The sequence below is a fragment of the Arthrobacter caoxuetaonis genome (assembly GCF_023921125.1).
Taxonomy (GTDB): Bacteria; Actinomycetota; Actinomycetes; order Actinomycetales; family Micrococcaceae; genus Arthrobacter_B; species Arthrobacter_B caoxuetaonis.
Genome location: NZ_CP099466.1, coordinates 1,256,400 through 1,313,499 on the forward strand (window position 1 = coordinate 1,256,400; position 57,100 = coordinate 1,313,499).

Annotated in this window: 53 protein-coding genes, 3 tRNA genes and 1 pseudogene (2 of these 57 only partly in view); 45 read left to right on the forward strand and 12 right to left on the reverse strand. The window is 66.0% G+C overall.

Features of this window, described 5'->3' with window-relative positions:
* The 11 genes from dnaG to NF551_RS05690 form a co-directional block, all read left to right on the forward strand.
* Positions 1-1,346: the 3' portion of a DNA primase gene (gene dnaG, locus NF551_RS05640; protein WP_227894866.1), read on the forward strand. 610 nt of this gene lie to the left of the window's left edge; 1,346 of the gene's 1,956 nt are visible here — the last part of the coding sequence; the start codon falls outside the window, past its left edge; it ends in the stop codon at positions 1,344-1,346.
* A 116-nt stretch (positions 1,347-1,462) separates the two neighbouring features.
* Positions 1,463-1,535 (forward strand) — tRNA-Asn (locus tag NF551_RS05645).
* 128 nt (positions 1,536-1,663) lie between these two features.
* Positions 1,664-1,739, forward strand: a tRNA-Asn gene (locus NF551_RS05650).
* A gap of 272 nt (positions 1,740-2,011) precedes the next feature.
* Positions 2,012-3,172 carry an NAD(P)-dependent malic enzyme gene (locus NF551_RS05655; RefSeq protein WP_227894865.1) on the forward strand — a complete coding sequence of 387 codons (1,161 nt, stop codon included), beginning with the start codon at positions 2,012-2,014 and terminating at the stop codon, positions 3,170-3,172.
* A gap of 247 nt (positions 3,173-3,419) precedes the next feature.
* On the forward strand, positions 3,420-4,808 hold the full coding sequence (locus tag NF551_RS05660) for a sugar porter family MFS transporter (RefSeq protein WP_227894864.1): 1,389 nt from the start codon (positions 3,420-3,422) through the stop codon (positions 4,806-4,808).
* Between the two features lie 106 nt (positions 4,809-4,914).
* Positions 4,915-5,727 (forward strand): phage holin family protein, encoded by an 813-nt coding sequence (locus tag NF551_RS05665; protein ID WP_227894863.1) that lies wholly within the window; start codon positions 4,915-4,917, stop codon positions 5,725-5,727.
* Positions 5,728-5,762: 35 nt separating this feature from the next.
* A complete protein-coding gene (locus tag NF551_RS05670) occupies positions 5,763-6,395 on the forward strand; it encodes a CDP-alcohol phosphatidyltransferase family protein (protein WP_227894862.1) in 633 nt (210 codons plus the stop codon).
* Between the two features lie 39 nt (positions 6,396-6,434).
* A complete protein-coding gene (locus NF551_RS05675) occupies positions 6,435-7,367 on the forward strand; it encodes a DMT family transporter (RefSeq protein ID WP_227894861.1) in 933 nt (310 codons plus the stop codon).
* Between the two features lie 45 nt (positions 7,368-7,412).
* The gene (locus NF551_RS05680) at positions 7,413-8,609 is read left to right on the forward strand and encodes a glycosyltransferase (RefSeq protein WP_227894860.1); all 1,197 of its coding nucleotides are present in this window, start codon (positions 7,413-7,415) and stop codon (positions 8,607-8,609) included.
* An 84-nt stretch (positions 8,610-8,693) separates the two neighbouring features.
* A tRNA-Ile gene (locus NF551_RS05685) sits at positions 8,694-8,767 on the forward strand.
* A gap of 155 nt (positions 8,768-8,922) precedes the next feature.
* Positions 8,923-10,107: an acyl-CoA dehydrogenase family protein gene (locus NF551_RS05690; RefSeq protein ID WP_227894859.1), complete on the forward strand. Its 1,185-nt coding sequence runs from the start codon at positions 8,923-8,925 to the stop codon at positions 10,105-10,107.
* Here NF551_RS05690 and NF551_RS05695 read toward each other — a convergent pair.
* The gene (locus tag NF551_RS05695) at positions 10,104-10,676 is read right to left on the reverse strand and encodes a murein hydrolase activator EnvC family protein (RefSeq protein ID WP_227894858.1); all 573 of its coding nucleotides are present in this window, start codon (positions 10,674-10,676) and stop codon (positions 10,104-10,106) included. The two genes, NF551_RS05690 and NF551_RS05695, sit on opposite strands and share 4 nt — an antisense overlap.
* A 473-nt stretch (positions 10,677-11,149) precedes the next feature.
* On the opposite strand from NF551_RS05695, the gene rpsB reads away from it, so the two are divergent.
* The 6 genes from rpsB to NF551_RS05725 all read left to right on the forward strand — a co-directional run bounded on the left by rpsB (position 11,150) and on the right by NF551_RS05725 (position 16,227).
* Entirely contained in the window at positions 11,150-12,025 is an 876-nt protein-coding gene (rpsB, locus tag NF551_RS05700; RefSeq protein WP_227894857.1) for a 30S ribosomal protein S2, read from the forward strand.
* 138 nt (positions 12,026-12,163) lie between these two features.
* The gene (tsf, locus tag NF551_RS05705) at positions 12,164-13,003 is read left to right on the forward strand and encodes a translation elongation factor Ts (protein ID WP_227894856.1); all 840 of its coding nucleotides are present in this window, start codon (positions 12,164-12,166) and stop codon (positions 13,001-13,003) included.
* A 156-nt stretch (positions 13,004-13,159) separates the two neighbouring features.
* Positions 13,160-13,891, forward strand: a complete 732-nt coding sequence (gene pyrH / locus NF551_RS05710) for a UMP kinase (protein ID WP_227894855.1) — start codon at positions 13,160-13,162, stop codon at positions 13,889-13,891.
* A gap of 138 nt (positions 13,892-14,029) precedes the next feature.
* Positions 14,030-14,587 (forward strand): ribosome recycling factor, encoded by a 558-nt coding sequence (gene frr / locus NF551_RS05715; RefSeq protein ID WP_227894854.1) that lies wholly within the window; start codon positions 14,030-14,032, stop codon positions 14,585-14,587.
* Complete coding sequence (locus NF551_RS05720) at positions 14,587-15,537, forward strand: phosphatidate cytidylyltransferase (protein WP_227894853.1); 951 nt, start codon at positions 14,587-14,589, stop codon at positions 15,535-15,537. Before frr ends, NF551_RS05720 begins: the two co-directional genes overlap by 1 nt.
* 111 nt (positions 15,538-15,648) lie before the next feature.
* Positions 15,649-16,227 carry a DivIVA domain-containing protein gene (locus NF551_RS05725; protein WP_423721373.1) on the forward strand — a complete coding sequence of 193 codons (579 nt, stop codon included), beginning with the start codon at positions 15,649-15,651 and terminating at the stop codon, positions 16,225-16,227.
* Between the two features lie 64 nt (positions 16,228-16,291).
* On the opposite strand, the gene NF551_RS05730 is transcribed toward NF551_RS05725, so the two are convergent.
* Genes NF551_RS05730 through NF551_RS05745 form a run of 4 tightly spaced genes read right to left on the reverse strand, consistent with a single transcriptional unit; the run spans position 16,292 to position 20,122 of the window.
* The gene (locus NF551_RS05730) at positions 16,292-17,785 is read right to left on the reverse strand and encodes a sodium/solute symporter (protein ID WP_227894851.1); all 1,494 of its coding nucleotides are present in this window, start codon (positions 17,783-17,785) and stop codon (positions 16,292-16,294) included.
* A 6-nt stretch (positions 17,786-17,791) separates the two neighbouring features.
* Entirely contained in the window at positions 17,792-18,169 is a 378-nt protein-coding gene (locus tag NF551_RS05735; protein ID WP_227894850.1) for a DUF485 domain-containing protein, read from the reverse strand.
* Positions 18,166-18,888: a LytR/AlgR family response regulator transcription factor gene (locus NF551_RS05740; RefSeq protein ID WP_227895326.1), complete on the reverse strand. Its 723-nt coding sequence runs from the start codon at positions 18,886-18,888 to the stop codon at positions 18,166-18,168. The genes NF551_RS05735 and NF551_RS05740 overlap by 4 nt, the downstream gene beginning before the upstream one ends.
* A gap of 37 nt (positions 18,889-18,925) precedes the next feature.
* A complete protein-coding gene (locus tag NF551_RS05745; protein WP_227894849.1) occupies positions 18,926-20,122 on the reverse strand; it encodes a sensor histidine kinase in 1,197 nt (398 codons plus the stop codon).
* A gap of 224 nt (positions 20,123-20,346) precedes the next feature.
* Here NF551_RS05745 and NF551_RS05750 point away from each other — a divergent pair, with 224 nt between their 5' ends.
* Complete coding sequence (locus tag NF551_RS05750; RefSeq protein ID WP_227894848.1) at positions 20,347-20,718, forward strand: DUF485 domain-containing protein; 372 nt, start codon at positions 20,347-20,349, stop codon at positions 20,716-20,718.
* Complete coding sequence (locus NF551_RS05755; RefSeq protein WP_227894847.1) at positions 20,715-22,337, forward strand: solute symporter family protein; 1,623 nt, start codon at positions 20,715-20,717, stop codon at positions 22,335-22,337. The genes NF551_RS05750 and NF551_RS05755 overlap by 4 nt, the downstream gene beginning before the upstream one ends.
* Before the next feature lie 67 nt (positions 22,338-22,404).
* On the opposite strand, the gene NF551_RS05760 is transcribed toward NF551_RS05755, so the two are convergent.
* The gene (locus tag NF551_RS05760) at positions 22,405-22,884 is read right to left on the reverse strand and encodes an Lrp/AsnC family transcriptional regulator (protein WP_227894846.1); all 480 of its coding nucleotides are present in this window, start codon (positions 22,882-22,884) and stop codon (positions 22,405-22,407) included.
* Between the two features lie 169 nt (positions 22,885-23,053).
* Here NF551_RS05760 and pdhA point away from each other — a divergent pair, with 169 nt between their 5' ends.
* From pdhA to NF551_RS05775, 3 genes are read left to right on the forward strand one after another with little or no spacing between them, the layout of a single operon-like run.
* The gene (gene pdhA / locus NF551_RS05765) at positions 23,054-24,205 is read left to right on the forward strand and encodes a pyruvate dehydrogenase (acetyl-transferring) E1 component subunit alpha (RefSeq protein ID WP_423721369.1); all 1,152 of its coding nucleotides are present in this window, start codon (positions 23,054-23,056) and stop codon (positions 24,203-24,205) included.
* Positions 24,202-25,224 carry an alpha-ketoacid dehydrogenase subunit beta gene (locus tag NF551_RS05770; RefSeq protein WP_227894845.1) on the forward strand — a complete coding sequence of 341 codons (1,023 nt, stop codon included), beginning with the start codon at positions 24,202-24,204 and terminating at the stop codon, positions 25,222-25,224. Before pdhA ends, NF551_RS05770 begins: the two co-directional genes overlap by 4 nt.
* Positions 25,221-26,600, forward strand: coding sequence for a dihydrolipoamide acetyltransferase family protein (locus tag NF551_RS05775; protein ID WP_227894844.1), 1,380 nt, complete (start codon positions 25,221-25,223; stop codon positions 26,598-26,600). Before NF551_RS05770 ends, NF551_RS05775 begins: the two co-directional genes overlap by 4 nt.
* A 94-nt stretch (positions 26,601-26,694) precedes the next feature.
* On the opposite strand, the gene NF551_RS05780 is transcribed toward NF551_RS05775, so the two are convergent.
* Both NF551_RS05780 and NF551_RS05785 read right to left on the reverse strand, forming a co-directional pair.
* The gene (locus tag NF551_RS05780) at positions 26,695-27,168 is read right to left on the reverse strand and encodes a GNAT family N-acetyltransferase (RefSeq protein ID WP_227894843.1); all 474 of its coding nucleotides are present in this window, start codon (positions 27,166-27,168) and stop codon (positions 26,695-26,697) included.
* Positions 27,169-27,207: 39 nt separating this feature from the next.
* Positions 27,208-27,822 carry a TetR/AcrR family transcriptional regulator gene (locus NF551_RS05785; protein ID WP_227894842.1) on the reverse strand — a complete coding sequence of 205 codons (615 nt, stop codon included), beginning with the start codon at positions 27,820-27,822 and terminating at the stop codon, positions 27,208-27,210.
* 148 nt (positions 27,823-27,970) lie between these two features.
* Between NF551_RS05785 and NF551_RS05790 the strand changes: the two genes are divergently transcribed.
* From NF551_RS05790 to NF551_RS05875, 18 genes and pseudogenes are all read left to right on the forward strand, one after another.
* Entirely contained in the window at positions 27,971-29,575 is a 1,605-nt protein-coding gene (locus tag NF551_RS05790) for a carboxyl transferase domain-containing protein (RefSeq protein WP_227894841.1), read from the forward strand.
* Between the two features lie 4 nt (positions 29,576-29,579).
* Positions 29,580-31,703 carry an acetyl/propionyl/methylcrotonyl-CoA carboxylase subunit alpha gene (locus tag NF551_RS05795; protein ID WP_227894840.1) on the forward strand — a complete coding sequence of 708 codons (2,124 nt, stop codon included), beginning with the start codon at positions 29,580-29,582 and terminating at the stop codon, positions 31,701-31,703.
* The gene (locus NF551_RS05800; RefSeq protein WP_227894839.1) at positions 31,690-32,853 is read left to right on the forward strand and encodes an acyl-CoA dehydrogenase family protein; all 1,164 of its coding nucleotides are present in this window, start codon (positions 31,690-31,692) and stop codon (positions 32,851-32,853) included. The genes NF551_RS05795 and NF551_RS05800 overlap by 14 nt, the downstream gene beginning before the upstream one ends.
* 45 nt (positions 32,854-32,898) lie before the next feature.
* A pseudogene (locus NF551_RS05805) lies at positions 32,899-33,666 on the forward strand (CoA transferase subunit A); the annotation flags it as partial.
* 39 nt (positions 33,667-33,705) lie between these two features.
* Positions 33,706-34,347: a CoA transferase subunit B gene (locus NF551_RS05810; protein ID WP_227895324.1), complete on the forward strand. Its 642-nt coding sequence runs from the start codon at positions 33,706-33,708 to the stop codon at positions 34,345-34,347.
* Positions 34,340-34,885 carry a MaoC family dehydratase gene (locus tag NF551_RS05815; protein WP_227894838.1) on the forward strand — a complete coding sequence of 182 codons (546 nt, stop codon included), beginning with the start codon at positions 34,340-34,342 and terminating at the stop codon, positions 34,883-34,885. Before NF551_RS05810 ends, NF551_RS05815 begins: the two co-directional genes overlap by 8 nt.
* A gap of 63 nt (positions 34,886-34,948) precedes the next feature.
* On the forward strand, positions 34,949-35,767 hold the full coding sequence (locus NF551_RS05820) for an HpcH/HpaI aldolase/citrate lyase family protein (protein WP_227894837.1): 819 nt from the start codon (positions 34,949-34,951) through the stop codon (positions 35,765-35,767).
* Between the two features lie 88 nt (positions 35,768-35,855).
* Positions 35,856-36,530 carry an SDR family oxidoreductase gene (locus tag NF551_RS05825; RefSeq protein WP_227894836.1) on the forward strand — a complete coding sequence of 225 codons (675 nt, stop codon included), beginning with the start codon at positions 35,856-35,858 and terminating at the stop codon, positions 36,528-36,530.
* A 47-nt stretch (positions 36,531-36,577) separates the two neighbouring features.
* Positions 36,578-37,801 carry a 1-deoxy-D-xylulose-5-phosphate reductoisomerase gene (gene dxr / locus NF551_RS05830; RefSeq protein WP_227894835.1) on the forward strand — a complete coding sequence of 408 codons (1,224 nt, stop codon included), beginning with the start codon at positions 36,578-36,580 and terminating at the stop codon, positions 37,799-37,801.
* A 25-nt stretch (positions 37,802-37,826) separates the two neighbouring features.
* Complete coding sequence (locus tag NF551_RS05835; protein ID WP_227894834.1) at positions 37,827-39,167, forward strand: M50 family metallopeptidase; 1,341 nt, start codon at positions 37,827-37,829, stop codon at positions 39,165-39,167.
* Between the two features lie 70 nt (positions 39,168-39,237).
* Positions 39,238-39,879, forward strand: a complete 642-nt coding sequence (locus NF551_RS05840) for a MarR family transcriptional regulator (RefSeq protein ID WP_227894833.1) — start codon at positions 39,238-39,240, stop codon at positions 39,877-39,879.
* A 28-nt stretch (positions 39,880-39,907) separates the two neighbouring features.
* Positions 39,908-40,366 carry a hypothetical protein gene (locus tag NF551_RS05845; protein WP_227894832.1) on the forward strand — a complete coding sequence of 153 codons (459 nt, stop codon included), beginning with the start codon at positions 39,908-39,910 and terminating at the stop codon, positions 40,364-40,366.
* A gap of 19 nt (positions 40,367-40,385) precedes the next feature.
* Positions 40,386-40,679, forward strand: coding sequence for a YciI family protein (locus tag NF551_RS05850; RefSeq protein ID WP_227894831.1), 294 nt, complete (start codon positions 40,386-40,388; stop codon positions 40,677-40,679).
* Positions 40,680-40,800: 121 nt separating this feature from the next.
* Positions 40,801-41,967, forward strand: a complete 1,167-nt coding sequence (gene ispG, locus NF551_RS05855; protein WP_227894830.1) for a flavodoxin-dependent (E)-4-hydroxy-3-methylbut-2-enyl-diphosphate synthase — start codon at positions 40,801-40,803, stop codon at positions 41,965-41,967.
* Entirely contained in the window at positions 41,942-42,832 is an 891-nt protein-coding gene (locus NF551_RS05860; protein WP_423721361.1) for a GNAT family N-acetyltransferase, read from the forward strand. The genes ispG and NF551_RS05860 overlap by 26 nt, the downstream gene beginning before the upstream one ends.
* A gap of 64 nt (positions 42,833-42,896) precedes the next feature.
* Positions 42,897-43,727, forward strand: a complete 831-nt coding sequence (locus NF551_RS05865; RefSeq protein ID WP_227894829.1) for a hypothetical protein — start codon at positions 42,897-42,899, stop codon at positions 43,725-43,727.
* Positions 43,728-43,841: 114 nt separating this feature from the next.
* Complete coding sequence (locus NF551_RS05870) at positions 43,842-45,641, forward strand: proline--tRNA ligase (RefSeq protein ID WP_227894828.1); 1,800 nt, start codon at positions 43,842-43,844, stop codon at positions 45,639-45,641.
* An 8-nt stretch (positions 45,642-45,649) separates the two neighbouring features.
* Positions 45,650-46,447, forward strand: a complete 798-nt coding sequence (locus tag NF551_RS05875) for a sulfite exporter TauE/SafE family protein (RefSeq protein WP_227894827.1) — start codon at positions 45,650-45,652, stop codon at positions 46,445-46,447.
* Positions 46,448-46,457: 10 nt separating this feature from the next.
* Here the strand turns inward: NF551_RS05875 and NF551_RS05880 are convergent, their stop codons facing one another.
* Entirely contained in the window at positions 46,458-47,450 is a 993-nt protein-coding gene (locus tag NF551_RS05880) for an aminoglycoside phosphotransferase family protein (RefSeq protein WP_227894826.1), read from the reverse strand.
* A gap of 133 nt (positions 47,451-47,583) precedes the next feature.
* Positions 47,584-48,660: a DUF4439 domain-containing protein gene (locus tag NF551_RS05885; protein ID WP_227894825.1), complete on the reverse strand. Its 1,077-nt coding sequence runs from the start codon at positions 48,658-48,660 to the stop codon at positions 47,584-47,586.
* Positions 48,661-48,765: 105 nt separating this feature from the next.
* Between NF551_RS05885 and rimP the strand changes: the two genes are divergently transcribed.
* The 5 genes from rimP (at position 48,766) to rbfA (ending at position 54,479) form a co-directional block, all read left to right on the forward strand.
* Positions 48,766-49,392 (forward strand): ribosome maturation factor RimP, encoded by a 627-nt coding sequence (rimP, locus tag NF551_RS05890; RefSeq protein ID WP_227894824.1) that lies wholly within the window; start codon positions 48,766-48,768, stop codon positions 49,390-49,392.
* Positions 49,393-50,364, forward strand: a complete 972-nt coding sequence (gene nusA, locus NF551_RS05895) for a transcription termination factor NusA (protein ID WP_227894823.1) — start codon at positions 49,393-49,395, stop codon at positions 50,362-50,364. It begins immediately after the preceding gene.
* A gap of 189 nt (positions 50,365-50,553) precedes the next feature.
* On the forward strand, positions 50,554-50,793 hold the full coding sequence (locus NF551_RS05900; protein ID WP_229971778.1) for a YlxR family protein: 240 nt from the start codon (positions 50,554-50,556) through the stop codon (positions 50,791-50,793).
* Positions 50,794-50,944: 151 nt separating this feature from the next.
* Entirely contained in the window at positions 50,945-53,833 is a 2,889-nt protein-coding gene (infB, locus tag NF551_RS05905; protein WP_227894821.1) for a translation initiation factor IF-2, read from the forward strand.
* A 169-nt stretch (positions 53,834-54,002) separates the two neighbouring features.
* Entirely contained in the window at positions 54,003-54,479 is a 477-nt protein-coding gene (gene rbfA, locus NF551_RS05910) for a 30S ribosome-binding factor RbfA (RefSeq protein ID WP_227894820.1), read from the forward strand.
* Positions 54,480-54,546: 67 nt separating this feature from the next.
* Here the strand turns inward: rbfA and NF551_RS05915 are convergent, their stop codons facing one another.
* Both NF551_RS05915 and NF551_RS05920 read right to left on the reverse strand, forming a co-directional pair.
* A complete protein-coding gene (locus NF551_RS05915; RefSeq protein WP_227894819.1) occupies positions 54,547-55,779 on the reverse strand; it encodes a ScyD/ScyE family protein in 1,233 nt (410 codons plus the stop codon).
* Between the two features lie 181 nt (positions 55,780-55,960).
* Positions 55,961-57,100, reverse strand: partial view of a pyridoxal phosphate-dependent aminotransferase gene (locus tag NF551_RS05920; protein ID WP_227894818.1) — the 3' portion only. Its footprint extends 6 nt past the window's final position; the window shows 1,140 of its 1,146 coding nt (coding positions 7-1,146); its start codon lies beyond the right edge, outside the window — the gene reads right to left on this strand; the stop codon is at positions 55,961-55,963.

Consider the following 57,100-nt stretch of genomic DNA (forward strand, 5'->3'; position numbering starts at 1 on the left):
GCGGCCGGCTCATCTGGCCCATCCGCGACCTGACCGGCGCCGTGATCGGTTTCGGCGCACGCAAGCTGTACGAGGACGACCAGGGCCCCAAATACCTCAACACCCCCGAAACCCCGCTCTACAAGAAATCCCAGGTCCTGTACGGCATCGACCTCGCCAAGCGGTCCATCGCCAAGGACCGCCAGCTCGTGGTCGTGGAAGGCTATACAGACGTCATGGCGTGCCACCTTGCCGGCATCACCACCGCCGTCGCTACCTGCGGCACCGCCTTCGGCACCGACCACATCAAGATCGCGCGCAGGCTGCTCTCCGACGACGGCACCGGGGGAGAGGTCATCTTTACCTTCGACGGTGATGCGGCGGGGCAGAAGGCCGCACTCCGGGCGTTCGAGGAGGACCAGCGCTTCACGGCACAGACCTTCGTGGCGGTGGATCCGAACGGCATGGACCCCTGCGACATCCGGCAGCAGAAGGGTGACGCAGCTGTTGCGGAACTTATCCGGTCCCGGCGCCCCCTGTTCGAGTTCGCGATCCGGTCCACGCTGGCGAAGTTCGACCTCAACACTGTGGAAGGGCGGATCTCGGCGCTGCGGGCCGCTGCGCCGGTAGTCGCGGAAATCCGTGACCCAGCCATGCGCCCCGCCTACGCCCGTGAACTCGCCGGCTGGCTGGGCAGTGAAGTCGATGATGTCCTGCGGGCGGTCAACGCGGCCGCCAAACGCCTGCGCGAGGGGGCGCGGACCGGTGCGCCCGGTAACCAGGGCGGCGGGAACGACGGAGCGAACGAGCGCACGCAGCACCGCCCCGGCCCCCAGCAGTACGGCCACGGCCAGGACGACGGGCAGGGAGCCCCGCAGCCGCAGCCCGCCTTCGCCCGCCCAGACCCCAACGATCCTGCGGCCAGGATGGAACGCCAGTCGCTGGAAGTTGTCCTTCAGCAGCCCGGCATGCTCGACGAGGGCCAGTGGGAACGGTTCAAAGCGGCTCGGTTCACTGTCCCGGCCTATCTCGCCGTGCACAATGCAATTCGCGCGGCCGGGGTCGTCCCGGCCTCCGCTGCCGCCTGGGTGGAGCAGGTGCGCCAGGAGCTGCCAGACGCTCTGCGCGGGTTTGTCAGCGAACTTGCCGTGACCCCGATCCCCGCACGGGATGCGGACGCGCTGGCCCTGTACTGCCGGGACATCCTCAACCGCCTGTTCGAGCTCCAGGTGACGCACCTGAAAGCGGAGAAACTGGGCCAGCTCCAGCGGCTGGATCCCAATGCTGATCCGGCCCTCTTCCAGCAGCTCAACCGTGAACTGATGGAACTGGAGATGCAGCGCCGGGCCTTGCGCGAAATCCAATAACCGGGTCTGTCCGCCGGTGTCCGGGCTGCGTTCAGGCAGGCTCCGGGCCCAGCCGCACCGGGGACGAAACGGATTTCGTTTCTCGGCGGATCGTCTGTAGAGTAATAGTCGCGCTTTCCCCCGTAGCTCAATTGGCAGAGCATTCGACTGTTAATCGAAGGGTTACTGGTTCGAGTCCAGTCGGGGGAGCAAATGGGCTCCTGACCTGTAGAAATGCAGGTTAGGAGCCTTCTTCCTGTCCGTCGGACGGCGCCGGGAAGGCAGGATGAGCGGTTCGGTGACAGCCGCAACATCCTGTAGACTGAATGTCGCCGCTTTCCCCCGTAGCTCAATTGGCAGAGCATTCGACTGTTAATCGAAGGGTTACTGGTTCGAGTCCAGTCGGGGGAGCCACCTGAAGAACCCCGCCGGGCCGTGTGCCCTGCGGGGTTCTTCTCTTTTCCCGTGTTCCATTACGGATTTCCTCCCGGCCGTGGCTACACTGGTTCTCTGCCGCTTCAAAGTGCACTGGACCCATCCGCAGTCCGGTGCCGCAGCGGCAAGGGCGCAACTATCCTGATGCCCGCACCGGAACCCTACTGTTCCGTTCCCTCCGCATACGCTGCGGCCGCTGATCCAGCCGGCGCAGACGCGGCCTTTTTCGGTCCTTCATCAGGAGCTCTCCCATGACGTCCACTTTTGCCCCAGCCACAGCCATTTCCAGCGAAGAAATCTTTGCCGCACACGATGGCGGAAAGCTCTCCGTCGAGACGAAGCAGCCGCTGGATTCTACCCGTGCCCTGTCCATCGCCTACACACCGGGCGTCGCCCAGGTCAGCCGCGGGATCGCCGCTGATGCCGGCATGGCTGCCACCCACACGTGGGCCTCGCGGCTGGTCGCAGTGGTCAGCGACGGCACGGCCGTCCTGGGCCTGGGGAACATCGGCGCCGCTGCTTCCCTTCCGGTCATGGAAGGAAAATCCGCTCTCTTCAAGACATTCGCCGGGCTGAACTCCATTCCCCTGGTCCTGGACACCACCGACGTGGACGAGATCATCGAGACCCTGGTCCGCCTGCGTCCCAGCTTCGGGGCGGTCAACCTGGAAGACATCTCTGCTCCCCGGTGCTTCGAACTGGAGAAGCGGCTGATCGAGGCGCTGGACTGCCCCGTGATGCATGACGACCAGCACGGCACCGCCATCGTGGTCCTGGCTGCCCTGACCAACGCCGCTCGGGTTACCGGCCGTGACATGGGCGGACTCCGGGTTGTCATCTCCGGCGCCGGCGCTGCGGGAGTAGCCTGCGCCAACATCCTGCTGGAGGCCGGTGTCACCGACGTCGTGGTCTTGGACTCCAAGGGAATCCTGACCGCTGGACGGAACCTCGAAGGAGCCAAGGGGGACCTCGCCTCGCGGACCAACCCGCGGAACGTGGAAGGCGGCGCCGCAGAAGCCCTCACCGGCGCGGACGTTTTCATTGGAGTGTCCTCGGGAACCGTGCCGGAAGAGATCCTGGCAACGATGGCTCCGGAAGCTGTGATCTTCGCCCTGTCCAACCCGGACCCCGAAGTGCACCCTGACGTCGCCGCCCGGTACGCGTCGGTAGTGGCGACCGGACGCAGTGACTTCCCGAACCAGATCAACAACGTCCTGGCCTTCCCCGGTGTCTTCCGCGGAGCACTGGACAGCGGTGCGCGGCGCATCACCTCCGCCATGAAGGTCGCGGCAGCCAAAGCCATCGCGGACCTGGTGGGGGACGAGCTCGCAGCAGACCACATCGTTCCGAGCCCGCTGGACCCCCGCGTTGCGCCGGCCGTGGCAGCCGCGGTTGCGTCGGCGGCCGGCTAAGACTCACTCGACACAGGCGGACGTGCCCCGGGAATCCGGGGCACGTCCGCTTTCTTATTCCACAGGCATCTCCACCTGATTCATCCGGCCTGCACCCGCCGGCCCGAAAGCGGCGCCGCAGTTCCCAGCAACACAAAGCATGCTTACTGTTGGAGTAAGCTTTATTGGTTATTTCCGCGCACTAGGAGAGCCGAGGGATCCAATGGGTGCAAGTCAGGCAGGGCCCAGCCAAGGAAGCGCAGGGGATGTGTCGCACCCTGCCAAAGTCATAGCGGTTACCGTGGCTGCCGCAGTTGGCGGCCTGCTGTTCGGCTTTGACACCGCTGTCATCAACGGGGCCGTCGATGCGATCGGCGGGGACTTCAATCTCAGCGCGGGAGTGCTGGGCTTTACTGTTGCCATCACCTTGCTGGGCTGCGCTATCGGTGCCTGGTTCGCCGGCCAGCTGGCGGACCGCATTGGCCGTAAGACCGTGATGGTGTCCGCCGCTGTCCTTTTCGCCGCCAACTCCATCGGCTCGGCCTGGGCCTTCAGCGTCTGGGACCTGATGCTGTGGCGGCTGATCGGTGGCCTGGCCATCGGGACCGCCTCCGTCATCGCGCCGGGGTACATTGCGGAGGTCGCACCGGCCAAGTGGCGCGGAGCCTTGGGGTCGGTGCAGCAGCTCGCCATTACGCTGGGCATTTTCGCGGCCCTGCTGTCAGACGCCTTCCTGGCCAACACTGCGGGCAGCGCGTTCAACGAGCTGTGGTGGGGGATGGCAGCCTGGCGCTGGATGCTGCTGGTCGGTGTCTTTCCGGCGATCGTTTATGGGCTTCTCGCTTTGACGATCCCCGAATCTCCCCAGTATCTGGTGCGCAAAAACCGTGACCCGGAAGCAGCAAGGGTGCTGCGGGACATCACCGGCGTCCGGGACACAGACAAAAAGATCGCTGAAATCCGGGCCAGTTTTGAGCATGAGGAACGTGCGACCTACGCCGACCTGCGCGGGAGCATGCTGGGCCTGAAGCCGATTCTCTGGGTGGGCATGGCCATTGCCGCACTGCAGCAGCTGGTCGGCATCAATGCGATCTTCTACTACTCGACGACGCTGTGGCAGTCGGTGGGCTTCAGCGAATCCGATTCCTTCACGACGTCGGTGATCACCTCGGTCGTCAACGTGCTGATGACGATCGTGGCCATCGCATTCGTCGACAGGGTAGGCCGCCGCAAGCTGCTGATGGTCGGTTCGGTTGGCATGTTCATCGGTTTGCTGGCCGCAACAGTCTCCTTCTTCCAAGCCGATGACAGCAGCGGAGAAATCTTGCTGCCCCAGCCGTGGGGCGCTATTGCCCTGATCGGTGCCAACCTTTTCGTGGTCTTCTTCGCGGCGACGTGGGGTCCGGTCATGTGGGTGACCCTGGGCGAGATTTTCCCGAATAGCATCAGGTCACTGGCCCTTGGGCTGAGCACCATGGTGAACTGGATCTTCAATTTCATTGTGACCCTTTCCTTCCCGTGGGTCAGCGAAAACTTCGGGTTGTGGATTATGTACGCCATCTTTACGATCTTTGCCGTTGTCTCGTTCTGGTTCGTGAAGACAAAACTTCCCGAGCTGTCCGGACGCGAACTTGAGGAAGACCGCGACAAGTTGTGACTGGAGTGTCTGGACGGCACATACGGAAACCCGTGAAATCTGAGGAGAATGGTAATTTTGGGTAATGGCAACGGCGAACAGTAACGAGCAGACGGAGGCAGGGCCGATGAACAGCTCCGCAAGCACCAGGACCCAACGGGCAAACGGAAGCTCATCGCTGGTTGGACTCTCCAAGGTCATGGCACGCCTGCTTCCGCGGCAAATCAGCGACGAACTGGCCCTTGCGCTGGCGGAAATGAAGCAGAAGGGCATCAAAGCCGGGATCGCAGCCGGTTTTATGGTTGCGGCTCTCCTGTGCCTGGCCGCGCTTGGCGTTGCCCTGATCGCCGCAGCCATCCTGGGGCTGGCAACAGTGATGCCCGCCTGGCTGGCCGCCCTCCTGGTCGCCGCGCTTTTCCTGGTGATCGCCGGGGTTGCCGCGCTGGTAGGTATTTCGCGTTTCAAGAAGACCATGCCGCTGCTGCCCGAAGATGCTCTTCGCGGAGTCCGCTATGACCTTGGCGTCCTGAAGGAGGGCCGCAGCTTCGATCCGGCCACCCTGGACGCACCGAAGCAGCCCAAACCCAAGGACGAAGGCAAGGGCAAGCAGGAGAAACCCGAGGACGCCGTCCACAAGCCCACTCCCGAAGAGCTGCGCATCCGGCTGCGCCAGCGCCGCGAGCACATGGCTGCCGTGCGTGACGGGCTCGGCGAAAAGGCCGACGTCAAAAAGCAGATGTCTGACCTCAAGGCCCGCCGCTCGGCCTCGCGCCGCCGGCCTGGCAGCACATCCGCGGACGGAACGGCTTCACCCGACGGAACGAGGGGCACCGCCGACGAGATCGGCACCATGCTGCGCGAGCGCAAGCAGCCGCTTGCGGTGCTCGGCGCGTCACTGGTCGCCATGGGAATCCTCCTCCGCAGGCTGATGCGTAAATAGCGCGTTTTGTACAGAAAGGCAGAGGAAGCCACACCGTGATCAAGCTCATCGGCGCCGGTTCCCGTCCGGGCCGGGGGGAAAGGGTCCTTGATACGTTCTGGACCCTTCCAAACCTGATCACCATCCTCCGCTTCCTTGGCGTACCACTTTTTGTCTGGTTTATCGCCAGGGACAGCTACGGTCCGGCCTTTGTCACACTGGTCATTATCGGTTCCACGGACTGGGTAGACGGCTACCTCGCACGGAGGCTGGACCAGGTGTCACGGACGGGCAAATGGCTCGACCCCGTTGCTGACCGGCTGGCCCTGATCATCGTGGCGATCGTATTCGTCGTCGACCAGATTGCTCCGTCCTGGCTCGTCTGGACGATTGTCATCCCGGATCTGATCCTCATTGCGAACTCCCTCATACTCTTCGGCGGGAGCCCGAACCTTCCGGTGAGCAACATCGGGAAGATCAGGACCGCGCTGCTGCTCATCGGCGCTCCGATGCTCCTGCTCCAAAGAGTCCCGGGCTTCGGGTACGAGTGGCTGATCATCGTCGGGAACATCGTGCTTGCCACTGGTTGTGCCGGACACATCGCAGCCTTTGCCGGCTACATGCGGGCCTCCTGGCGGAAATACAGGCTGCAAAACGCCGTGCCCGTCAGGACACCGCATGCGTCCTGACGGCGGCAGCACACTTCCCAGCGACCCGGGCCGGGTTCCATGACCGGCATCGCCATCGCCTGCGCCCTGGCCAGCGCCTTCTTCCTGGCCTTCGGCGCCCAGCGCCAGGGCAGCGCGGTCAGCGCCGACACCGGCGGGCTGGACCTTAATTCCTCAGGCTTCGTGAGGCTGCTCCGGAACCCGCGCTGGCTGTTCGGCCTGCTCCTGCTGGGGATCGGCATGGGACTGAACGTCGCCGCGCTGGCAATGGCGCCCCTGACAGTCGTGCAGCCCATTGGCTCGCTGGCACTGGTCATCACCACCATCGTGAACTCACGGGACCAGGGTCTTCGGCTGAACCGGGTCACTGTCGTTTCGATCATCGCCTGTGTCGCCGGGAGCATGCTGTTCGTGACCCTTGCCGTCGGCGCGACGAGAACCGACCAAGTTGTCGAACCCCGGCAGGAAATCACGATCGTGATGATTCTCGCCGTCGTGGTTTCCTTCTTCGCCCTCCTGAACCTGCTGTTCGGCAAGCGGCTCGGCGCGATCGCTCACATCCTCGGAGCCGGCATCCTCTTCGGTTTCGTTGCCGTTCTCACCAAAACGATCGCGGCCGACCTGCTGGACCCCAACGGACGCTTCCTGCTCAACGTGCCGTGGTACACGGTCGCCGGGATCGTGGTGGCGGGGGGACTCGGTGCCTGGTTCGTGCAAAGTGCCTATTCCAGCGGTCCTCCGGACCTGGTGATCGCCGGACTGACGGTGATCGACCCAATGGTGGGGATCGCGATCGGCATTGGGGTCCTGAATGAACTCCGTCCCGATGTTCCCGCCGTGCTGGCCGTGGGGATGGGAGTCTGCGCCCTGGTTGCTATTGTTGGGGTGGTCGCCCTGTCCCGGTACCATCCGGACGTCATCAAACGCAGGGCAGCCCAGAAGCGGCGCCAAAGACCTTCGGCATCGAAGCCGGCCGGCAACCGCAAGCCCTGACGCGCACCCAAACCGTTAGACCGAACCCAATAGAGGAATACTTTCGTGACCGAGGAACCGGCAGAAAAACCGCTGACTATCCTGATCGCCTGTGACACCTACCCACCGCACCTGAACGGTGCGGCCCAGTTCGGCTTCCGCCTGGCCCAGGGCATGCACGGCCGCGGCCACGACGTCCACGTCCTGGCACCAAGCCCCGGCAGCGGCCCGAGCCATTCGGAAACGGACGGCCCCTGGGCAGTGCACCGGCTTCGTTCCCACGGAGTGCCCACGCACGAGTACTGGCGGATTTGCCTGCCGTGGGAAATCAAGAAGCACATATCCCTGCTGCTTGACCGCATCAAGCCGGACGTCGTCCACGTCCAGTGCCACTACATGGTCGGCGAGTACACCCTCTACGAGGCCCGCAAACGTGGAATCCGCGTTGTTGCGACGAACCACTTCATGCCCGAAAACCTGGATCCGTTCCTGCCGTTCCCGACGTGGTTCAAGCAGATCGTGGCCCGGAACTCGTGGCGCGACATGGGCAAGGTCATGGGCCGCGCGCACGTCGTCACCACTCCCACCCCGCTCGCTGCCAAGGCCATGACGGAATATGCGTCCCTGCCTGACGTACTGCCGCTTTCCAATGGCATCGATGCCTCGGCCTACGAGCTGCAGGACGGCGAAGAAATCCAGCGGCCGGATCACCCGACCATCCTGTTCGTCGGACGCCTCGCTGAAGAAAAACATGTCGACGTGCTGATCGACGCCGTCGCCAAGACTCCCCGCGAGCTGAACCTGCACGCCGAGATCGTCGGCGGCGGAGAAGTGAAGCAGGCGCTGATCGCCCAGGCAACACGGCTGGGGCTCCAGGACAGGGTTGTCTTCCGCGGCCTGGTGGACGACGAGGAGCTGCGCCAGGCCTACCTGCGCGCGGACCTTTTCTGCATGCCGGGAACCGCCGAACTGCAGTCCCTGGTCACGCTGGAAGCGATGTCTGCCTCCACTCCGGTGCTGCTGGCTGACGCCATGGCGCTGCCGCACCTGGTCGAACACGGCCGGAACGGCTATCTCTTCCAGCCGGGGGACAGCTCGGAACTGGCCGGCCGGATCACGGAGATCCTCTCGCTTCCGGACAGTGAGCGGGAGCAGATGGGACGGCACAGCCGGGCCATGGTCGAGCCGCACAGCCTCGAAGGGACCCTTGCGACATTTGAGAAGCTCTACCGGGGCGAAGGCGACACCGCCTTCCCCGGCTAGGTTCCCGGGGCCGGAAGCCAATTCGGCCACCGGGCCTGCCGCCCCTTAGGATGGCAGTACTTCCTGTCCCGGACAGGAGCACGCGGGGCTGTAGCTCAGCCGGTCAGAGCAGCGGACTCATAATCCGTGGGTCGTGGGTTCAAGCCCCACCAGCCCTACCCGTGTCAGCAGATGAAGCACCCCGGCCCCGTGCCGGGGTGCTTCGCTGTTAAAGCAGTCCCCAAGGGGGATTGTGCTTCGATGTTACTGGTGGGTAACATAAGGGCAGCCGGCTTCATCGCCCGGACGCCCGAAGACCAGCGAAGGACATTTCATGGCAACTATCGACGTCGATAACCTCCCGTACGCGGACGGCGACTTCTATGCATTCGAAGACCTGCTCAGCGACAAGGAGCGCGACCGCCTGCATGAGGTTCGGAGCTGGCTCAGCGCCGAAGTGAAGCCGTACGCCAACGACTGGTGGAATGCCGGGGAGTTCCCCTTCCACATGATTCCGAAGCTGGCTGAACTGGATGTGGTGTCCCCGGTCTACCGGCAGGGCTATTCCAACCTCTTCGCCGGGCTGTGCCATGCGGAGTTCACCCGCGCAGACACCTCGTTCGCCACCTTCATGGGCGTGCACGACGGACTGTTCACCGGTTCCATCGAAGCGCTGGCTTCTCAGGAGCAGAAGGATGCCTGGCTTCCGGACATCTACTCGATGAAGAAAATTGGCGCTTTCGGCCTGACCGAGCCGCTGGGCGGCTCCGACGTTGCCGGCGGAACCCGCACCACGGCCCGTAGGGAAGGCGGGAACTGGGTGCTCAACGGTGCGAAGCGCTGGATCGGCAACGCCACGTTCTCCGACTGGGTTGTGATCTACGCACGCGACGAAGCCGACAACCAGGTCAAGGGCTTCCTGGTCGACACCAAGACCGAAGGCTATTCGGCAACCAAGATCGAGAACAAGATCGCCCTGCGCACCGTCCAGAACGCCGATATTGTCCTCGACAACGTCGTCGTCAGCGACGACTTCCACCTCAAGGGCGCCAACAGCTTCCGGGACACGAACAAGGTCCTGAAGGTCACACGCCTGGCCGTTGCCTGGCAGGCCGTTGGCCAGCAGATGGCCGCGTTCGACGTCGCACGCCGCTACGCCGTGCAGCGCGAGCAGTTCGGCAAGCCGCTGGCATCGTTCCAGCTTGTGCAGGAGCAGCTGGTGCAGATCCTGGGCAACACGGTCAGCTCGATGGGCATGATGGTCCGCCTGGCGCAGCTCGAGGACGAGGGCCGCGCCAAGGATGAGCAGTCAGCCCTTGCCAAGGCCTTTACCACTGCCCGGATGCGTGAATCCGTGGCACTGGGCCGCAGTATCCTCGGCGGCAACGGAATCGTCACTGACTACGGCATGGCCAAGGTCTTCGCAGACGCCGAAGCCATCTACTCCTACGAGGGAACGTACGAAATCAACACGCTCGTCACCGGGCGCGCCATCACCGGAATCGCAGCGTTCGTCTAGGATCCGGGACCGGCGGGCAGCGGAAGCAGGATGCTCGGCCGCCGGTCCAGGATAAAGCGCAGGGGGTCCACATACTCCCCGTCCAGCCGCACTCCCCAATGCAGACAGCTGCCGGGGCAGTGCGGCTGCTTCGTTCCGGGCGGGTCCAGGGCAGGGGGCCGGACGTCCAGCAGCCCCACGGTCTGCCCGGCCGCCACAGCTTCACCCGGAGACAGCGTCGAGGCCACGGGCTCGAAGCTGCTGACCAGGCCGCCCCCGTGATCGACAGTCAGCACTGGCCGGTCCACGACGTGTCCGGCAAAGCGGACCGTGCCGCCGGCCGGACTGCGGACAGCAGTTCCGCCGGCCGCGGCGAGGTCCACGCCGCGGTGCCCGGCCAGCCAGCGCTGGGCAGGTTTGTCGAAGCCGCGGACGACGTCGGGCTGCGGTGTAACCGGCCACTGCCACGCGGCCAGGGCCCCCGGCGCTGGAACTGCCGCTCCCGGCCAAGGGGCAGCGGCCAGTGCCGCGACCATGAGCAGGAGCAGGACGGCGGCACGCAGGGGGGTTGCCCTTCGGAGTCTGGTCATGGTCCCGAGTCTCGCGGAAGCTGCGGTGCCGGAGCCTGCGAGACCTGCCGTTGTGGACAGATTCCGCCCCCGCCAGCGGCAGGAACGGGCGGGGGAGGAGCGGCAGTCGGGGCCCCTTCGCTGTAGTACACTTGACGAAGCAGTTTGCTGCGCGCTGATCCTTCCTGCCCGCACAGGCCATCCCACCCCCGCTCCAGCAGCGGATCACGGATGATCTGGTGTGCCGATAGGGACCAGGCTTACGTTCAGCACGCTGACTACGCGTGCCCCAACTATCCACGCTCCCCGAAACAGGGAAAATGGGTGCGTTCCTTCGGTCCGGCCAAACACCGGAACGGGACGCACGCCGCCGGAGAACAATCCTGCAGCTGATGGGCACCAGGAGCAGCACCCGCCGGGTGCTTCTATCAACCGTCAATAGGCAGCTTTCCGTGCGCGCTTCGTCGCCGCACGCTGCCGGAAGGAGTGACGACATGCCCGTCGTTACCATGCGCCAGCTGCTCGACAGCGGCGTTCACTTTGGTCACCAGACCCGCCGTTGGAACCCGAAGATGAAGCGCTTCATCTTCACCGAGCGCAACGGCATCTACATCATTGACCTGCAGCAGTCGCTGTCCTACATCGACCGCGCTTACGAGTTCGTCAAGGCCACTGTTGCCCACGGCGGAACCGTGCTGTTCGTCGGCACGAAGAAGCAGGCTCAGGAAGCCATCGCAGAGCAGGCCACCCGCGTTGGCCAGCCCTACGTGAACCAGCGCTGGCTCGGCGGCATGCTCACCAACTTCCAGACCGTCGCCAAGCGGATCCAGCGCATGAAGGAACTCGAAGAGATCAACTTCGACGACGTCGCTGCGTCCGGCCACACCAAGAAGGAGCTCCTGCTCCTCAAGCGTGAGCTGACCAAGCTGGAATCCAACCTGGGCGGCATCCGCAACCTGACCAAGGCTCCGTCCGTGGTCTGGATCGTGGACACCCAGAAGGAACACCTCGCCGTTGACGAGGCCAAGAAGCTGAACATCCCGGTTGTCGCCATCCTCGACAGCAACTGCGATCCGGACGACGTCGACTTCCCGATCCCGGGCAACGACGACGCCATCCGCTCCGTCAACCTGCTGACCCGCGTTATCGCCGACGCCGTTGCTGAGGGCCTGATCGTCCGCCACAACAAGTCCGGCAACACCGAAGCCCCGGCTGAGCCGCTGGCTGAGTGGGAGCGCGAACTGCTCGAAGGCGCAGCTGCTCCGGCCGCTGAAGAGGCTCCGGCCGCTGAAGCCGCTGCTGAAGCTCCGGCCGCTGAGGCTGCTCCGGAGGCTCCCGCCGCCGAAGCTCCCGCTGAAGAAGCAAAGTAACTCGATTTCCCTGTGACGGCAGCGGCCCTGGTGCTGCTGCCGTCTTAGGACCTTCGCCTGTACGGCGGGCCGGATACCCGGCCCGCCGTACAGGTGGAAATGCACCAATACTTTTATTACGGGAGGACTGGAGTCCAAATGGCGAACTACACCGCTGCTGATATCAAGGCTCTGCGCGAGCGCACCGGCGCCGGCATGATGGATGTGAAGAAGGCTCTCGACGAGGCCAACGGCGATGCCGACAAGGCCATGGAGCTCATCCGCATCAAGGGCCTGAAGGGCGCTACCAAGCGCGAAGGCCGTTCCACTGCCGAGGGCCTGGTTGCTGCCAAGGTCATCGACGGAACCGTCGGCGTCATGGTCGAACTGAACTGCGAGACTGACTTCGTTGCCAAGTCCGCCAAGTTCATCGAACTGGCTGACCGCGTCCTCGCCGCAGCCGTGGAGTCCGGCGCAGCTGACGCCGAGTCCCTGCTGGCCTTCGAGGTCGACGGCAAGCCGCTGTCCGAGGTCGTCGTTGAAGAAGGCGCGATCCTGGGCGAAAAGGTTGTTGTCCGCCGCGTGGCACGCATCGAAGGCAAGACCGTCGACGCGTACCTGCACAAGACTTCCAAGGACCTTCCGGCACAGGTCGGCGTGCTCTTCGCTGTTGACGGCGAAGGTGACGACGCCTTCACTGCGGCCCACGACGTCGCAGTCCACACCGCTGCTTACGCTCCGACCTACCTGACCCGGGACGAAGTTCCCTCGGACATCGTAGAGAACGAACGCCGCATCGCTGACGAGTCCGCACGCGCCGAGGGCAAGCCCGAGGCCGCGCTGCCGAAGATCGTTGAAGGACGCCTCACCGGCTTCTTCAAGGAGATCGTGCTTCTGGACCAGCCCTTCGCGAAGGACTCCAAGAAGACCGTTGCAGCCGTGCTTGAAGAGGCCGGCGTCAAGCCGACCGCCTTCGCCCGGTTCCGCGTCGGCGCCTAAGCATTAATCCGGCGCAGGCTCTGAGCTGACCAATGATGCACAGAGGGGGTGGCCACCGAAAGGTGGCCGCCCCTTTTGCCTGTCCGAAACCCCTCACTAATCTTGAAAACAGCTGACACGTTTACTTCGTTTCACCAGTCTGCCCCGGGAGGCACCATGGACCACGCCCTGACAGAAACCGAAGCTCCGCGCCGCCGCGTGCTGCTCAAGCTCTCCGGCGAGGTGTTCGGCGGAGGCAAGCTGGGCGTGGACCCGGAAACGGTACGCTCCGTCGCCAAACAGATTGCGGCCACCGTAGGCGAAGTCGAGACTGCCATCGTGGTCGGGGGAGGCAACTTCTTCCGAGGCGCCGAGCTGTCCCAGAGCGGCATGGACCGTTCCCGCGCTGACTACATGGGCATGCTGGGAACCGTCATGAACTGCCTGGCGCTCCAGGACTTCCTCGAGCAGGCAGGCGTGGAGACCCGCGTCCAGAGTGCCATCACCATGGGTCAGGTGGCAGAGGCCTACATTCCGCGGCGTGCCATCAGGCACCTGGAGAAGGGTCGCGTCGTCATCTTTGGCGCCGGTGCCGGCCTGCCGTACTTCTCCACTGACACAGTTGCCGCCCAGAGGGCCCTTGAAGTGCACGCAGACGAAGTCCTCATGGCAAAGTCGGGTGTAGACGGCGTCTACACCGCCGACCCCAACAAGGATCCCAGCGCCAAGCGCCTGGATACCCTCACCTATGACGATGCCCTGCGCCAGGACATCCGCGTCATGGACCAGACCGCCATGACCATGTGCAAGGACAATAACCTTTCCATGGTTGTCTTCGGCATGGAGGGCGAAGGCAACGTGACCCGCGCCATCCGCGGCGAGAACATCGGGACGGTCGTTTCCAACTAGGACGGCTTCCTCCCCGGCTCCCGGCACGGCCCTTGCGTGCATCCGCGCAGGTGCGCGGGCCGGGAGCCGCCCGGGTTAGGATGGTACTAGAGCCCAACCGCGCCATTTGCGCGGACTTTTCCGTATTGAGGAGACACCGTGATCGAAGAGACCTTGAAAGAGGCAGCCGACAAGATGGACAAGGCTGTGGAGGTTGCCAAGGAGGACTTCTCGACCATCCGCACCGGGCGTGCCAATCCGGCGCTCTTCTCCCGGGTGCTTGTGGATTACTACGGTTCCCCGACACAGCTCCAGCAGCTCGCCTCCTTTGCGACGCCGGACGCCCGTACCCTTCTCATCACGCCCTATGACGTAACCGCCCTGCGGGCCATCGAGCGTGCCCTGAGCGACTCCGAGGTTGGCGCCAATCCGTCCAACGACGGCAAGGTCATCCGCGTCGTGATGCCCGAACTCACGCAGGACCGCCGCAAGGAGTACGTCAAGATCGTCCGGAGCAAGGGTGAGGACGCCAAGGTGTCGATCCGCAACATCCGCCGCAAGGCCAAGGATGCACTTGACCGGCTGGTCAAGGACGGAGAGATCGGCGAAGACGACGGTGCCCGCGCCGAAAAGGATCTTGACGCCATGACGAAGGCTCACACTGAGTCAATCGATGAGCTGCTTAAGCGCAAGGAAGCCGAGCTGCTAGAGGTCTGATGAGCCACTCCCAGCCTTCAACCCAGGCTGGCGGTTCCGCGTCCCTTGAGGCCGGCCCGGCAGCGAAGGGCGCGGACATGAATGATCCAGGCAGCCGGAGGGCCCTCAGACAGGGCGCCAAGCCGGCGAAAAAACCGTCCAGGGCGGGACGCAACCTGCCCGCTGCCATCGGCGTCGGCGTCGTACTGCTTGGCGGTTTGCTGGTAGGCCTGCTTTACAGCCCCCTGGCCATCGCGGCCATCGCGGCGGTGTTTTCGGCCGTGGGTGTGTGGGAAGTATCCCGCGCGCTGGAAGTACGCGGGATCAAGGTGCCGCAGGTGCCGGTGCTCGTTGGTTCCATCGCCGTGCCGCTGGCTGCCTATTTCGGCGGGACGGAGGCGCTTGCCTTCGCGCTTGCCGGAACCGGCATCGCCATCCTGCTCTGGCGCACGATCGACACTGCCCAGGACGCGCTTCGCAGCATCCTGGCCGGTATCTTCGTGATCCTGTGGGTGCCGTTCCTGCTCAGTTTTGCACTGCTGCTTTTCCGCGAGCCTGAGGGATACATCCGCGTGGCGGTTCTGCTGCTGCTGGTGGTGGCTAATGACACCTGCGGTTATCTGGTGGGTGCCCTTGCGGGCAAGCATCCGATGGCTCCGAAGATCAGTCCAAAGAAATCCTGGGAGGGCTTCGCCGGTTCTGTGGCCGGCGCCACCGTCGTGGGCATCCTGACCTCCGTGTTCCTCCTGGACCAGCCGTGGTGGTTCGGACTGGTACTTGCCGTGGCCACCGTCGCTGCGGCGACAGCCGGCGATTTCTCCGAGTCCATGATCAAGCGCGAGCTCGGTGTGAAGGACATGTCCAACCTGCTGCCCGGCCACGGCGGCGTCATGGACCGGCTAGACTCGGTTGTTTTCGCCTCTCCGGTGGTTTTCCTGCTCTCGGTACTCCTTGTCCCGGTAGCAATGTAGCCGTTCCCGGGGAGTCCTGGCGGTTCCAGGCACTGCCTCCACGTAAGATGTTTCCGACGGTCCCGCATCCCGCGGCGGAATGAAGACTTGACACCAAAGGATGAGTTGAACATGAACGATGTGAGGCAGGCCAGTGCCCCCTTTGAGCGTGTGAGCCGCAGGGAGTACGGCTACAACGTCCGCCAGGTCGACGAATTCCTGACCAAAGCCCGCAATTACTACAATGCCGAGACCCCGGGAGCAAAGGTCATTACCAGCCGCCACGTCCGTTCCATGGCCTTCGATCCCGCCAAGGGAGGCTACGAAGCCCAGGCCGTCGACGCCGCCCTGGACCGGCTCGAAGATGTCTTCGCCCAGCGTGAGCGAGACCGCCTCATCCAGGAGAAGGGCGAGGAGGCCTGGCTGATCCAGATTGGCCGAACCTCAGCGGTGCTGCGGGCGCGCCTGCACCGCAAGCCGGGGGAGCGGTTCCGCCGTCCCTCCAAGAAGCGGGCCCCCAGCTACAACGTGCGCGACGTCGACGCCCTCTGCAACGAGCTGCTCGGCTATTTTGAACACGACAAGCCGCTGAGCGTGGACGTGGTGCGCCGCGCGGTGTTCCGCGAGGCCAAGGGCGAGGCAGGTTACGAGGAGACGCAGGTGGATGCGTTCCTGGACCGTGTCGTCGAACTCATGGCCGCGATCGACTAGGAACCCTTTCCTCCCGCCAAGCGAGATAGCAGAAACTGCTATCTCGAATTGTGTGGGAGAGGGATCAGGAGCGGAAGATTCGCTCCGGGGTGTGGATCCTGGCCAGGAACCGCGACGTTCCACCGGGCACCGCCCCGGCAGTCCGCACCGAGACGCCGACCATCACGGCGAACGCTGCCGGCACGGTCCACGCCGCCGGCTGCTCCAGCCAGACGGGCACAGCCGTACCCGAGACCGAAAACAGGCCGCCCGCAATAATCGCCCCGCCGCAGAGCAAGGCTCCGGTGAGCATTCCCGCAACAGCACCGGGCGCGGTGAGGCGCCGCCACCAGATTCCCAGCAGCAACAGGGGGCACAGGGTCGACGCCGTGAACGCAAACACCATCCCGACACTGCCCGCCAGCGCCTGTGTATTGGTCAGCAGCGCGATCCCCAGCGGGACCGCTGCTGCCATCAGGGTTGCGGTCCGGAAGCCGCTGATGCTCCCGCGGAAGAACTCCTGGCTGATGACTCCGGCCAGGGACACAATCAGCCCGCTGCTTGTGGAGAGGAACGCTGCGAAAGCGCCTGCTGTCACGAATGCCGCCAGCAGGTCGCCGAGGGCTCCGTCAAAAATCCGTGCCGGGAGCAGCAGCACCGTCGCATCGGCCGAGCCCTCCGAGGCCAGTTCGGGCAGGTAGATCCGGCCCAGGACCCCGTAAAGCGTGGGGAAGAGATAAAAGACCGACAGCAGTCCCAGCACGATCAGGGTGGTCCGGCGGGCCGAAACACCGTCTGGGTTGGTATAGAACCGCACCAGCACGTGCGGCAGGCCCAGTGTTCCGCACAGCAGCGCAATGCTCAGGGAAATATTGCGGTACACCGAATCGGCCATTTCCGTGGCGGTGACGGCGCCGGTGTCAAAGGCAGCGCCGTCCCCGGTCCAGGAGACGCCGTCGGCCCCCAGCCGGAACAGGATGAACAGCACCGGCACCGCCAGTGCCACGAGCTTCAGCCAGTACTGGAAAGCCTGCACGAAGGTGATGGAGCGCATCCCGCCGCTCAGCACGCTGAGGCACACGATCACCACGACAGCGACGGAACCGGCCCAGCCCGGCAGCCCGGTCGTCAGCCCGACGGTGAGGGCGGCGCCGTGCAGCTGGGGGACGATGTACAGCCAGCCCACTGCCACGACCAGCAGGCTGGTGACCCGGCGGACCGCCACGGAATCCAGCCGGGCCCGGGCGAAGTCCGGCACGGTATAGGCGCCTGAGCGGCGCAGCGGTGCGGCAACGAACAGGAGCAGCATCAGGTATCCGGCGGTGTAGCCGATGGGGAACCAGAGCGCGTCCGCGCCGGAAACCAGCACCAGGCCGGCGACACCCAGGAAGCTTGCGGCGGAGAGGTACTCCCCGCCGATGGCCGAAGCGTTCCACCAGGGCTTGACCGTCCGGGACGCCACATAGAAGTCGCCGGTGGTGCGGGAAATGCGGAGACCATAGGCGCCGATCAGCAGGGTTGCTGCCGTCACCGCAGCTAAGGCGGCATAGCCAACGCCGGGACTTACCTCCCAGCTCACGCCGTCCTAGCCTTCATCGAGCAGGTCCTGGAAACGTTTTTCGTTCCGGTTGGCGCTTCGGACATAAAGGGCGCCGCTGACGATTACGAGCGGATAGACGCCCAGGCCCAGCAGCAGCCACGGGACAGGGATGTCGAATATCTCGACGGCGCTGAGCTGGGGTACTGCTGCCAGCAGCAGGGGTACGCCCACCATGATCAGGCCGAAACCGCCGGCCACCACCAGTGCCAGCCTCAGCTGGGACCGGATCAGGGATGACAGGAATACCTCGCCGACCTCGGACTGCTCGTCGAGTTCCCGGGCCACCGGGAAAACGGCCGGAGCCGCGCCCGGGGCGCGCGGAGCCGTGACCCGTACCCGCTGCGGAAGGTTCGCGCTGTTCATGCAGACGGCCTGACCCGGCCGGAGGCCAGGGTGCTTCGGACGGTGGGCAGGTGCCGCCGGCTCACCGGCAGTTCTTCGGAACCGATCCGGATGCTCGCCCGCCCGGCGGACAGCCTGACCTGGCGGATCTGGTGCCGGGCCACCAAATAGGAGCGGTGGATGCGCAGGAACCCGGCGTCCGCCCACTGGGTCTCCAGCTCGGCCAGGGGAATCCGCACCAGGTAGCTGGCATCGGCTGTGTGGAGGCGGGCGTAGTCGCCCTGGGCCTGCACATAGCGGATGTCCTCGCGCCGGATCATTCGGGTCGTGGCGCCCTGCACCACGGTGACGACGTCGCCGTCGTCGGCCTCCGTCCCGGCCAGCGTCTCGCAGATGCGCCGCACCGACTCGGTGAGCCGCTCCGGACGGACCGGCTTCAGGAGGTAATCCAGGGCGGCGAGTTCGAAGGCATCCAGGGCGTGGTCTTCATCGGCGGTGACAAAGACGACGGCCGGCGGCCGCTCCTTGCGGGACAGTGCCCGTGCGATGTCCAGCCCGGACAGGGCAGGCATGTGGATGTCCAGGAAGACAGCGTCGATGTCAGCGGTCTCGATCGCGTGCAGTGCCTGGGCTCCGCTGGAGGCCCGGTGCACCGTGCCGATACGGGTGTCCCGGCCCAGCAGGAAGGCCAGCTCTTCTACGGCCGGCGCTTCGTCGTCGGCCACCACCACGTTCAGCAGCTTTGCGGATTTCGGCATGGAAGACAGACTACTTTGTTCAGGTCCGGTGTTCGGGCTGCGACTTGGGGATTCTCATGGTGATGAGGGTTCCGGCCCCGACGGCTGTGTCGATCACCAGGCCGTGCGCGTCGCCGTACAGCTGGCGCAGGCGGACGTCGACGTTCCGCAGGCCCACGTGGTCGCCGTCGGCGTGCCCGGCCAGCAGGGTGCGCAGCTTCTGCGGATCCATGCCCACGCCGTTGTCCTCGACGGTTATTTCGGCCATCGCGCCGGCGTCCCGTGCGGAGATAGTAATGTGGCCGTCGCTTTCCAGGGCTTCCAGCCCGTGCCGGACCGAGTTCTCCACCAGCGGCTGCAGGGAGAGGAACGGAATGACAGTGCCCAGGACCTCGGGGCTGATCTGCAGGGAAACCTTCAGCCGGTCGCCGAAGCGGGCCCGTTCCAGCAGCAGATAGCGGTCGATTGACGTCAGCTCTTCGGCGAGCGTGGTGAAATCCCCGTGCCGCCGGAAGGAGTACCGGGTGAAATCGGCAAACTCGACCACCAGTTCCCGGGCACGCGCCGGGTCGGTGTTGATGTAGGAAGCAATCGCGTTGAGCGAGTTGTAAATGAAGTGCGGGCTGATCTGCGCACGCAGGGCCTTCACCTCCGCTTCCATGAGCAGGGCGCGGGAGGTGTCCAGTTCGGCCAGCTCCACCTGGGCAGCCACCCAGTCGGCTACGTCATTCGTGGCCCGGATCAATCCGGCGCTGATCGTCGGGGCGAAGATCCCCAGGGTTCCCGCGGCGGCACCGTTGACCCGCAGCGGGCAGATCAGCAGCTGGCCGCCGTCGTCCAGCCCCAGAGCCCGCAGCGCCGGACCGCGGAAGACCTTCGTGCGGCCGCTGTCCTGCACGGAACGGGCCGCGAGCAGTACGCGCTCACGGCGCTGGGGTGTGTCCGCCAGCGATCCCTCCCACGCCAGCACGGCAGCGGTGTCGGTCATGAGCAGCGTCTCGCAGCGCAGCAGCCCGCGCAGGTGCCGGCTGGCCCGCGATGCCCCGGCCGGAGTAAGCCCGGACCGCAGGTGGCGGGAGGCGAGCGACGCCGTGTGCAGCGTCGCGTACGCGGCGCGTTCGGCGTCGGACCCCAGGTCGCGCTGGGAACGGCTCAGGCGGTACCCCAAAGCGGCCACGGCGGCGAGGGTCAGCACGGCAATGGCGCAGACCAGGGCGACGTCGACGGCTGCAGGCATGCCCACCAGACTACCCACTGAAGGGGAGCGCCGGAGGCACCCGGCATGCCGTTGGGCGCACGGATTGCTCCGTTCACCGACGCAGGTGCGGCGAAAGTGGCCCCAGGGACCCGCGGCTTGGAAAAGTGATCCCCATCACAACCGGCGCGTTGGTGTCCGGGGTCCCCGATGGATTCCAGGCTGCGATGCCGTACCGCCGTACGTGCCCTACCCAAGGAGGAGAGATGGCTGAACCCCAGCCACAATCACACCCCGGAAGCGCGGCACCAGTCGACTTCCAGGAAGTCCAGCGGTCGCCGCAGTTCCAGGAGCTGCGCAAACGCCAGCGCAGCTTCATTTTCCCCATGGCCGTAGTGTTCCTGGTCTGGTACTTCGCCTACGTCCTGCTGGCCGACTACGCGCATGACTTCATGTCCACGCCCGTTATCGGCAACATCAACATCGGCCTGATCCTCGGGTTGCTGCAGTTCGTCAGCACCTTCGGCATCACCATGTGGTACGTCAGCTACGCCAACCGCCGCCTTGATCCGATCGCCTCCGACCTGCGCGGCGAGCTGGAAGCCAAGGGCGTTTCCCTTCCGGAGGACACCAAATGAGCACCCTCTACATCCCCGCCGTCGTCACCGCTGACGCCGTCCGGGAAACCGGCTGGCTGAACATGCTGATCTTCGGCCTGTTCGTTGCCGTCACCCTTGTGGTGGTGCTGCGCGCCAGCCGCAACAACAAGACCGCAGCGGACTACTATGCAGCCGGCCGCTCCTTCACCGGGCCGCAGAACGGCACCGCCATCGCCGGGGACTACCTCTCGGCCGCGTCGTTCCTGGGCATCGTCGGAGCCATCGCCATCAACGGCTACGACGGCTTCCTGTACTCGATTGGTTTCCTGGTGGCCTGGCTCGTAGCCCTGCTGCTGGTCGCTGAAATGCTCCGCAATACCGGCAAGTTCACCATGGCGGACGTGCTTTCCTTCCGCCTGAAGCAGCGTCCGGTGCGCATTGCCGCGGCCACGACCACGCTGGCTGTCTGCTTCTTCTACCTCCTGGCCCAAATGGCCGGTGCCGGCGGACTGGTGGCCCTGCTGATGGGCATCGATACCAAGCTGGGCCAGTCCCTGGTCATCACCGTCGTCGGCGGTCTGATGATCATCTACGTACTGGTGGGCGGCATGAAGGGCACCACCTGGGTGCAGATCATCAAGGCCTGCCTCCTGATCGCCGGAGCCGGCATCATGACCATCTGGGTCCTTGCGCTCAACGGCTTCAACCTTTCCGAGCTGCTCGGTTCCGCCGTCGAGATGTCCGGCAACGCCGCGATCCTGGATCCGGGACTGCAGTACGGCAAGTCCGAAACCTCCAAGCTGGACTTCATCTCGCTGGGCCTGGCCCTGGTGCTCGGCACCGCAGCCCTGCCCCACGTGCTGATGCGTTTCTACACGGTTCCCACGGCCAAGGAAGCCCGCCGCTCCGTGGTCTGGGCCATCTGGCTGATCGGCCTGTTCTACCTGTTCACCCTGGTGCTCGGCTACGGCGCAGCTGCCCTGATCGACCGCGAAACCATCCTCTCGGCTCCCGGCGGCGTAAACTCCGCGGCACCGATGCTGGCCTTCGCACTCGGCGGACCGGTGCTGCTGGGCGTCATCGCTGCCGTCGCGTTCGCCACGATCCTGGCCGTGGTGGCCGGCCTGACCATCACCGCAGCCGCGTCCTTCGCCCACGACATCTACGCCAACGTGGTCCGCAAGGGCAAGGTCGATGCCGACGGTGAAGTGAAGGTCGCCCGCCGCACCGTTGTGGTGATCGGCGTCGTCTCCATCCTGGGCGGCATCGGCGCCCAGGGGCAGAACGTGGCGTTCCTCGTCGCCCTGGCCTTCGCCGTGGCTGCCAGCGCCAACCTGCCCACGATCATCTACTCGCTCTACTGGCGCCGCTTCAACACCCGCGGTGCTGTCTGGAGCATGTACGGCGGCCTCGGATCAGCGATCGTGCTGATCATCTTCTCGCCGGTGGTCTCCGGCGCGGAAACCTCGATGATCACCGGAATGGATTTCTCGATCTTCCCGCTGAACAACCCGGGCCTGGTCTCCATCCCGCTGGCCTTCTTCCTGGGCTGGCTGGGAACGGTCACCAGCAAGGATAACGAGTCGCCCGAGAAGCAGGCGGAAATGGAAGTCCGCTCGCTCACCGGCGTCGGCGCGGAAAAGGCTGTGGACCACTAGCCCAATACCGCACAGAAAAGGTGCCCTCCCGGCCTTCCGGGAGGGCACCTTTTGCGTGTCTGCGAACCTATTCGGCGCCGGCCGCCGGACCGCGGTCAAGCAGCGGCGCCACCCGGTAGGGGATCAGTTCACCCATGGCCAGGGTGGTGTCAGAACGTTCGACGCCGGGCACGGCAAGAATCGCCTTGTTCACCCGGAACAGGTCCTCGGCATCCAGGGCCACGATCCGCAGCAGGATGTCCGCGGCTCCGGTGAGACCATGGGCCTCCACCACTTCAGGGATGGCGGAAAGATCGGCAGTGATGTCTGACAGGCGCTGCTGCTGGACGTGCACGTGCACGAACGCCATCAGCGGATAGCCGAGGGCCACGGGGTTGATCCGCCGTTCAAAGGAGAGGAACGCACCCTTCTTTTCCATCCGCGAGAGCCTGGCCTGGACGGTGTTCCGCGAGATGCCCAGGCGCGACGCGAGCGCGACGACGGTGCGCCGCGGGTCGGTTGCCATGGCCCGCAGGACACGGAAATCGGTAAGGTCCAGAATCTGCATAGTGCGCAACGGTAGCACGGTGAAAATCCTGTTGGCAGGGCAGGATGCCCAGTTTGCTGACGTGTGGTTGTGCCACCTGTTCGGTGTGAGTAGGGTCACACCTATCCGGGCAACGGCGCCCGGGCATCAGGTTCGGACCCCGCCACCCCAGGGGCCCCAACACGGAAGGATGCGTATCAAAGTGTCCCTGCATATCCCGGTAGACCATCCCGAAAACACCGGAATGGAACCCCGCAACCCGTTCGTCCAGCTCATCCGCCCTGACGGAACGCGCGTACCGGATGAGCTCTACGACCACTGGGTCGACGACGTTGACGCCGAGGTCCTGCGCGGACTGTACCGGGACATGGTCCTGGTGCGGCGGATCGATACCGAAGCAACGTCGCTGCAGCGGCAGGGCGAACTGGGACTCTGGCCTCCGCTGCTGGGCCAGGAAGCAGCCCAGATCGGTTCCGCCCGGGCACTGCGCAGCTCGGACTTTGTCTTTAGCAGCTACCGCGAGAATGCGGTGGCCTACTGCCGCGGCGTCGGGTACGCCGATCTCATGCGTGTCTGGCGCGGCAATGCCGCCGGTGGCTGGGACCCGTATTCCGTCAATATGGCGCCCACCCAGGTGATTATCGGCGCCCAGGCCCTGCACGCCGCCGGTTACGCGATGGGCATCGCCCAGGACGGCATGGACGACGCCGCGATCAGCTACTTCGGTGACGGCGCCACGAGCCAGGGCGACGTCAACGAGGCCATGGTCTTTGCCGCCAGCTTCCAGGCCCCGGTGATCTTTTTCTGCCAGAACAACCAGTGGGCCATTTCCGAACCCGTAGGCCTGCAGGCACAGATCCCCGTCTCCAACCGGGCGCCCGGCTTTGGCATCCCGGCCATCCGGGTGGACGGCAACGACGTCCTGGCCACGCTCGCCGCAACACGGGTAGCGCTGGACCGGGCGCGCAGCGGGGGAGGGCCCACCTTCATCGAAGCCGTCACCTACCGGATGGGTCCGCACACCACCGCCGACGACCCCACGCGCTACCGGGACCAGGCCGAAGTGCTCGAATGGCAGGAGCGGGATCCGATCAGCAGGCTCTCCGCCTACCTGCAAGGACAGGGAGAGTTCGACGACGCCTTCCGCGCCTCGGTGGAACAGGACGCCGGCGCGCTCGCCGCCGAACTCCGGGCGGCCTGCCTTGGCCTGCCGGACCCGGGCCCCGACGAGGTCTTCGCCCACGTGTACGCCGAACCCAACAGCTGGCTGGACCGCCAGGAGCAGCATTACCGCCAGTACCGCTCGATGATGGAGCCTGCCGCGGAAGGCGGAACACGATGAGCAGCATGGGTTTTGGCCGCGCGATTACCGCCGGCCTGCACGACGCCATGGCCGAGGACCCCAAGGTGCTCCTGATGGGGGAAGACATCGGCAAGCTCGGCGGCGTCTTCCGCATCACCGACGGATTGCAGGCGGAGTTCGGCCCCAAACGGGTGATGGACACTCCGCTGGCCGAATCCGGGATCATGGGGACCGCCGTCGGGCTGGCGTTCAGGGGATACCGCCCCGTAGTGGAGATCCAGTTCGACGGGTTCATCTATCCGGCCTTCGACCAGATCGTTTCGCAGGTCGCAAAGATGCATTACCGCACGCGGGGCGCCGTTAAACTGCCGCTGACCATACGGGTTCCCTTCGGCGGCGGCATCGGGTCTCCGGAGCACCACTCGGAGTCCCCGGAAGCCTACTTCACCCACACCTCCGGCCTGCGGGTCATCAGCGTCTCCAATCCGCAGGACGCCTACACGATGATCCGGCAGGCCATCGCCAGCGATGATCCGGTGCTCTACTTCGAGCCCAAGCGCCGCTACCACACGAAGGGTGAGGTCAGCCGGACACTGGACGGCGCCTTGCCGATGGGCGCTGCGCGCGTGGCCGCGGCGGGAAATGATGTCACCCTGGTGGCCTACGGCCCCCTGGTGATGACGGCCCTGGACGCCGCCGTCGCGGCTTCCGACGAGGGCATCTCCGTTGAGGTGATCGATCTGCGCTCGCTCTCGCCGGTGGACTACGACGCCGTCGAAGCCTCAGTGCGGAAGACCGGCCGCCTGGTCATCACCCATGAGGCGGCCCAATCCGGCGGGCTGGGAGCAGAGATAGCCGCAAGTATTACCGAGCGCTGCTTCGACTTCCTGGAGCACGCACCCGTGCGCGTGACCGGGTTCGACATTCCTTATCCGCCGGCCCGGCTGGAGAAGCACCACCTGCCGGACCTTGACCGGATCCTGGACGGCGTGGACCGGGTCATGCGCCGCCCGAACTCGCAGGACCGCCCCCGCGCGCTGGCAGGGGTGCAGGCATGATCCGCGAATTCCGGCTTCCGGACCTCGGGGAAGGACTGACCGAATCCGAGATCCTCTCCTGGCGCGTTGCCGAAGGGCAGTCCGTCACGCTGAACCAGGTCATCGCCGAGGTGGAGACAGCGAAGGCCGTCGTCGAGCTTCCGTCGCCTTTTGAAGGCGTGGTGGCCAGGCTGCACGAATCCGTTGGGTCCGTGGTGGAGGTCGGGTCTCCGATCATCAGCTTTGACGTTGCGGATCCGGCCGGAACGTCCGTGCCGGCAGGAACAGCGCCTGTGGAGGACGCTCCGCGCCGGCAGCCCACCCTGGTGGGCTACGGCGCGGAACCGGACAAAGCGGGCCGCCCGGCGCGCCGGCCGCGGCCAGGACTGTCCGCTCAGCCGGCCCCGGCATCGCCGGTGCCCCCGGTCCCGGCCCCGGCACCGGCCCCCGTGCCCGTTGCGCCTGATGCCGTTGCGGCCGGCAACGTCGAGGTGATGCCCGACCGGCCGCGCTCCACCCCGCCGGTACGCAAGCTCGCCCGCGACTTGGGCATCGACTTGGCCGGCATCTCCGGCAGCGGACCGGAAGGACGGATCCTGCGTGCCGACGTCGAAGCGGCAATCGGCTCGAGAGATGACCCAGGCATGCAGGCCGGTGCACAGCCCGTTGTTGCGGACGCGCCGCACCTGGGCCAGGGCCGCGAGGAACGGGTGCCGATCGCAGGAATTCGGAAGCACACGGCGGCTGCCATGGTTGCCAGCGCGTTTACTGCGCCGCACGCTACCGTCTTCCTCACGGTGGACGTCACACCTTCCATGAACCTGCTGGAAAAGCTGAGGGCACGCAAGGAGTACGACGGCGTTCGGCTTACCCCGCTGGTCCTGGCTGCCAAGGCAGTCTGCCTGGCGCTCCGCCGCCACCCGGGGCTGAACGCCCGCTGGGATGAGGCTGCACGGGAGATCATCCGGTACCGGTACGTGAACCTCGGCATTGCGGCGGCCACCCCCAGGGGACTGATGGTGCCCAATATCAAGGACGCCCAGGAGCTGGGACTTCGGGAACTGGCCCTGGCCATCTCGGACCTCGCACGGACGGCACGGGAAGGACGCACCCCGCCGGCCGCGCTCTCCGGAGGAACGGTGTCCATCTCCAACGTGGGTGTCTTTGGCGTAGATGCCGGGACCCCGATCCTCAATCCCGGTGAGGCAGTGATCCTGGCCCTCGGGGCAGTGCGGAACCAGCCCTGGGAGTACGAGGGCGGGATTGCCCTCCGGCAAGTGACAACGCTGAGCCTCTCCTTCGACCACCGCCTGGTGGACGGAGCGGAAGGCGCAGCATTCCTCCGGGATATCGGGGACGTACTCGGCGAACCGGCGATGGTCCTGGCGATGGACTAAGGCCGGCCGGCCACCGGAGACGCTTAAGAGGAAAGGACCCCCTTCCACGCTGAATACCGCGTGGGAAGGGGGTCCTTCCGAACAAGTGTGTGCCTCAGTGCTGCGCCAGTTCGAGTTCCAGTTCGCGCACCACGGCGCCCCGGGCATTGGCGAAGCTCTGTGCCTCGCCGATGACCTTGAAGCCGTAGCGCTCCAGGATGCGGATGGAGCTGACGTTGTCCGCCACGGCGCGTGCGCGGATGGGACGCTCCGGGAACTCCTCCAGGAACAGCCCGACCGCCGCCGTCGTAATTCCCTGTCCCCAGCGGGAACGGTCGATCCAGTAGCTGATCTCCGGGACGTCGCCCTCGCGGTAGGCGAGGATCGAGCCCACTACCTCCCCGTCGGCAACAATGGTGCGCACGGTGATCCCGGTGTCACTGAGGATTTGCTGCCAGTGGAGGTCAAAGACACCACGGTCGGACGGATTCTTGGCGGCAAAGGCAGCCATATGGTTGGCGCCCGGGTCCAGCTGGTGGCTGAAGAACTCATCCAGGTCCGCTGGTACTACGGCACGAAGCTCAATCACGGCAGGTCTTTCTGCTCGGGGTGTTTGCTCTCCAGCCTACTAGGCATTCAGTGCTGCCCATGCCATGCGCTCCAGCAGATCACGGAGCCGAACGGTCTCGCGCGCCGTGGTTTTGCTGGTCAGCGTGTGGGAGGTGGAGTTGATCAGACCGAAGACAGCCTGCGCGCGGTGGCGCAGCAGCGGCAGTCCCGAATCCGGGTGCAGGGCGGAGATTGCATCTACCCAGACCTCCACGTATTGGCGCTGGAGGGAACGGACAGTGCGCTCATCGTCTTCGGGCAGGCTGGCCAGGTCACGGTCCTGGACGCGGATCACGTTCGACTGGCGCAGGGCGAAGTCCACCTGGAACTCAATCAGGCCGGTGAGCGCTTCCTGAGCCGTGCTGGATTCGGCGACGACGGCGATTCCGCCCTCCAGCAGGTCCTTGCTGACCCCCACCAGGAGGGCAGAGAGAACAGCAGGCTTGCCGCTGAAGTGCCGGTACACCGCCGGTCCGCTCACCCCGGCAGCGGCGCCAAGTTCCTCAATGGAAACCCCGTTGTACCCGCGTTCAGCGAACAGTGCTGCTGCGGCGTCGAGCATGGCGGCGCGGCGGGACGCCTTGGCCGCACTGCGCCCTGTGGTGGCGTGCGGTGTACTTTTCGTGACTTCCATGCCTGCCTTTCCCGGTCCTGAACGTGGGCAACGTCTTCCATTGTGGTGGACAGGTCAGTTAATAGCCACTAACCTGATTCGGGTTAGCGGACATTAACCGGCGCCGGTCTCGGCGCAGGTCCCCTTCCACCCCAATCTAAGGAAGTCGATGGAGACCCTTACCACCGGACTGGACACCGCGTCAGCGGCCTACGCCGCCAACGAGTCCGCCCAGCGGCTCCTCGCCGAAGAGCTGCACAAGCGCCTGGCCCAGGCAGCACAGGGCGGACCGGAACGCTCCCGTGAACGCCACACGGCCCGCGGCAAGCTGCTTCCGCGCGAACGGGTGGAGAAGCTTCTGGACGACGGCAGCCCCTTCCTGGAGATCGCTCCGCTCGCTGCCACCGGGATGTACGGTGACGAATGCCCTGCAGCCGGGGTGGTCGCGGGCATCGGCCTGATCCACGGGCGGCAGGTGATGGTGCTCTCCAACGATGCGACGGTCAAAGGCGGCACCTATTACCCCCTGACCGTGAAGAAGCACCTCCGGGCACAGGAGATCGCCCTGGAGAACCGGTTGCCCTGCATTTACCTGGTGGATTCCGGCGGGGCGTTCCTGCCCATGCAGGATGAGGTTTTCCCGGACCGTGAGCATTTTGGGCGGATTTTCTTCAACCAGGCGAAGATGTCAGCGGCCAAGATCCCGCAGATCGCCGCCGTCCTGGGCTCCTGTACCGCGGGCGGGGCCTACGTGCCGGCCATGAGCGATGAGACGGTGATCGTGCGCAACCAGGGCACGATCTTCCTCGGCGGGCCGCCGCTGGTGAAAGCCGCGATCGGTGAAGTGGTGACCGCCGAGGAACTGGGCGGCGGGGAACTGCACTCGCGCACCTCCGGAGTCACCGACCACCTGGCCGAGAACGACGAGCACGCACTGGAAATCGTCCGCGACATTGCCGAGACGTTTCCGGACCCGGTCCCGGCGTGGACACCCGCCCCCGCCGTCGAGCCGGCCGTCGATCCTGAGGAACTCTACGGTGCCGTTCCCACGGACCTGCAGACCCCCTACGACGTCCGCGAGATCATCGCCCGCATCACTGACGGCAGTTCCTTCCACGAGTTCAAGAAGGAGTACGGCACCACCCTGGTCACCGGATTCGCCCGCCTGCACGGGCACCGGGTCGGGATCATTGCCAACAACGGCGTGCTGTTCAGCGAATCGGCGCAGAAAGGCGCCCACTTCATCGAACTGTGCGACCAGCGCGGCATACCGCTGGTCTTCCTGCAGAACATTTCCGGCTTTATGGTCGGCCGTGACTATGAGGCCGGCGGAATCGCGAAGCACGGAGCCAAGATGGTCACCGCTGTCGCCACGGCACGGGTTCCGAAACTGACGGTGGTGGTGGGAGGCTCCTTTGGCGCCGGCAACTACTCCATGTGCGGCCGCGCCTATTCGCCGAGATTCCTCTGGATGTGGCCGGCAGCCCGGATCTCCGTGATGGGCGGGAACCAGGCGGCGTCGGTGCTGGCCACCGTCCGCCGTGACGGGCTGGCGGGCCGCGGGGAGGAATGGAGCTCCGAGGAAGAGGAAGCCTTCCGGGAACCGATCCGCCAGGACTACGAGGCACAGGGCAGCCCCTACTATTCCACCGCCCGCCTGTGGGATGACGGCATCATCGACCCCCGCGACACCCGCAGGGTCCTGGGCATGGCGCTGGACGTGTGCGCCAACGCTCCGCTGCCCGAAACCTCCTTCGGCCTTTTCCGGATGTGACGCCATGACCTTTGACACCGTATTAGTTGCCAACCGCGGCGAAATCGCCTGCCGCGTGATTCGAACACTGAAGCGCATGGGCCTTCGCACCGTCGCGGTGTACAGCGACGACGACGCCGGCGCCCGGCACGTGCGCGAAGCCCACTGCGCCATCCGGCTGGGTCCCGCGGATCCGCGGCACAGCTACCTGGACGCCGAAGCAGTGCTCGCAGCGTGCCTGGCCAGCGGGGCCGGAGCCGTCCACCCCGGCTACGGCTTCCTGAGCGAGAACGCCTCCTTCGCCCGCCTGCTGCAGGACAACGGAATCGCCTTCATCGGCCCCGGGGTCAAGGCCCTGGAGCTGATGGGGGACAAGATCCGGTCCAAGAACCATGTCTCCGGCTACGGGGTTCCGGTGATTCCGGGCATCGCGGAACCCGGGCTCAGCGACGCCGAACTGATGGCCGCCGCAGACTCCGTCGGCTATCCGCTGCTGATCAAACCCTCGGCAGGCGGCGGCGGAAAAGGCATGCAGGCCGTGGCCCAGCCCGGTGAACTGCCCGCCGCCCTTGCCTCCGCCCGGCGGGTGGCGGAGTCGGCCTTCGGGGATGACACGCTGTTCCTGGAACGGCTGATCCAGGCGCCGCGCCACATCGAGGTCCAGGTCCTGGCCGATACGCACGGGAACGTCATTCATCTGGGTGAGCGCGAGTGCTCGCTGCAGCGCCGGCACCAGAAGGTCATTGAAGAGGCGCCCTCGGTCCTGCTGGACACCGCCACCCGGGAACGGATCGGCGAAGCGGCCTGCGAAGCGGCACGGTCGGTGGACTACACCGGTGCCGGAACAGTGGAGTTCCTGGTCTCGGGCCAGGCACCGGATGAGTTCTTCTTCATGGAAATGAACACGCGGCTGCAGGTGGAGCATCCGGTCACGGAAATGGTGACCGGGATCGACCTGGTCGAATGGCAGGTGCGGATTGCCGCCGGGGAGGTCCTGGATCTCTCCCAGCAGGACGTGCAGCTGACCGGCCACGCCGTGGAAGCGCGGGTGTACGCCGAAGACCCGGCCCAAGGCTTCCTTCCCACCGCCGGAACCGTGGAGCTTTTGGCGGAAGTCCAGGGGGAGGGGATCCGCACCGATTCCGGGCTGGTGCAGGGCCAGCGTGTCTCCTCCAGCTATGACCCGATGCTGGCCAAGGTCATCGCGTGGGGGCCCGACCGGCAGAGTGCGCTGGCGCGGCTGGATGCAGCGCTCGCGGACACGGTGATCCTGGGTATCGGAACCAACATCGAATACCTCCGCCTGCTGCTCGCCGATGACGACGTGCAGGCAGGGGAACTGGACACCACGCTGATCGAGCGGCGCCTGCCCGGACTGCGGTTCCGGAGCGCGGACGACGTTGAACTCGCCGCAGCCGGGCTCCTGCGGCTGGCAGTGCTGCAGGAAAAGGGGCAGCCCTCTCCGTCGGACGGTTCGCCCTGGCACGGTTCGCCCTGGTACCGGGCCGACGGCTGGCGGCTTGGCGGGACCCGTCCGCTGAGCGTCGCCGTCACTGCCGGCGGGACCGCGCACACCGTGGAAATCACCGGTACGCCCCAGGCCGCCCGGGTACGGATCGACGGCGGGGCACCACTCACCGCGTCGCTGGAGAGTGAACCGGGCGCCGGGGCAGGACAGGCGCGGCTGGCGCTGGACGGCGTCGTGCATTCCCTGCGCTTTGTCCACACGCCGGGAAGCCCGGAAACCGGTGCCGAGCTGTGGACCTCCCGCGGGGGATACACCGCAGTCCTGGGCCTGCCTGACCGGAAACAGCGCCTGCGCGCCCGGCTGGCTGCTTCCGGACGGGTCGAGGGTGCCGCGGATCCGGTCCTCCGCTCGCCGATGCCGGGAACCGTCGTCACCGTTGCGGTCCAGGACGGAGATGCCGTAGACGCCGGACAGGTGCTGCTCAGCGTCGAAGCCATGAAAATGGAACACCAGCTCACCGCACCCCTCGCGGGAAGAGTGTCAATCTCGCTGCGCACCGGAGACCTCGTGAAGGCCGGCCAGGTCCTGGCGTCCGTCACGCCGGCTGAGGCAGCCCAAGACGGCAGCGATCCAGCCACCCCCGCACCGCCAACCGAAGGAGCAGGCCATGCCCGGATTTGAACTGAGTGAAGAGCACCAGGTGCTCTCCGATACCGTGCGCGAGTTCGCCGACGAAGTCGTCGCCCCCGTCTCTGCCCGGCACGACGAGGAGCACAGCTTCCCGTACAAGGTCGTCGCGCAGATGGGCGAGATAGGCCTCTTTGGGCTGCCGTTCCCGGAGGAATACGGCGGCATGGGCGGCGATTACTTCGCCCTGGCGCTGGCCCTGGAGCAGCTGGCCCGCGTGGACCAGTCCGTGGCCATCACCCTGGAGGCCGGCGTCTCGCTGGGAGCAATGCCGATTTACCGTTTCGGCACCGAGGAGCAGAAGCAGCGGTGGCTGCCGGCCCTGGCCGAGGGCTCCGCGCTCGCAGGTTTTGGGCTGACCGAACGAGAGGCGGGATCGGACGCCGGAGGCACCAGGACCACGGCGCAGCTCGACGGCGGGGAGTGGGTCATCAACGGCAGCAAGGAGTTCATCACCAACTCCGGCACCGACATTACCTCCCTGGTCACCGTCACAGCCGTCACCGGTATCTCGGAGAACCCCGACGGCTCGGTGCGAAAGCACATCTCCACCATCATGGTTCCTTCCGGCACCCCCGGGTTCACCGTAGAAAAGGCCTACAACAAGGTGGGCTGGAACGCCTCCGACACCCATCCGCTGACCCTGGACAACGTCCGGGTGCCCCAGGAGAACCTGCTGGGCTCCGAAGGCCGGGGTTTCGCCAACTTCCTGCAAATTCTGGACGAGGGGCGGATCGCGATCGCTGCCCTGGCTACCGGCGCGGCACAGGGCTGCGTGGACGAGGCGCTGCGCTACGCCTCCGAGCGGCAGGCGTTCGGCACCAGCATTGGCAGCAACCAGTCGATTGCCTTCAAGATCGCCCGCATGCAGACCCGGGCGCACACCGCCCGGCTGGCCTATTACGACGCCGCAGCGCGGATGCTCGCGGGCAAGCCGTTCAAGACCCAGGCCGCCATGGCCAAACTCGTGGCCGGGGAAGCAGCCATGGACAACGCCAGGGATGCGACCCAGGTCTTTGGCGGCTACGGTTTCATCAACGAGTTCCCGGTGGCACGGCACTACCGTGACTCGAAGATCCTCGAGATCGGTGAAGGTACCTCCGAGGTTCAGCTCATGCTTATTGCCCGCGAACTGGGGCTTTGAGCGCGTAACCGGTTGGTCAACGGCGATTAACGAACGGACGGCTCCATGATTGACAAGACAGTAGCCACGGCGGCGGAAGCCGTGGCAGACATCCCCAGCGGTGCTTCCCTGGCCGTGGGCGGGTTCGGTCTCTGCGGCATTCCCGCAGCCCTGATCGCCGCGCTGCATGCCCAGGGCGCTGAAGACCTGGAAACAGTCTCCAACAACTGCGGCGTGGACGATTGGGGGCTGGGACTGCTCCTTGCCGACCACCGGATCCGCCGCACGGTGAGTTCCTATGTGGGGGAGAACAAGGAGTTCGCCCGTCAGTTCCTCGCCGGTGAACTCGAGGTGGTCCTCACCCCGCAGGGCACCCTGGCCGAGAAGCTGCGCGCCGGAGGCGCCGGCATTCCCGCCTTCTACACCTCCGCCGGCGTCGGAACCCAGGTCAGCGACGGCGGCCTGCCGCAGAAGTACGACGCCGAGGGCGGCGTGGCGCAGGCATCGGAGGCGAAGGAAGTCCGCAGCTTCGGCGGCCGGGACTACGTCCTGGAAGAATCCCTGACCCCCGACTTTGCGCTCGTGCACGCCTGGAAGGGCGACCGGCACGGCAACCTGGTCTTCCACGCCTCCGCCATGAACTTTAACCCGCTCTGCGCGATGGCCGGAAAGATCACCATCGCCGAAGTGGAGGAACTGGTGGAACCCGGGCAGATCGACCCTGCCGAGGTCCACGTGCCGGGCATCTTCGTCCAGCGCGTCGTGCTGGCCGGTCCGGGCGAAAAACGAATCGAGAAGCGCACGGTGGCCGCAGCGAAAGCACCGGGAACCGCAGCGGCAGGGGAGGAGAAGTACGGCAGGGGAGGAGAAGTAATGGCTCTGACACGCAGTGAACTCGCGGCCCGGGTGGCGCAGGAGCTCGAAAACGGGCAGTACGTGAACCTGGGCATCGGAATGCCCACCCTGATTCCCAACTTCATCCCCGACGGAGTGGAAGTGGTGCTGCACTCTGAAAATGGAATTCTCGGCGTGGGGCCCTATCCCGAAGAAGACGCACTGGATCCGGACCTGATCAACGCCGGCAAGGAAACCGTGACGGTAAACCGCGGGGCGGCCTACTTCGACTCGGCGGCTTCATTCGGCATGATCCGCGGCGGGCACGTGGACGTTGCCGTGCTTGGAGCAATGGAAGTTGCCGCCAACGGTGACCTGGCGAACTGGATGATTCCCGGCAAGATGGTCAAAGGCATGGGCGGCGCCATGGACCTGGTCTTCGGCGCCAAGCGGGTGATCGTCATGATGGAGCACGTGGACCGCAACGGTGCCCCCAAGATCGTCCAGGAGTGCTCCCTGCCGCTCACCGGCCGGGGCTGCGTGAACCTGATTGTCACCGACCTGGCCGTGATCGAAGTGGGCCAGGAGTCCCTGGTGCTGCGTGAGACCGCCCCGGGAGTCAGCGTGGACGAGGTTGTCGCCGCCACCGGCGCCCCGCTGGAGGTGGCCCTTGGTGTCTGATGCCGGCAGCCCGGGCGGAACAGACGCCGGGACTGCCCGCGTCGTCGTTCAGCGCGGTCTCTTTTTCGAGGAGCTGGAACCCGGGACGGTCTACGACCACCGGCCGGGGCGGACCCTGACGGAGGCGGACAACGTGCTGTTCAGCACCTTGACCATGAACCCGCAGGCGCTCCATCTGGACGCCGCCTTCAGCGCGGAACAGCCATTCGGCCAGCGGCTCGTGAATTCAATGCTGACGCTGGCCGTGATGGTCGGACAATCCGTTGGCCAGGTCACGCAGGGAACCCTCGTTGCCCAGCTGGGCCTGACCGACGTCGCCTTTCCCCATCCGCTCTTCCACGGCGACACCCTGTACTCGCAGACCCGGGTAGCGGACAAGCGCCTCTCCGGGTCCCGGCCCGGGCAGGGAATCGTCACGCTGGAACACACCGGCCGCAATCAGGACGGCACCGTGGTGGCCACCTTCACCCGGACCGCGCTGATGTGGACCGGGGACGGATACGCGGCTGACCGGGCCAAGGGTGCGGCTCCCCGCTGACCGGCAGCCTCCGGCACGGTAGGTTGGTAAAGCCGCTGGACACCACGTAAGGAGCACCCCGACATGACCGCCTTCCCCATGGGCCCTGCCCTGTTGTTCTGCCCGGCGGACCGCGCAGACCGTTTCGCCAAAGCAGCCGAACGTGCCGATGCCGTGATCCTGGACCTGGAGGACGCAGTAGCGTTCGAGGACAAGGAGCAGGCCCGGAAAAACCTGGCTGCATCCGCGCTGGACCCGGAGCGGACCATCGTGCGCGTAAACCCTGTAGGAAGCCCGTCCTTCCGGGCCGACCTCGAAGCGCTCGCCGTCACAGGCTACCGCTACGTCATGGCGGCCAAGGCCGAGGACCCCAAGGCCATTGCGCATTCCCTGCGCAAATTCCAGGTCGTAGCCCTGCTGGAGACAGCCCTGGGAGTCGTCCGGGCTCCGGAGATCGCCCAGGCCGAAAACGTGGCGGCGCTGATGTGGGGAGCCGAGGACCTGCTGGCGTCCCTCGGCGGCGAATCCAGCCGCAGGGCCGACGGCAGTTACCGCAGCGTCGCTGTCGCCGCGCGATCCGCCGTCCTGCTGGCCGCCGGAGCCTTCGGCAAAGGTGCGATCGATTCGATCTACGGGAACATTGCGGATACCGCTGGACTGGAAGAGGAAGCGCGCGACGGCGCCGCGTCCGGGTTCGCTGCCAAGGCCTGCATCCATCCGGGGCAGGTGGGGTCCGTGCGCGCCGCGTACGCCCCCTCCGAAGCGGAAAAGGACTATGCCAGGGAAGTGCTGGCCGCAGCCAAGGGCCAGGGCGGCGTCTTCAGTTTCCGCGGCGAGATGATTGACGGACCGCTGCTGCGCCAGGCAGAACAGACCCTGCGCCGGGCCGGCATCCTGGCCTGATCCCCGGTACCGCAGCAGGTTCCCGGAAAGCTGGAAGAACTTTCGCCGAACCGGGGAAATCTGTGCGGCGCCCGCCGATACTGGGGTTATGCGCATAGTCATAGCTGGAGCCCACGGGCAGATTGCACGCGAAACCGGCCGCCTCCTGGGGGCCGCCGGCAACGACGTAGCGGGCCTGATCCGTGATCCTGACCAGTCGGGGGACCTGGAACGCGATCTCGTGGCGCCCGTCGTCCTGGACTTGGAAAACAGCACCTTGGAAGACCTGACCCAGGTCTTGAGCGGAGCCGACGTTGCAGTCTTCGCCGCCGGAGCCGGCCCGGGCAGCAGCATTGAACGCAAGGACGCGGTGGACCGTGCCGGGGCCGTCCTCCTGGCCGAAGCCGCCGAGCAGGCCGGAGTGCAGCGCCTGATCCAGATTTCCTCAGCCGGAACGGAGACCGTCCGGGACGGGCGCCCGGAAGGGACGTCCGATGCCATGTATGCCTATCTCACAGCGAAACTCGCGGCGGAAGAGGACCTGCGGTCACGGGAAAGCCTGGACTGGACGATCGTGAAGCCCGGGACATTGACCAACGGGGATCCGGTGGGGCTGGTGGAGCTGGGCCGGGATGTCGCCCCGAACACGATTCCGCGCCAGGACGTCGCCGCGGTGCTGGCTGAACTCGTCACCAGCGGCCGCGGCGGCGGGCAGGTCCTGGGCCTGGTCACCGGGACGGAGACGATTCCGGAGGCCGTTGCGGCGCTCCCTGTTGCTTTGTAGGCCGTGTGCGGCGTGCAGGGCGGGCCGGGTACGGGATACTGGGAACCATGCAGCTACCTGATGCCTCCGTGCCCCTGACCGCCGAGCATGCGCCGCGCCGGGTAATTCTCCTGGGCTCCACCGGTTCCATCGGAACGCAGGCAATCGACGTGGCGAACGCCGCGCCGGAACGCTTCGAGATCGTGGCCCTCGCCGCAGGCGGCAGCAACCTGGACCTGCTGGCCGAACAGGCGGTCCAGACGCGGGCTGCTGCCGTGGGCTGCGCCGCCGTGGACCTGCGGACCCTGGAAACAGCCATAGCGCGGGCGTGCGGGGCTGCGTCCGTCACCGGTTACGAGCCGGAGCTTTTTGTCGGTTCCAGTGCCGCGACGGCCATCGCCGCCTGGCCGGAAGCCGACGTCGTCCTGAACGGCATGACCGGCTCGATCGGCCTTGAACCAACCCTTGCCGCGCTGGCAGCAGGGCACCTGCTGGCGCTGGCGAACAAGGAATCCCTGATCGTCGGGGGAGCACTGGTGAAGCAGGCCGCACGGCCCGGGCAGCTGGTGCCGGTGGATTCGGAGCACTCGGCCCTGGCCCAGGCGCTGAGGTCCGGCACCCCCGACGAAGTCGACCGGCTGGTCGTCACCGCGTCGGGCGGGCCCTTCCGCGGGCGGAAGCGCGCGGAGCTTGCGGACGTGACACCGGAGCAGGCGCTGGCCCACCCGACGTGGAAGATGGGCCGGATGGTGACTACCAATTCCGCCACCATGGTGAACAAGGCCCTGGAAGTCATCGAAGCCCACCTGCTCTTCGATGTGCCGCTGGAACGGATCGACGTCGTCGTGCATCCGCAGTCGATCGTCCACTCCATGGTCCAGTTCATTGACGGCTCCACGATCGCCCAGGCATCCCCGCCTGACATGCGCCTGCCGATTGCCCTGGGCATGGGCTGGCCGCACCGCGTCCGCGGAGCCGCAGCGCCGTGTGACTGGAGCCGTGCGGCGCAGTGGACATTTGAACCGCTGGATGAGGAAGCCTTTCCTGCCGTACGGCTGGCCAAGGAAGCAGCGGCCTCCGGAGGGACCGGAATGGCCGTCTACAACGCTGCCAATGAGGAAGCCGTGGATGCCTTCCACGACGGTCTCATCGGATTCCCAGACATTGTTGATACGATCGCCGCCGTGCTGGCAGAGCACACGGAGACCGGGATACTCACGCTGGAGTCCGTGCTGGCAGCAGAACAATGGGCCCGCTCCGCTGCCCGTGCCCGCTGCGGCCGGCCAGCGTAGTCCGCCCTGATCCAAAGGAAGTCCGTTGAGCGTTTTACTCTTTGTCCTGGGCGTGCTGTTCGTGGCCGTCGGCATCGCCGTGTCGATTGCGCTGCACGAGGTAGGGCACCTGGTTCCGGCCAAGGCCTTCAAGGTCCGCGTCACGCAGTACATGATCGGTTTCGGCCCCACGGTGTTCTCCCGCAAGCGGGGTGAAACGGAATACGGCTTCAAGGCACTCCCGCTGGGCGGCTATGTCTCCATGGTCGGCATGTTCCCGCCGAACAAGGAAACGGCCGACGGCGATGTCCGCCGCTCCAGCACCGGCATGTTCCAGCAGCTCGCCGTGGATGCCCGGCAGGCGGAAACCGACCGCCTGGAACCCGGGGACGAGAACCGGGTGTTCTACAAACTGCCCGTCTGGAAGCGGATCATCATCATGCTCGGCGGGCCGTTTATGAACCTGCTCATCGGCGTCGTACTTTTTGCCGTGCTGCTCATGGGCTTCGGCACCTCGCAAAGCACCACCACGCTGGCATCGGTCAGTGAATGCGTGGTGACCGGCAGCCAGGCAGCCGCGGGGCAGTCAGAGTGCACCGACACCGACCCGGCCGCTCCGGCGCACGAAGCCGGGCTGCTCCCCGGGGACACCATTACCGCTTTTGACGGCAAGCCAGTTGCCAGCTGGGCCGAACTCTCCGAACTGATCCGTGAGGCTGCGGGCCGCAGCGTCACTGTCACCTACGAGCGGGACGGAGTGCAGGCGGAGGCCGGCATCACGCCCCTGCTGACCGAACGTCCCGTCACGGAGGAAGACGGCACGCCCGTGCTGGACGACGGCGGCAATCCGGTCACGCAGGAGGTCGGCTTCATAGGCGTCGGATCCCAGACGGCCCTGGTCCGTCAGCCGGCCACCGAGGTGCTGCCCATGGTGGGGGAGAACCTGCAGAGCATTGCCGGCGTTGTCATCAATCTTCCACAGCGGCTTGCCGATGTAGCCCAAGCTGCTTTCTCCACGGAGGAACGCGATCCCAACGGACCCATGAGCGTTGTGGGCGTCGGCCGGATCGCCGGAGAGATTTCCTCCATGGAGGAAGCACCCGTGCAGAACCGTGTGGCCACACTGATCGGACTGGTGGGCAGCGTGAACCTGGCGCTGTTCGTGTTCAACCTGATTCCGCTGCTGCCGCTGGACGGCGGGCACGTTGCCGGGGCGCTCTGGGAGTCGCTGCGGCGCGGTTTCGCCAAACTCTTCAAGCGTCCCGATCCGGGGCCGTTCGACATGGCCAAGCTGCTCCCGGTGACCTACGCGGTGGCGGTGCTGCTCATGGGGATGGGTGCCCTGCTCATTTACGCTGACATCGTGAAGCCGGTTAGTCTCTTCTAGCTCGGGGTTTCAAGTTAAATTGAAACGTATTTCGATTGCAATATGACTTGCAAACGAATATGGTTTCGATATGTTCGTCATGACGATCGACCAAAAAGACAGCAGGAACAGTGCCGACCGGGTGCCGGAACTGCTGGACCTCCTCGGAACGCTGGATCTGGATCTCCCGTTTGAACGCACCGTGGGGGATGAGGTGCAGGGCGTCACCTCATCGGCCGGCACTGTGGTGGATGCCGCCCTGCTGGCCCTTCGCCAGGGCGGTTGGTCCGTCGGGATCGGCGTGGGCGAGGTCAGCCTTCCGCTGCCCGCGTCATCCCGGGAAGCCGGGGGAGATGCCTTCGTCGCCGCGCGTGACGCCGTCGAACGTGCCAAAAAGACCGGCGACCGTCCGCCCCTGGCCGTCGCATCGGCGGGCACGGGGCCCGGCGCGGCCCCGGAAACCGTTGCCGCAGTGGCGCAGGCTGAAGCGGTCCTGATCCTGATTGCCCGGCTGGTCTGCGGCCGGAGTCCGGCCGAGTGGCGCATCCTGGAACACGTCGAACCGCATAAATGGGGAGCCAAGACAGAAGCAGCACGTATGCTCGGGGTCAGTCCCCAGGCCGTCAGCAATGCCGTCCGGCGTTCCGGCTGGCAGGAAGAGTGGGCCGCCCGTCCCGCCGCAGCGGTGCTCCTGGAGCGCGCCGACCGGGCTGCCGGCGGAAACCAAAGCTGACCCGGGGTACCAAAGGGGGAGGAACGGAATGGACGTCTTGTGGATCGTGCTCGGACTGGCGGCCGCCGCCGCCGGGGGATGGCCCCTCACCTCGGGTGTCCTGAAACTGGCGCGGGCCGTCGAAGCGGGGCGCCCCGGCCTGGATCCGTCCAGCGACCCCGCTGCTGACCAGGTCCGGGACCCAGCAGGAGCCGCCGTGCATCCGCTGCCGCCCCTTCCGCCCCGGCCGCCCATGCCCGCGGGGCCGGTGATCCTGCGGGGCGGGCTGGTGATCGGTTTCCTGGAACGGCTTGCCGTCGCCGCTGCCGTCCTCGCTGACGAACCGGTCGCCATCGCGTACGTCGTGGCCGTCAAAGGCCTGGGCCGGTACGCCGAGCTGAAGGAAACACCGGCCGCGGCCGAACGCTTCATCATCGGCACGCTCACGTCCATGCTGTGGGCCGTGGGGGTTGCCGCAGCAGTCCGCGTGGCACTGCTGCAGGGCTGAATCCCTTAGGGTGGAATTCATGAGTATTTTTGCCGTTGAGTACGTGTACGACGCCGAGTCCGCAGAGCTGCGCGCGCAGCACCGTCCGGCCCACCGCGAGTGGCTTGCAGCCCTCGTGGAAGAAGGCAGGGTCCTGGCCAGCGGACCGTTTGCCGACGGCGCCGGCGCCCTGCTGATCTTCACGGCGGAGAGCGAAGAAGACCTGAACAACCTGCTGAAGCAGGATCCCCTGGCAGCCGGCGGGGGCATCTCGGGGCTGAAGACCACCGAATGGCAGCCCGTTACCGGCGCTTTCTCGCACCTGGCGTCCTAAGCCCAGAGTGATATTCGCTCCGCTGCCCGCGCACCGTGCGCGGGCAGGTGGATAATAGGGAAGGCGCCCCTGCGCGCCGTTCACAGACTAATACTTGCCCCTTGGGCACATGGAGGAAGCTTTGACCTCGGTCAACCTTGGAATGCCAGCAGCACCGCCGCCCGTCCTCGCTCCGAGGCGCAAGACCCGCCAGATCAAGGTGGGCTCCGTCGGCGTCGGGTCGGACTTTCCGGTCAGTGTCCAGTCGATGACCACGACTCCGACCACCGACATCAATGCGACGCTGCAGCAGATCGCTGAGCTGACGGCGTCGGGCTGCGATATCGTGCGGGTTGCCTGCCCCAGCGCCGACGACGCTGCCGCCCTGCCGATCATTGCCAAGAAGTCGCAGATCCCGGTCATCGCCGATATCCACTTCCAGCCCAAGTATGTTTATGCGGCGATCGAGGCCGGCTGTGCCGCGGTCCGCGTGAACCCGGGCAACATCCGGAAGTTCGATGACCAGGTCAAGCAGATCGCCAACGAGGCCAAGGCCGCAGGCGTCTCGATCCGGATCGGCGTCAATGCCGGTTCCCTGGATCCCCGCCTGATGGCGAAGTACGGCAAGGCCACTCCGGAAGCCCTGGTGGAATCCGCCGTGTGGGAAGCCTCGCTCTTCGAAGAGCACGACTTCCACGACTTCAAGATTTCCGTCAAGCACAACGACCCGGTGGTCATGGTCCGCGCGTATGAGCTGCTGGCCGAGCGCGGCGACTGGCCCCTGCACCTGGGCGTGACCGAAGCCGGGCCCGCCTTCCAGGGAACGATCAAGTCCGCGACCGCCTTTGGCGCACTGCTCTCCAAGGGCATCGGCGACACCATCCGCGTGTCCCTCTCCGCCCCTCCGGTGGAGGAAATCAAGGTCGGCAACCAGATCCTGCAGTCCCTGAACCTGCGTCCGCGCAAACTCGAAATCGTGTCCTGCCCCTCCTGCGGCCGTGCCCAGGTGGACGTCTATACGCTGGCCGAACAGGTCACCGCCGGACTCGAAGGCATGGAGGTCCCGCTGCGCGTCGCCGTCATGGGCTGTGTTGTCAACGGGCCGGGGGAAGCGCGCGAAGCTGATCTGGGTGTAGCCTCCGGTAACGGCAAGGGTCAGATTTTCGTCAAGGGCGAAGTCATCAAGACCGTTCCCGAAGACCAGATTGTGGAAACCCTTATCGAAGAAGCGATGAGGATCGCGGAGGATATGGGGGAGGCCGATGGCGAGGATGCTGGCACGGGTGGCCCCATGGTTACCGTCGGCTAAGGCCGGCTCTGAGATCCGCAGCGGGCACCAGACGGGCACGCTGCGGATCCTCTCTGCCGCGGACACCGCGGCCCTGACCGAACTCGCCGCAGCAGATGCCGTGGCGAACACATTCCTGCTCTCCCATCTGGAGACCGCCGGCACGGCCGCGCCCACCGCCTCGGGCGGCCAGATCCTGGGAGTGTTCGACGGCGGCGAGCTGGTTGCTGCGTGCTGGGCCGGCGTCAACGTGGTCCCCACGGGCGTGAGTGCCGACGTCGGCCCCGAGATCGGCGCCTACCTCGCCCGCACCGGGCGCAGGTTTTCTTCCCTCTTCGGCCCCGCTGAAGCCGTGCTGTCCCTCTGGTCCGAGCTGCGGCACACCTCCCCGCGGCCCTTCGATGTCCGCGCCGACCAGCCGCTGCTGGAAATCTCCGCTGCCTCCGATGTTCCGCCGGCCCCCGGGCTGCGCAAGGCACGCCCCTCGGACCTGGACCGGCTGCTTCCGGCCTGCACCGCGATGTTCGAGGAAGAAGTGGGCTATTCCCCGGTAGCCGGAGGCAGCCGCCACTACCGGCAACGTGTGCTTTCACTTATCCAAAAAGGACACTCGCTGGTGGAGTTCGACCCGTCAGGCGACGTGATCTTCAAGGCAGAACTCGGAACGGTCTCCAGCAGCGCCGTCCAGGTGCAGGGCGTCTGGATGAACCCGGCCTACCGCGGGCAGGGCCTGAGCGCGGGCTACATGTCCGCCGTCGTCCGGTACGCACAGGAACTTGCGCCGGTCACCAGCCTGTACGTGAACCATTACAACGCCCCCGCCCGGGCCACGTACGAAAGCGTGGGCTTCAAGCAGGTGGGTACGTTCGCCACCATCCTGTTCTGAGCGCAGCCGTACCGGGTGGCCCGTCCTTACGCTGCCGGTAGCCGGACCGTAGGGTGGAACAACCATGACACCGCTTCGTGCCGCTGCCTGCCTGCTGGCCGGGAGCCTGCTGGCCGGCAGCCAGCTGCTCACCGGCTGCACCGGCACGTCCGGCCCGGGGGAGCAGGACCCCTCGCCTGCCGGGACGGCTTCTTCCGGCAGCCAGCGTGGAACGTTCCCGGCCAGTACGGATGCCGGGACTCCGCGCAGCTCCACGGGTACCAGGACCGGACCCGCGGCCGGAACCGCCAGCCGGGAACCGGACTTTTCCCCGAACCGCCTGGAAGCCGCCGTTGCGTCGGTGAACGCGAACCTGGGACTCGGCGGCGAGATCCTCACCGGGGAGTCCCTTCGGGCAGCGTTTCCCGCCGGCTCACAGGCCGCGGAGGGTGTGACCTTTGACCCGGCCGCCTGTGCCGGGATCGCAGGCACTGACTCCGTCGCAGCAGTCCAGGACGCCTCCCTGGCAGGCCTGGCCTACGGCACCGCAGGCGAAGCGCCGACGGTGCTCAACGTCGCCGCCTACGCTGATGATTCCCTTCTGGACAGGCTGGAGTACATCGACGAGGCCGTCCTGACCGGCTGCGCCGAAGTGAAGATGTCAAAGGACGGCCAGCAGGTCACCATCACCAACACGCAGCTGGACGCCTCCACGGCCGCGGAGCAGACCCTTGCCCTGAACACCACCGTCAGCGGCGCCGGCAGCCAGACCCAGCTGGTGGTGGTCAGCGCGCGGACCGGCAGCGTTCGGATTGTCGTGTCGATGCCCGCGCCTGCCGATCCCCGGGCCGCAGTGCAGGAAGCAGCAGCCGTGATCGACGCCGTGCTCGAAAACCTGGGCCTGATCCTCCGCTAGGGCGCCCCCGCCACACTGCGCGCGTGTCAGGGAGACCCGGAGCAAGCGGCTAGATTAGTACGTAGAACTTCTTCCTTAGCGTGCAGCCTGCGGCTGCAGAAACGGATTCGACGCGTGGTCCTTCGACTTTCCACCCTTTTCCTGCGCACCCTGCGCGAAGACCCGGCCGACGCCGACGTCGCCAGCCACCGCCTGCTCGTCCGCGCCGGCTACATCCGCCGTGCCGCTCCCGGCATCTATTCGTGGCTGCCGCTGGGCCTGCGGGTGCTGGGCAAGGTGGAGACCATTATCCGCGAGGAAATGGCCGCCATCGGAGCCCAGGAAGTCCACTTCCCGGCGCTGCTGCCGCGTGAACCCTATGAGGCCTCCAACCGGTGGACCGAGTACGGCGACAACCTCTTCCGCCTCCAGGACCGCAAGGGTGCGGACTACCTGCTGGCACCGACCCACGAGGAGATGTTCACCCTCCTGGTCAAGGACCTGTACAGCTCCTACAAGGACCTGCCCGTCTCCCTGTTCCAGATCCAGAACAAGTACCGCGACGAAGCCCGTCCGCGGGCCGGCCTGCTCCGCGGCCGCGAGTTCATCATGAAGGACTCGTACTCCTTCGATATCGATGACGAAGGCCTGGAAGCCAGCTACCAGGCGCACCGCGGCGCCTACCTGCGCATCTTCGAGCGCCTGGGACTCGACGTCGTTGTGGTCTCCGCTGTCTCCGGTGCCATGGGCGGGTCCAAGAGCGAGGAATTCCTGCACCCGACGCCGGTAGGCGAGGACACCTACGTCCGCTCGGCCGGTGGCTACGCAGCCAACGTCGAAGCGGTCACCACCGTGGCACCGGAACCGGTTGACTACACGGACGCGCCCGCCGCGCAGGTAGTGGACACCCCGGACACCCCCACCATCGAGACGCTGGTGGCGGACGTCAACGCCCGCTTCCCGAAGGACGACGGCGAATGGACGGCGGCTGACACGCTGAAGAACGTGGTGCTTGCTGTGAGCCTGCCCACCGGAGAGCGGCAGATCGTCGTCGTCGGTGTTCCGGGCGACCGTGCCGTGGACCTCAAGCGGATCGAAGCCAACATCGGCGCGCACCTTGAGATCGGCGGCGAGCTGGGCATCGAAGCTGCCACCGAAGACGACCTGAAGAAGAACCCGGGACTGGTCAAGGGCTACATCGGCCCGGGCCTGTCCCTGGAAGAAGCCGTGCTGGGCACCGAATCGGCCACCGGCCTGCTGTACCTCGTTGACCCGCGCGTGGTTTCCGGAACCCGCTGGGTCACCGGCGCCAACGCGGCCGGAAAGCACGTGATCGGCCTGGTCGCCGGGCGGGACTTTACCTGGGACGGTGTCATTGAGGCCGTCGAGGTCCGCGAAGGCGACGAAGCTCCGGACGGTTCCGGACCCCTTGAAGCCGCCCGCGGCATCGAGATGGGCCACATCTTCCAGCTGGGCTGCAAGTACGCCGAAGCCCTGGGCCTGAAGGTCCTGGACAAGAACGGCAAGCTCGCCACCGTGACCATGGGTTCCTACGGCGTGGGAGTCACCCGAGCCGTTGCAGCGCTGGCCGAGTCCAACCGTGACGACAAGGGCATCATCTGGCCGCGCGCCGTCGCACCGGCAGACGTCCATGTAGTGGCAACTGGCCGCGGCGACGAGATTTTCGAGGCTGCAGCAAAGCTGTCCGAAGAGCTCGAAGCAGCCGGCCTGGAGGTCATCTACGATGACCGTCCCAAGGTTTCCCCGGGCGTGAAGTTCGGCGATGCGGAGCTGATCGGCGTTCCGACCATCCTGGTGGTTGGCCGCGGACTGGCCGACGGCGTCGTGGAGATCAAGGACCGCGCCACCGGCGAGGCAGAGAACGTCCCCGTTGCCGAAGCCGTGGAGTACGTGCTCCGCGCTGCCCGGTCCTGAGCACCTAAGTGGTCTCCGGGCTCGAGGAGATAACGCTCGCCACCATTCTTCTGGTAGTGGTGGCGGGCCTTGCAGCCGGGTGGGTCGACGCCGTTGTGGGCGGCGGCGGCCTGCTCCAGCTGCCCGCGCTTCTCCTCGTGCCCGGAATCACCCCGGTCGAGGCGCTGGCGACCAACAAGATGGGTTCCGTCTTCGGAACCACCACCAGCGCCGTGACGTACTACCGCCGTGCCCATCCGGACCTGAAGACGGCCCTGCCCATGGCCGGAGTCGCTCTGGCGGCCAGCTTTGGCGGAGCCGTCCTCGCGGCGTCACTGCCGGCGTCGGTGTTCAAACCCATCATTGTGGTGGCCCTGATCATGGTTGCCGTTTTCACCGCCACCAAGCCCACGGTGGGCGAGCTGACCAAGCTCCGGCATAGCGGGAACCGGCATTACTGGACCGCAGGGGCTATCGGTGCGGTGATCGGTTTCTATGACGGGCTGATCGGACCCGGCACGGGATCCTTCCTCATCATCGCGATGGTAACCCTCCTCGGGTACAACTTCCTGGCTGCCAGCGCGAAGGCCAAGATCGTGAACATGGCAACCAACATTGGCGCCCTGGCGTTCTTCCTGCCGCACGGTTCCCTGCTGTGGGGCCTGGGGCTGATCCTGGGACTGGCCAACATGACCGGCGGCTATATCGGCGCACGCATGGCCGTGAAGCAAGGCAGCAAGTTCATCCGGATCGTGTTCCTGGTGGTGGTCGGCGCGCTCATCATCAAACTGGGAACGGACGTCTGGATGGAGAACTTCAGCGGCTAGGCCCGCTGCATCAGGCCGCGGGAAGTTCCCAGACGGGCGGGAGCCCCGGGTGGCTGCGCCCCGCAAGCGCGGAGGCCACCCACACCGAGCGCTGCGCATCCCCATGCTGCCCCTCGCCCACATAATCCACCGCGTTGACGACTTCTCGGAGGATGCTCCATTCCCTGGCAGCGTCCGGATCAAGGCCGCCCGCGTCGCAAAGAAGGCGGAGCCGGTCCTGCAGTGACTGTTCCGGCGCCTCCGGGTCCAGGTCCTGGAGCCGGTTCCACAGCATGGGTGCGACGGCGTACTCGGGTTCCCCGAGGACTGCCTGGGGATCGATCGCCGCCCAGCCGCTGTGGGGCGCGAGCCGATGCAGGACGTTTTCGCAGTGCAGGTCAGCGTGCACCAGGACGTCCCGGTTCCAGCGGCGGCCGACGACGCCGCGGGTCTGGCAGACCTGGAGCGCCTCCTCCAGCAGCCAGCGTTCAAACGGCCGGCCCAGTGCCTCCCAATCCGCCGGCAGCTGATCGGAAAGCTGTTCCGCGTGTTCAGCGACGGACGGAACGGCTGCCCACAGCGGGTCATCGCCGGAGGGCAGGGATAACATACGGATCAGTCCGCCCCATACCTCCGCGGCCTGCTGCACGGGTACCCCCGCCAGGGTGGTTCCGGGATCCAGCCGCTCGAGCAACAGTGCCGTGCCTGCTGGATCCTGGGCAAGCAGCCGGACAGCGCCGGTACCGTTCCACAGCTGCAGGGCAGCCGCTTCCGTTGCGGACTCCGGGTGCGGGTACGGGAACTTCAGTACGGCCGGGGTCCCTCCGGCGGCGGAGCGCACCGGAACCACCAGCGCACCGTGTCCGTGCCAGCTGTGTGAAGCTGCGCCGGGGTCGGTGACCATGCCAAAGTCCACCAACGCGGTTTCCACGAGTTCCGGAAGCCCATCAAGCCATTCCCTGCCCTGCCGTGTCCGCACATAGCGCAGGCGCAGCGCCTCGGGTACGGTGACGGCGGCTGCCATGATGCCTCCCGGATGGGGGATGGGGATGGGGAAAGAAAACAAGGGCCGCATCAGCCGCGGCCATCAAACAAGAGTAGGGGCAGCAGCCCCGTGCGGCCAGTACACGGGTGTGCAGGTGCCGGGAGCCGGACGGTCAGCCGGCTGCCCAGGGCAGGCTGGCCGGGTCGGCCGTGATCCCCGGTGAAGCGGGAGGAAGGCGCGAATCGGAGTACGCAGCCAGGGAGGTCTGCACCAGTCTGTCGATGGCCCAGGACCGCAGGGCGCCGTCGCTGGAGCCGGCAAGGTCAGCGTAGATGCCGGGCAGTGCCGCTTCCATCGCGGACAGGCTTCCGGACGGGTCGGCGAAAAAATCCGCAGTGAGTGAGTAGGCAGGCAGCGGGCTGACTGCCGGGAGGCAAAGCGAAGGAAGGTGCCGTACGCCATCCTCGCCCGCCTTAAGATGGGCGGCACGGTGTTCGGCGGCGGTTTGTCCCAGCACGGCGATCGACCTCCCGCCCTGGGCCTGCGCCACTTCGTAGGCATAAACGGCGCCGAACTCGGCGTCCAGCACTGCACGGAGTGACTCAGCTGCCCCGGGACGGTCACGCAGCTGGGTGCGGTCGGAAGCAGCGTCGCTGTTGGTGCACCGCGCAGCACTCTCCTCGAGGACCGGCGTCCAGCCGGATTCCTGCAGCGGTTCGCTGTTTTCGCCCAGGACGTCTGCTGCCCGCTGGGCCAGCAGCAATTGTCCGGCGCCAACGGAGGCCAGGAGCCGGGCGGTTCCGTAGTCGGCCCGTCCCGCCGCTTCCAGGTTGGTCCTCGCCGCTGCCTGCAGTGCCTGCACATACGTGACGGGCGATTCGCCGGAGCTCCCTGCGTCGGCGGGGGCGCCGGCCTGACGTGCGGTTCCACCGGGGCCGGACAGGAGCAGCGCCTGCTCCGTCAGTGTCTGGGCCTGCAGCTTCATCTCTGCGGCTGCCGGCGCGGGCACCGCCAAACCGGTGGCATCCGCGGCCAAAACCCGTGCAGTGGCGAACGCCTCATTGAGGGCCTGCTCTGAAAAGGTGCGCGGCCGGTCAGCTTCGGCACGGGTCCCTGCCGTGAGCCCGAAACTAGCAACGACGCAGGCCAGAAGGGCAAGCAGCACGGTACGCCGGAGAACACCGGCAGCTGCGGCAGCCCGGGAGGGGCGCGCTGCGGCGGTGTTCAGGGGCGAAGGGCGCTTATTCACAACAGTCGATCATGTCACGAACCGGGTCCCGGCTGCACCGGTGACTCGGGCACTTGGGAAAGTCGGTAGGCTAGGAGCTACAACAACATCTAGTGGGAGGCAGTAATGGCGGGTCGGACCAGCCCCAAAAAAGACACGTCGTCGGACTACCGCAAGAACGCACAGCGTGCAGAGATCGCGGCAGAGACGCAGCGGCTCACCGCATACCTTGCTCCCACTGTCGCCTCCGAAGGACTCTTCCTGGAGGAAATCGAGATTAGGCTGGCCGGCGCCCACCGTACCGTCCATGTCATCGTGGACCTTCCCGAAACGGAAACCGGAGGGGTCAGCCTCGACCGCATTGCGGACATTTCCCGCGTCCTCTCGGATGCCATGGATGAGGACCCGAACGACGACGGACGTCCGTACAGCCTGGAAGTTTCTTCCCCGGGAGTCTCGCGTCCGCTGACCGAGCCCCGGCACTGGCGGAGGAACACCGGCCGGATGGTGACCGTATTCCCGCTGCGCGGCGATGCCGTGACGGGCCGCCTGGTGGAGACCGATGCCGAGGGCATCACCCTGATTCCGGAACTGCCCGTGAAGAAGGGCATGAAAGCCAAACAGGGCGAGAAGACGCACCTGGCCTTTAGCGACATCGCCAAGGGGAGGGTCGAAATCGAATTCGCCCATCTCGAGGATGAACCGGCAGGCGAAGACGCCGATGAATTTGAAAGCACAGCCGAGGAGGCCTAAATGGATATTGATATGAGTGCGCTGAGGCTGCTGGAAGCGGAACGCGAGATCCCGCTGGACAAGCTGATTCCGACGATTGAGCAGGCGCTGCTTGTCGCCTATCACAAGACGACGGGATCGCAGGAGACCGCCCGCGCCGAACTCGACCGCAAGTCCGGCCACGTCACCATCTGGGCGACGGAGGTCGATGACGACGGCGAGGCAGTGGGAGAATTCGACGACACTCCCGCAGGCTTCGGCCGGATTGCGGCCAGCACCGCGCGCCAGATCATCCTGCAGCGCCTGCGCGACGTGGAGGATGACAACATTCTCGGTGAGTTCAAGGGCCGCGAAGGCGAGCTCGTCTCAGGCCAGATCCAGCAGGGCAACAATCCCCACATGATCCAGGTCAACCTTGGCTCGGTCGAGGCGCTCCTGCCTCCCACGGAGCAGGTCCCGGGCGAGAAGTACCTGCACGGCTCACGCCTGCGTGCGTTCGTCGTCGACGTCCGCCGGGGTTTCAAGGGCCCGTCGATCACGCTTTCGCGTTCCCACCCCGGCCTGGTGCGCAAGCTGTTCGAACTCGAGGTGCCGGAAATCGCCGACGGTTCGGTGGAGATCGTTGCCCTGGCCCGTGAGGCCGGACACCGGACCAAGATTGCGGTCCAGGCCAACGTGGCCGGCGTCAACGCCAAGGGTGCCTGCATCGGTGAGATGGGTTCCCGTGTCCGCGCCGTCATGACCGAACTGCACGACGAGAAAATCGACATCGTCGACTTCAGCGAGGACCCGGCGACGTTCATCGCCAACGCCCTCTCGCCGTCGCGCGTGAACTCCGTCACCATCACCGACGCCGACACCCGCTCGGCCCGCGTCGTCGTGCCGGACTACCAGCTGTCCCTGGCTATCGGCAAGGAAGGGCAGAATGCCCGCCTCGCCGCCAAGCTCACCGGGTGGCGGATCGACATTGTCTCCGACGCAAAGTCGGCCTGATACTCCCGCCCGGGAAACCGGATGCGGGCATGAGAAGAGAAAAGCGGTAGAATGTTCATGGCCGGGTCACCGTCCGCCTTCCAGCAACCGCAGCAGCCCGAGGAATCGGTGCGGCCTGCGGCAGGATCAGTGCATGTTCCCCAACGGACATGCATTGGTTGCCGGAAGAAAGATGACCAGGCTGCTTTGATGCGGCTGGCGCTTGAATCGAAGGAAGGCACACGTGCCGTCCAGGTCGATGAAAGCCGCCGTATGTCTGGCCGGGGTGCCTGGTTGCATCCCGAGGCAGCATGCCTCGCAACGGCTGTAAAACGCAGGGCCTTTGGCCGCGCCTTCCGGGCGCAGGTTGATATCTCGGCGCTGGAGCAGTGGTTCGAAGCTCAAGAGGCTGGTTCCGACCCGGAGCTACCTCGAAACCGTCCAACCTGAAAGCGGGTCAGAAATCTGATGGAAACCCGATGAGTACCCAGCGATGAGTACTTTGTTGTGCTCTGTGATGGGCCCTGCTGCACCCGCAGCGGAAGCCCGCAGCAAATAGACGGTTCGTGCCTGGCTCGGTGCGGACCGAGACAGGAGAAATGTGGCCAAGGTCCGCGTACACGAGCTCGCCAAAGAGCTCGGCATTACCTCGAAGGATGCAGTTGCAAAACTGCAGGAACTGGGCGAATTCGTCCGGTCGGCATCCTCGACAATCGAAGCACCCGTAGTTAAGAAGCTTCGCGGGGCATTCCCCGACGCCGCTGCCAAGCCGGCAGCATCCAAGCCCGCAGCACAGACCGGCTCTGCGCCGCGTCCGGCAGCTCCCGCAGCCCCGGCTGCGCCTGCTCCCGCGGCACCCAAGGCTGAGGCTCCGGCCGCTGCCGAAAAGCCGGCAGCTCCGGCTCCGGCCGAAAAGCCGGCAGCTCCGGCTCCGGCCGCTCCCGCCGCCCCCAAGCCGGCTGCAGAAACGCCTGCTGCGAAGCCTGCCTCGCCGGCTCCCGCAGCCGAAGAGAAGCCCGCAGCACCGGCTGAATCTTCCTCCGCCCCGCGTCCGGGTGCCCCGCGCCCCGGAGCTGGTGGACCCCGTCCGGGCAACAACCCCTTTGCTACTTCCCAGGGCATGCCCCGTCCCCGCGGCCGCGGCGACGGCGAGCGTGGCCAGGGCGGTGCTCCGCGTCCGGGCAACAATCCCTTCGCGCCTTCCCAGGGCATGCCCCGTCCGGGCCAGCGCCGTGACGACGCCGAACGCACCGGTGCTCCCGGCGCAGGCGGTCCCCGTCCGGCAGCCGGTGCAGGCGGTCCCCGTCCGGGCGCACCGCGTCCCGGCGGCGCGCCCCGTCCGGGTGCTCCCCGTCCCGGCGGCGCTCCGCGTCCGGCCGGTGCCGGCGGAAACCGTCCGACTCCGGGCATGATGCCCAACCGCACCGAGCGTCCCGCAGCCCCGGCCCGTCCGGGTGCAGGCGGACCGCGCCGCGGACCCGGCGGAGCGCCGGGTGCAGGCGGCGGCGCTCCCGTTGGCGGCGGTTTCGGCAAGGGCGGCCGCGGACGCGGCGGCACTGCCGGTGCCTTCGGCAAGGGTGGCGCAGGACGCGGCAAGCAGCGCAAGTCGAAGCGTGCAAAGCGGCAGGAACTGGAGCAGATGTCAGCTCCGTCGCTGGGTGGCGTTTCGGTACCCCGCGGCGACGGCAACACTGTTGTCCGGCTGCGCCGCGGCGCGTCCATCACGGACTTTGCCGACAAGATTGAGGCGAACCCCGCAGCACTGGTTACCGTGCTGTTCCACCTCGGCGAAATGGCGACTGCCACGCAGTCGCTCGACGAAGAAACGTTCGGCGTCCTGGGCGAGGAACTTGGTTACAAGATCCAGGTTGTCTCTCCGGAAGACGAAGAGCGCGAGCTGCTCAGCAGCTTCGATATCGACTTCGAGGCCGAGCTGGAAGCCGAAGGCGACGACGACCTCGAGGCACGTCCTCCGGTAGTCACCGTCATGGGTCACGTTGACCACGGTAAAACCCGCCTGCTGGACGCCATCCGTAACACGAAGGTTGTCGAAGGCGAAGCCGGCGGCATCACCCAGCACATCGGTGCCTACCAGATCGCTTTCGATCACGAGGGCACCGAGCGGGCCATCACCTTCATCGATACCCCGGGCCACGAGGCGTTCACCGCCATGCGTGCCCGTGGTGCGAAGGTCACCGACATTGCCGTACTGGTTGTGGCAGCGGACGACGGCGTGATGCCGCAGACCGTTGAAGCCCTCAACCACGCACAGGCAGCAAACGTGCCGATCGTGGTAGCCGTGAACAAGATCGACAAGGAAGGCGCCAACCCGGAGAAGGTCCGCGGCCAGCTGACCGAGTACGGCCTGGTTCCGGAAGAATACGGTGGCGACACCATGTTCGTTGAGGTCTCTGCCCGCCAGAACCTGAACATCGACGCCCTGCTCGAGGCCGTGCTGCTCACCGCAGACGCTGCCCTGGACATGCGCGCCAACCCGGACAAGGACGCACGCGGCATCGCGATCGAAGCGAACCTGGACAAGGGCCGCGGCGCTGTTGCAACCGTGCTGGTCCAGTCCGGAACGCTGAAGGTCGGAGACACGATCGTGGCGGGAACGGCCCACGGCCGCGTCCGTGCCATGTTCGACGAGAACGGCGACAACGTCACCGAAGCCGGACCGTCGCGTCCGGTCCAGGTACTGGGCCTCTCGAACGTCCCGCGTGCAGGCGATACCTTCTTCGTGACCGACGATGAGCGTACTGCCCGCCAGATCGCCGAGAAGCGTGAAGCTGCAGACCGCAACGCAGCCCTGGCCAAGCGCCGCAAGCGCATCAGCCTTGAGGACTTCGACCAGGCTGTTGCCGATGGAAAGGTTGACACCCTCAACCTCATCCTCAAGGGCGACGTGTCCGGTGCTGTGGAAGCCCTGGAAGACTCCCTGCTCAAGATCGACGTCGGGGACGGCGTGCAGCTGCGCGTTATCCACCGCGGCGTTGGTGCCATCACGCAGAACGACGTCAACCTGGCGACCGTGGACAACGCGATCATCATCGGCTTCAACGTCAAGCCTGCCGAGCGCGTGGCCGACCTGGCCGAGCGTGAAGGCGTGGACATGCGCTTCTACTCCGTCATCTACGCAGCAATCGATGACATTGAGCTGGCCCTCAAGGGCATGCTCAAGCCGGAGTACGAGGAAGTTCAGCTCGGTACCGCCGAGGTCCGCGAAGTCTTCCGCTCCTCCAAGTTCGGCAACATTGCCGGCTCGATCGTGCGCTCCGGCATCATCCGCCGTAACGCCAAGGCACGGGTCACCCGCGACGGCAAGGTCATCGGTGAAAACCTCACCGTCGACTCGCTCAAGCGGTTCAAGGACGACGCCACCGAGGTCCGCACAGACTTCGAATGTGGTATCGGCCTGGGCTCGTTCAACGACGTCAAGGAAGGCGACATCATCGAGACCTTCGAGATGCGCGAGAAGCCGCGGGTCTAGTCCCACGGCCAGGGGCCGCCGGATTCCGGCGGCCCCTGCCCGGGGCAGTTTGCCCCGGTATTCCGCCGGAAGCCGCAGGGGAGACCCTGCGGTTTGCGGCATTCCAGCGCCCGACGGCGGTCCCTTCCGGCCGCAGTCCGGCGAACCCACGGTTTAATAAGGAGAGGTAATGGCAGATCCAGCACGCGCTGCGAAACTCGCTGACCGCATCAAAGTGGTAGTTGCACAGGCGCTCGAGCGGCGGATCAAGGATCCCCGGCTGGGATTCGTGACCATCACCGACGCACGGGTCACCAACGACCTGCAGCACGCTACCGTCTACTACACCGTCTTCGGCGATGAGGCCCAGCAGGCTGACACCAAGGCGGCCCTGGACTCTGCGCGCGGGATCCTGCGTGCGGAGGTAGGCAAGAACATCACGGTCCGCCTCACGCCGACCCTGGAGTTCGTTGCCGACGAAATCCCGGTCAACGCCAGCCACCTCGAAGAGCTGATCCGCGAAGCGAAGAAGCGCGACGAAGAGCTGGCAGCGCTGAAGCAGGGCGCCCAGTACGCCGGTGACCCCGATCCGTACCGCAAGGACGAAGAGGACGACGAAGAAGACCTGCAGGACGCGCCTGCCGAGGATTCGGACGCGCGCAGCTAGGCATCAGGACACACAGAAGGAGCGGCACCGCCACGGTGGCCGCTCCTTCTGCGTTCCCGGCACAGGACTAGTCGTTGTTCGGCTCTGCCGGTGCCCCGTCCGGCTCCGCCAGCCCGCGGGGGTCGCCGCCGCTGGTGAGCTGGATCCTTATCACCTTCCCGTCGAAGACTGGCGGCGGCGCATTCGGATCAGTGGGTTCGCCCGGCTCCGGGAAACCCCCGGGGGGAATGGCATCTGTACTCGCGTACAGCGCCGAGCCCCGCAGTTCAACGTCGGCCGGAGCAACAACCTCCAGGAATGGCTGGGCAGTAGTGGTCCCGCGTGGAATCACCGAGATCCGGTTCGCGAAAAGTTCTGCAACGTAGATGTCGCCGCGGGCGCTGACTGCGATCCCGGTGGGGGTCACCAGGCCCGTGGCGGCGAGTTCAACCGCACCTGTGCGCAGGTTCACGGTGTAAATGGAACCGGGTCCGCCGGGTCCGCCGGGAAGGGTTGCCACATAGAGCCTTCCGTCGCCTCCCATGGCCATGTCAGTAGGGACCGGTTCTGCGAAGTACTCATGGCCCACGGTGCAGGCCGGCAGCCGGTTTTCGGTAGCTGACTGCGCAGTGATCGGCGACGCCGCCGGCGGGAGGACAGCGACAGTGGACGTCTCGCCGCTGCGCTCGGAGACCTTGAGGATCGCGTTCGCTCCGGCGTCGGCGACGAGGATGCCGCCGCGGATCCGCATGGTGTCATAGGGATGGGAGTCCTGAACGCCCGTGTAGCCGTTCGGAATCATCGGATCGATTTGGGCCAGGCACTCAGCATCGAGGTCCCGGAACCCGTAGGTATTGACCTGGTCCGGGTTGGCCCTGCGTTCATACTCCGCCAGATCGGTGATGGTCCGGATATTTCCCCGCCGGTCCACCGAGCGGAGCAGCGCGACGTTGTTTTCCGGGACGCCAAGCCCCTCACCGGTGGTCAGCGTGTAGTAGGTAGTGCCGCGGGAGCGTGACACTGCGTCCGCAGCGTAGTCCTTGATCCCCGGGTCAAGCGTGGTGAGTCCGCCGCCCTGGCCGACGCGCACGACGCTCCCGGCTATGGACTGCGCGACGTCGACAGACCGGCCGCTTCCCAGTGCGATGCGCAGCGGGGTGATGAGGCCGGTGGCGACCGTGGTGATTTCGCCGGCCACCGGGGGCTGCGGAGAAGGATGATGCCCCCGGTAGCCGGCCGCGGCGGGTGGTGCCCCCGCCAGACCTGCCAGCAGTGCTGTTGCTGCCGTCAACGACAGCAGCGATGGTGTGCGTTTCTTCATGGCTTCCTCCGTGGAATAGGTGCTGCCGGGATGTGGCTCAATGCGAGACTCACCCGGCGCGGAACCCCTAAACCGTTCCCCCATGCCGAAGAAGTCACAGACTAGGCAGGGGGTGGTGGTGTGTAAACGCGAAGTTGGGAGGAAACTGTGCCCAGCTGTTAAAAGCCGGAAACCCCGGAGGCTAATCCTTGGCGGGGAGCCGGCCCAGGCCTTCCACCAGGTCGGCGCCCGGGCCGCAGAGCGCGATCCGGACCCAGCCTTCGCCAAACGATCCGAAAGCAGTTCCCGGAGCCAGGGCGACGCCGGATTCCGCCAGGAACCTGCGGGTCCACCCACGGATGTCCCCGCCGGAAGCATGCGAAAGATCGGCCCAGAGATAGAAGGCGCCCTGCGCCGGCAGGAACGGTATCCCCTTCTCGATCAGTACCGCAGTCGCAGCGTCCCGGTTGCGGCGGTAATGCGCACCGGCCTCACGGACGTAGTCCTGCGGGCCGGTCAGGGCAGCGAGGGCTGCGTACTGGGACGGGGAAGCCACGCAGGAAACGATGGATTCCATGACGGTGCTCATCCGGGCTTCCAGTCCCGGGGGCGTCACCAAGGCGCCGATTCGAAGACCCGTCAGGCCGTAGGTCTTGGACAGGGTGTAGGAGGTAACGACCCGTTCTCCGCCCCCGTCAAAGGCCAGCGGGGACACATGGGGAACGTCGTAAGTGAAAGCCTCGTAGCACTCGTCCGAGATAATCCAGAGATCCCTCTGCCGGGCCAGTTCCACCAGGTCGCGGGTGAGGTCCGCACTGAAGACAGAGCCCAGCGGGTTGGACGGCGAATTCAGCAGCAGCACCCGGGAGCTGGGAGTGATCTTGGCCTCAATGTCCTCGATCCTGGGCTGGAAGCCGTTTTCCGGGTGCAGCGGATAGTCGACAGGCACGGCATGGAGCAGGCGGGCTGTCATGGCGAACGTAGGGTAGCCCGGATTCGGAATCAATATCTCGTCTCCGGCGTCGAGCAGCAGGCTCATCGCCAGGTGCAGGCCCTGCTGAGCGCCGGCCGTTACGAACACCCGGGACGGATCCACCACGGTCTCCGTCTGTGTGCCGACCTGCTCGGCGAAGGCCGTCCGCAGGGGAGCGATACCTGCGTTGGGTGTGTAGCCGGTCTCATCCCGGGCGAGGGTCTGCTGTGCGGCCTCAAGGATGTGGGGCGGAGTCGGGAACCCCGGCTCTCCGATGCTGAGGACAATCGAGTTCGGTGTTGCCCAGGCAGCCTGCGTGATTTCACGGATCTGGTTCGGGTCGACGGTACGCACGTGGGAGGCAAGCTG

Excerpts from the sequence above, each read along its gene's own strand:
- NF551_RS05745 (WP_227894849.1), bottom strand. The coding sequence starts at position 20,122 with ATGCCTGCAGCCGTCGACGTCGCCCTGGTCTGCGCCATTGCCGTGCTG.
- NF551_RS05695 (WP_227894858.1), bottom strand. The coding sequence starts at position 10,676 with ATGACCAGACTCCGAAGGGCAACCCCCCTGCGTGCCGCCGTCCTGCTC.
- NF551_RS05825 (WP_227894836.1), top strand. The coding sequence starts at position 35,856 with ATGCGCATAGTCATAGCTGGAGCCCACGGGCAGATTGCACGCGAAACC.
- NF551_RS05735 (WP_227894850.1), bottom strand. The coding sequence starts at position 18,169 with ATGAACAGCGCGAACCTTCCGCAGCGGGTACGGGTCACGGCTCCGCGC.
- NF551_RS05880 (WP_227894826.1), bottom strand. The coding sequence starts at position 47,450 with ATGGCAGCCGCCGTCACCGTACCCGAGGCGCTGCGCCTGCGCTATGTG.
- NF551_RS05795 (WP_227894840.1), top strand. The coding sequence starts at position 29,580 with ATGACCTTTGACACCGTATTAGTTGCCAACCGCGGCGAAATCGCCTGC.
- NF551_RS05820 (WP_227894837.1), top strand. The coding sequence starts at position 34,949 with ATGACCGCCTTCCCCATGGGCCCTGCCCTGTTGTTCTGCCCGGCGGAC.
- NF551_RS05750 (WP_227894848.1), top strand. The coding sequence starts at position 20,347 with ATGGCTGAACCCCAGCCACAATCACACCCCGGAAGCGCGGCACCAGTC.
- NF551_RS05755 (WP_227894847.1), top strand. The coding sequence starts at position 20,715 with ATGAGCACCCTCTACATCCCCGCCGTCGTCACCGCTGACGCCGTCCGG.
- NF551_RS05785 (WP_227894842.1), bottom strand. The coding sequence starts at position 27,822 with ATGGAAGTCACGAAAAGTACACCGCACGCCACCACAGGGCGCAGTGCG.
- NF551_RS05760 (WP_227894846.1), bottom strand. The coding sequence starts at position 22,884 with ATGCAGATTCTGGACCTTACCGATTTCCGTGTCCTGCGGGCCATGGCA.
- rbfA (WP_227894820.1), top strand. The coding sequence starts at position 54,003 with ATGGCAGATCCAGCACGCGCTGCGAAACTCGCTGACCGCATCAAAGTG.
- NF551_RS05665 (WP_227894863.1), top strand. The coding sequence starts at position 4,915 with ATGAACAGCTCCGCAAGCACCAGGACCCAACGGGCAAACGGAAGCTCA.
- dxr (WP_227894835.1), top strand. The coding sequence starts at position 36,578 with ATGCAGCTACCTGATGCCTCCGTGCCCCTGACCGCCGAGCATGCGCCG.
- NF551_RS05675 (WP_227894861.1), top strand. The coding sequence starts at position 6,435 with ATGACCGGCATCGCCATCGCCTGCGCCCTGGCCAGCGCCTTCTTCCTG.
- NF551_RS05775 (WP_227894844.1), top strand. The coding sequence starts at position 25,221 with ATGATCCGCGAATTCCGGCTTCCGGACCTCGGGGAAGGACTGACCGAA.
- NF551_RS05845 (WP_227894832.1), top strand. The coding sequence starts at position 39,908 with ATGGACGTCTTGTGGATCGTGCTCGGACTGGCGGCCGCCGCCGCCGGG.
- NF551_RS05720 (WP_227894853.1), top strand. The coding sequence starts at position 14,587 with ATGAGCCACTCCCAGCCTTCAACCCAGGCTGGCGGTTCCGCGTCCCTT.
- NF551_RS05655 (WP_227894865.1), top strand. The coding sequence starts at position 2,012 with ATGACGTCCACTTTTGCCCCAGCCACAGCCATTTCCAGCGAAGAAATC.
- pyrH (WP_227894855.1), top strand. The coding sequence starts at position 13,160 with ATGGACCACGCCCTGACAGAAACCGAAGCTCCGCGCCGCCGCGTGCTG.
- NF551_RS05800 (WP_227894839.1), top strand. The coding sequence starts at position 31,690 with ATGCCCGGATTTGAACTGAGTGAAGAGCACCAGGTGCTCTCCGATACC.
- rimP (WP_227894824.1), top strand. The coding sequence starts at position 48,766 with ATGGCGGGTCGGACCAGCCCCAAAAAAGACACGTCGTCGGACTACCGC.
- pdhA (WP_423721369.1), top strand. The coding sequence starts at position 23,054 with ATGCGTATCAAAGTGTCCCTGCATATCCCGGTAGACCATCCCGAAAAC.
- tsf (WP_227894856.1), top strand. The coding sequence starts at position 12,164 with ATGGCGAACTACACCGCTGCTGATATCAAGGCTCTGCGCGAGCGCACC.
- NF551_RS05840 (WP_227894833.1), top strand. The coding sequence starts at position 39,238 with ATGTTCGTCATGACGATCGACCAAAAAGACAGCAGGAACAGTGCCGAC.
- NF551_RS05770 (WP_227894845.1), top strand. The coding sequence starts at position 24,202 with ATGAGCAGCATGGGTTTTGGCCGCGCGATTACCGCCGGCCTGCACGAC.
- nusA (WP_227894823.1), top strand. The coding sequence starts at position 49,393 with ATGGATATTGATATGAGTGCGCTGAGGCTGCTGGAAGCGGAACGCGAG.
- NF551_RS05865 (WP_227894829.1), top strand. The coding sequence starts at position 42,897 with ATGACACCGCTTCGTGCCGCTGCCTGCCTGCTGGCCGGGAGCCTGCTG.
- NF551_RS05725 (WP_423721373.1), top strand. The coding sequence starts at position 15,649 with ATGAACGATGTGAGGCAGGCCAGTGCCCCCTTTGAGCGTGTGAGCCGC.
- NF551_RS05900 (WP_229971778.1), top strand. The coding sequence starts at position 50,554 with ATGCGGCTGGCGCTTGAATCGAAGGAAGGCACACGTGCCGTCCAGGTC.
- NF551_RS05810 (WP_227895324.1), top strand. The coding sequence starts at position 33,706 with ATGGCTCTGACACGCAGTGAACTCGCGGCCCGGGTGGCGCAGGAGCTC.
- NF551_RS05690 (WP_227894859.1), top strand. The coding sequence starts at position 8,923 with ATGGCAACTATCGACGTCGATAACCTCCCGTACGCGGACGGCGACTTC.
- NF551_RS05915 (WP_227894819.1), bottom strand. The coding sequence starts at position 55,779 with ATGAAGAAACGCACACCATCGCTGCTGTCGTTGACGGCAGCAACAGCA.
- NF551_RS05850 (WP_227894831.1), top strand. The coding sequence starts at position 40,386 with ATGAGTATTTTTGCCGTTGAGTACGTGTACGACGCCGAGTCCGCAGAG.
- rpsB (WP_227894857.1), top strand. The coding sequence starts at position 11,150 with ATGCCCGTCGTTACCATGCGCCAGCTGCTCGACAGCGGCGTTCACTTT.
- NF551_RS05790 (WP_227894841.1), top strand. The coding sequence starts at position 27,971 with ATGGAGACCCTTACCACCGGACTGGACACCGCGTCAGCGGCCTACGCC.